Here is a 55528-nt window from a genome sequence, read left to right on the forward strand (position 1 = left end):
CCGGGCGGCACCGCGGCGTACGCCAGGGCCTGCCAGGCGGTGGGGAGCACATCGGAGAGGTAGACGAACCGGTCGTCGGCGGGCCCCTCGGGCACTTTGATGGGCCCGAACTGCGCCTGCGGGACGCGCAGGTATTCGGCCTGGGCGCCGGGCACCGCACCATACAGACGGGTGTATCCGAACAGGGCGGCACCCATTCCCTCGCCGGTCACCTGAGTGGTCTCGCACTGGGTCATCAGGCCCGCCGAGCACATGAAGCAGTGCCCGCAGGAGATCTGGAACGGCACCACCACGCGGTCGCCCGGGCGTAGGTTCGTGACCTGCGCGCCGGTTTCCTCGACCACGCCCATCGGTTCGTGGCCGAGGATGTCGCCCGGGGTCATGAACGGCGTGAGCACCTCGTAGAGGTGCAGGTCCGAACCGCACAGACCGGTCGACGTGATTCGGATGACGGCGTCCGTCGGCTGCTCGATGCGTGGGTCGGCTACATCCTCCACCCGGACGTCCCGCCGCCCTTGCCAGGTCACTGCTTTCATGGCTCACGCTCCCTTTCTCACCTGCGCGCGGGTTGCGTCGCTGTGTGTGGGCCGGGCCGGTTCCTGCCGGGTACCCCCTTGGCCACGGCGCGACTCACCCCCGTGTGACATGTACACGTGTGGGGACCGTCAGAAGAAGGCGCGCTTCAACGCCAACCAGCACAAAACCCCAGCTCAGCGCAGTGATCGTTACCTTGAGGCCGAAGCGGCCTGGGGCATCTACCAGCGGACCGGCGCCGCCCAGAGGAGCGGATCCCGCTGCGGGCCGTGACCCTCGCCCTATGGGGGGTGAGAAGCCGGCCCCGGCCCTCCCCGGGGCCTCGACTTCGGGGTCTTTGCTGTCGGCCGTCGGCGGGTGTGCCGAATGGGCCTGGAGGGAGCCCGCCGCCGCTGCGGGAATCAGCCGCTCAGACGGCTGCGCAGCAGTGCCTTGCCCAGGTCGGCGCCCTTACGGCTGTCAGCCTGTGCCTTGGTGAACAGCTCGATCAGTTGTGCGTCCTTCTCCCGCTCGGCGTCCTTGATGTAAGTGTCCAGCCGCAGGGCGTTCTCCAGGCAGCTCTCGACGTACCAGAGAAGGTTGTAGTCCTTGTCGGCGGTTCCGGTGATCTTTCCGGTCTCGGTGGCGCTGGCCATCGTCGTCACTCCGTCCGTCGTGGTGAAGCGGGTGTCGACCCGCCGGCCTTGTCGGCCGGACTGTCCGAGTACCCCGGAGGGACACGACGCACCACGGGAGCCGGTCACCATGGCCGGCAGGCAGCCCACCCGGCACGCGCCGCCTCCCAGTCCGCCTGGTGACCCCCAGCGCCTCGGGTCGTCGATGGTGACCGCGCTGTCGGCACCCTCGCGCCGGGAAGGTCGGCGGCTCATCCGATCGGGTGCCGAGGCCCTGCCGCGCGGGTGTTTCACGGCGGCGGGGCACTCGCCCCGCGCCTTCCGGGCAAGGGATGGCCAGAGTGCGAGGCACACGGTCCTGAGGAGGGCGTCACGTGAGGTCAGTGCGATGCGCGCGAAGGGCCGCGGCCGCCGCATGAAGGGGACGGGACCGGACGAGGGCGAGGAACGCCCCAGAGGGGAACGGTTCGCGAACGCGGTGGACGCCCGGCTGCCCGTTCACGACGGGGCCGGCGGGCTGCTGCGCAAGGCCTTCCCCGACCACTGGGCGTACCTGCTCGGTGAGATCGCCCTCTACAGCCTGATCCTGCTGGTGCTGACCGGCGTGTGGCTGACGTTCTTCTTCAAGCCCGAGATGCGGGAGGTGGTCTACGAGGGCCCCTACGAACCCCTGCGCGGGACGCTGATGTCCGGCGCGTTCGACTCGACCCTGCACATCAGCTTCGACGTCCGCGGCGGCCTGCTGATGCGGCAGGCCCACCACTGGGCCGCGCTGGTCTTCGTCGCCGCGATCGGCCTGCACCTGCTGCGGGTCTTCTTCACCGGCGCCTTCCGCCGACCTCGCGAGATGAACTGGGTCATCGGCGTCACCCTCTTCGCGCTCTCCCTTGCCGAGGGCTTCGCCGGCTACTCGCTCCCGGACGACCTGCTCTCCGGCACCGGTCTCCGGATCGCCCAGGGCATCATGCTGTCGATCCCGGTGGCCGGGACGTACCTCGCGATGTTCGTGTTCGGCTCCGAGTTTCCCGGCCACGACATCGTTCCCCGCCTGTACACCCTGCACATCCTGCTGCTGCCGGGCGCGCTGCTCGCCCTGGTCACCGTCCATCTGATGCTGGTGTTCTACCTTAAGCACACCCAGTGGCGAGGCCCCGGACGCGCGAACCGGAACGTGACCGGCAAGCCGCTCTACCCCCAGTTCGCGGCCTCCTCGATCGGCCTGTCCCTCGCCGTCTCCGGGCTGCTGGTGGTGCTCGCCGCTGTCGCCCAGATCAACCCGGTGTGGGTGTACGGCCCCTACCGGCCGGACCTGGTGTCGACCGGCTCCCAGCCGGACTGGTACGTCGGCTTCCTCGAAGGCTCGCTGCGCCTCGTCCCGGCCTGGGAGACGAACCTCGCCGGGCACACCCTCATGTGGAACGTCCTGCTGCCGGCCGTCGTGCTGCCCGCGCTGCTCTTCCTCGTCCTGTACGTCTACCCCTTCGTCGAGCAACGGCTCACCGGCGAGGACAGCCAGGAGCAGCACTTCAGCGACCGGCCACGCGAGCGGCCCGTGCGTACCGGCCTCGGTGCCGCGGGCGTCACCTGCTACGCCGTGCTGCTGCTGGCCGGCGGCAACGACATCATCGCCCAGAGCTTCCGGATCTCGGTGAACGCCCTGACGTGGATCTTCCGGGTCGCCCTGATCGTGGCCCCGGTCGCCGCCTTCTTCGTGACCCGCACGGTGTGCCGCGCTCTGCTGCACGCCGAACAGGAACTGCTGACCGAGGGCGAGGAGACGGGGGAGGTACGGCAGACCCTGGCCGGCGGCTACGAGAGCGGCCACCGCCCGGTCACGTCGTTCCGGCCGGGCGCCCCGCGCAGGCCGCTCAGTCCTCCCGACCGGCCCCCCGGCTCGCGTACTGGAACACCAGCCCGGCAACACCCCAGGCCAGAACGCCGAAGCCGATGAGGAACAGCCACAGCCCGAACACCACCCCCACCGCCGCGACGGCGAACCCGAACGCGGTGACGATCGGCCAGCGGCTGTGCGGCGGGAAGAACTCCAGCGGCCCGGCGGAGTCCGCCACCTCCGCGCCCCTACGGTCCTGCGGGCGCGGGCCGCGCCGGACGTACTGGGTGGCGCAGAAGAACGACACCAGCGCGGCCATCCCGAACGCCACGATCAGCGCCGCCGTACCGGCCGGATCGGCGTCGGACCACACGCCGTAGAGCGCGGCGGACGCACCGAAGAAGACGGCCACCCCGCCGAAGAGCACTGCCTCGGCCTTCACCGGAGACCCTCCTGCTCGGCCTGCCGCACGATCTGGGGATGGTGCAGGTCGAACGCCGGGGACTCCGACCGCACCCGGGGCAGCGTCACGAAGTTGTGCCGGGGCGGCGGGCAGGAGGTGGCCCACTCCAGGCCGCGCCCGTATCCCCAGGGGTCGTCCTCCGCGACCCGCCGCCCACGATGGGCCGTACGCCAGACGTTGTAGAGGAACGGCAGTGTGGAGATCCCGAGCAGGAACGCGCCCGCCGAGGACAGCGTGTTGAGCAGGGTGAACCCGTCCGCGGGCAGATAGTCGGCGATCCGTCTCGGCATTCCCATCTCGCCGAGCCAGTGCTGCACCAGGAACGTCAGCTGGAAACCCGGGAAGAGCAGCCAGAAGTGCACCTTGCCCAGCCGTTCGTCGAGCATCTTCCCGGTGAACTTCGGCCACCAGAAGTAGAACCCGGCGAACATCGCGAACACGACCGTGCCGAACAGCACGTAGTGCAGGTGCGCCACCACGAAGTACGAGTCGGTGACATGGAAGTCGAGCGGCGGCGACGCGAGGAGCACCCCGCTCAACCCGCCCAGCAGGAACGACACCAGAAAACCCACCGACCACAGCATCGGCGTCTCGAACGAGAGCGAACCCCGGCGCATCGTCCCGATCCAGGCGAAGAACTTGATTCCGGTCGGCACCGCGATCAGGAACGACATCACCGAGAAGAACGGCAGCAGCACCGCCCCGGTCGCGAACATGTGGTGCGCCCACACCACCGCGGACAGCATGGTGATGGAGGTCGTGGCCCCGATCATCGGCAGATAGCCGAAGAGCGGCTTGCGCGAGAACACCGGGATGATCTCCGAGACGATCCCGAAGAACGGCAGCGCCACGATGTACACCTCGGGATGCCCGAAGAACCAGAACAGGTGCTGCCACAGCAACGCCCCGCCGTTGTGCGCGTCGAAGACGTGCGAGCCGAACTTCCGGTCGCACTCCAGCGCCAGCAGTGCGGCCGCGAGCACCGGGAACGCCGGCAGCACCAGGATCGACGTGAACAGCACGTTCCAGGTGAACATCGGCATCCGGAACATGGTCAGGCCCGGGGCGCGCAGACACAGGATCGTCGTGACGAAGTTGACCGCGCCCAGCGTGGTCGACACACCGGTGACCACCAGCCCCATCACCCACAGGTCGGCGCCCGCGCCCGGGGAGTAGTACGCGCTGTTGAGCGGCGCGTACGCGAACCACCCGAACGACGCCGCGCCCCCCGGCACCAGAAACCCGGAGACCACCATCAGACCGCCGAACAGATACATCCAGTACGACAGCGCGTTCAGCCGCGGGAACGCCACGTCCGGGGCACCGATCTGCAACGGCATCACCGCGTTCGCGAACCCGGCGAACATCGGGGTCGCGAACAGCAGCATCATGATCGTGCCGTGGATGGTGAAAAGCTGGTTGTAGAAGTCCTGGCTCATCAACTGGAGCCCGGGACGGGTGAGTTCGGCACGCATGCCGAGGGCGAGCAGACCGGCGAGGAGGAAGAAGCAGAACGCTGTCACCATGTACAGCCGGCCGATCACCTTGTGGTCGGTGGTGGCGGCCCAGCCCAGCAGCCTGCGCCCCAACGGCGCCGGAGCGGCCGGAGGGCCGGCCCGCTCGCCGACCCGCTGCGACAGTTCGGTCATGGTCCTCCTCAGCCGGCCGAGCGCGAAAGCGCCTCGCGGGATCCCTGCTCGACGCCGGGAAACCGCGGGCTCCCACGGACGGGCGACACTCACCGGCATGGCCGATACACGGTGTTTGTCCGCTCCGTGGCGACGCTACCGGTGACCAGGCGCAGGCCACGTCAGCCACGCCCCTTCGGCCTGGGATTCGCTGCCGTGAGGCGAGTAGTCGGCGCCCATGCACACGACTCATGAGCAACCGGCCGCCGCCGGCTCGGCGGCGCCCTGTGCCCACCGCACGCGCAGACGGCGGACACGCCCCGGCAGCTCACCGGCGGCTCCGACGGCAGCGACGCGGGGCACAGCCCTCGGCCCAGTTGCGGTGTGCGGCGGCGACGCGGGGCACAGCCCTCGGCCCAGTTGCGGTGTGCGGCGGCGACTCCGGGGAACGGCACCCCGCGCCCGCAACCTGGAAGGAGTGTCCGCTCCACCTGTCTCACGTACTGTGGCTTCGCATGACCGACTCCGAGATCGAGATCACCGCAGAGCTGGTGCGGGATCTTCTCGAGGACCAGCATCCGGACCTCGCGGGGCTGCCCATCCGCGAGGTAGCGGGCGGCTGGGGCAACCAGATGTGGCGCCTCGGGGATGAGTTGGCCGTGCGGATGCCGCGCACGCAAGGTGCCCCGGATCTCCTGCGCAAGGAGTGCCGGTGGCTGCCTGTCCTGGCCCCACGTCTGCCGCTCCCGGTTCCGACGCCCGTGCGGATCGGCGAACCGTCCAAGCGCTTTCCGAGGCCGTGGAGCGTCATGACGTGGGTTCGCGGCGAGCCACTCGACGGCACCCCGATCAGCCGCGGCGACCACGCGGCCGACACTCTGGCGGGTTTCCTCAGGGCGCTCCATGTGGAGGCGCCCGCCGAGGCGCCGGCCAGTTCGGACCGCGGCGCTCACCCCAAGAAGTGCACGGACGGCTTCGAGAAGTTCTTGCAGGCCATTGCCCCCGGCGGCATCCCCGCCGACATCCGGGCTGTCCGGGCCGTCTGGGACGACGCTGTGGCGGCCCCGGAGTGGGAGGGCCCGCCGGTATGGCTGCACGGTGACCTCCATCCCGCGAATGTCGTCGTCTCGGACGGGACGCTCTCGGGCGTGGTCGATTTCGATGCCATGTTCGCCGGCGATCCGGCGTGGGACCTCGCGGCCGCCTGGTTGCTGCTTCCCGCCGACGCGGCCTCACGGTTCTTCGAGGTGTACGCGCCCGCGGACGAGGCGACGGTCCGACGCGCCCGCGGGTTGGCTGCTCTGAAAAGCCTCTTCCTCATCCTCATGGGACAGAACGGGGAACAGGGCCTTCCCGGCGGCAAGCCGACATGGGGACCCGCAGGCCGGGCGGCGCTCGACCGTGTTCTGACTTCCAACGCGCGCTGGGCCTCTCCCGCGTAGGCCCCGCTCCCGCCGCGGAGCGAGACGGACCTGTTCAAGGTGTTCTGCGGCTGGTGTCCGAGCCGGGACGCCGGGGCCTGTTCAACGGTCTCGGTTCGCCGAGGAACCCAGCCTGTCGGTCGCGGGCGACCGCCGACGGCGTATCGGCTCCGTGTTCCGCCGGCCTCTCTGATGGCTATCGCGGCGGGTCGGTGAGTCCTTGGGCGATGGTGCGGGCCGCCTCGCGGAGGGCGCTGTCGACGCGGTCGTGGGGGGTGCTGGTGGGCAGGGTGACGAAGACCGCCGCCACGGCCCGGTCGTTCCGCAACACCGTGGCGGCGAAGGCGAGTTCGCCCAGTACGTACTCCTCGTGGGCCGTGGCCAGGCCGGTCTCCCGGATGCGGATCAGCTGGGCGCCGAGGGTGCCCGGGGCGGTCACCGTGTGGCGGGTGTGCCGCCGTACCTCGGCCGGCGGGCCGTGGCCGTGGGCGAGGAGGATCTTGCCGGGCGCCGTGGCGTGCAGGGGCAGGCGTTCGCCGCTGACCAGGCACAGCGCCGTGCCGTCGGAGGGGATGGCGATGTCCGCGTGGCCGCGGGTGCGGGAGGTGAGCGTGCGGAGGGCGGGGAGTGAGAGGTCGAGCAGGCCGCGCGGGCAGGGGGCCGCGGCGCCGAGGGCGCGGATGCGGGTGCCCAGGCGGTAGGAGCCGTCGGCCGCCCGCTCCAGGCCGCCCCACGCGACCAGTTCCCGCACCATGCGGAGTGCCGTCGGCACCGGCAGCCCGGTCCGGCGGGCGATCTCCGTCAGGCGCAGCGTGGCCGGCGCGCCCACGAACGCGTCCAGTACCGAGAAGACCCGCCCGGCAACGCTCTCGGCCATTTCACACCCCGCGTTTTCATCCAGTGAAAGTCCGGCGTTGTCGCCGCACTGCACGCTCCGCGAAGGTCAACGCATGACTCTCGACCTCTCTTCCGACGAGCTCCTCTCCACCACCCGGGCGGTCCGTCACCGTCTCGACCTCACCCGGCCCGTACCTCGCCAACTGCTCGAGGAATGCGTGGACTTGGCGGTCCAGGCCCCGACTGGGCGTAATCGCCAGCGTTGGCACGTCGTGATCGTGACCGATCCCGAGCGGCGGGCGGCGCTGGCCGAGGTGTGGCGCGACGGCGTGCGTACGCCGGGCGTCTCCGCCCCCGTCCCCGAACGGGACGTGCGCCGAGCCGACGTGGCGCACATGGAGCGGGTGTACTCCGGCGCCGCCCATCTCTACCAGCACATCCACGAGGTCCCGGCGATCGTCGTGCCGTGTGTGGAGGGCCGTACGGACGACGCGTCCGTCCTGCATCAGGCCGGCACCTGGGGCTCCATCCTCCCCGCCGTCTGGAGCTTCATGCTCGCCGCCCGCGCCCGGGGCCTCGGCAGCTGCTGGACCACCGGCAACCTCGTCCACGAGAAGGAGTCGGCCCGCGTCCTCGGCATCCCCTACGACGACGTCATGCAGGCGGCGTTCATCCCGGTGGCGTTCACCCTCGGCACCGACTTCCGCCCGGCCCGCCGCATCCCCAGGGAGGAGGTGCTGCACTGGGACACCTGGTGAACAGGGCAGGTACAGACGTGTTCCGCCGTTCCCGGACGCCCTGATGGGCTGGGGATCGTGATGTCAGGCTCGTTCTGCCGGCTGGATGACCTCGGCTTGGAAGTGGCCGGTCAACAGTTGCATCCCGACCACGCGGCGTTCCTTCGTCGACAAAGTGGCCGTCCCGCAGCGCCGGCGACACATGCAGTCCGCATCCAACGACGTGAACCTCCAGACCTACGACAGGTCTCCGATCTGGCCTGCCTACCCCTCATCGGCCTCCTGGTCGGCGGCTTCGTTGGCGCGGTCGATCTCGGCCATGTGCTCCTCCGCCCAGGTCCGCAGCCCCGCAAGCGCGGCTTCCAGGGACAGCCCGAGTCCGGTGAGTCGGTAGAAGACCCGCGGCGGCACGGTCGGTTCGACCCGGCGCGACACCAGCCCGTCGCGGGTCAGGCTTCGCAGCGTCACGGACAGCATCTTCTGCGAGACGCCGGGCATCCGGCGTCTCAGCTCCGCGAAGCGCACCTCGTCCGGTGCGGCATCGGCGAGCGTCTTGACGGCCATGGACGTCCACTTCGTACCGATGCGGTCCAGCAACTGCCGCGTCGGGCACCGGGGATCGAACAGATCGCCGCGTACCCCGCGACCGGCGGCCCGGGCTCCTCGGGTGGTCACCTGTGGCTCACCACCTTCCCTGAAAGTGCCGTCTAGGAAGCGGTCGGACAGTTACCTATCGTTCTGTGGTCACCAATGGTAACCAGCGGAGGAGCCGTCATGCCCGTCACCACCGCACACCATCTGCGCCGCATCGCGGCGAACGGCGTCCAACTCAATGTCGCGATCGCCGGGGACGGACCTGCGGTTCTCCTGCTGCACGGCTTCCCGCACACCTGGCAACTCTGGAGCGGCATCATGGGCCGACTGGCCGGGCAGTACCGGGTCATCGCCCCGGACCTGCGAGGCTTCGGTGCCAGTGCACGTGCCATCGAGGGTTACGACGCAGGCACCCTCGCCGCCGACGCCGAAGGGCTGCTCGGCGCACTCGGCGAGCCCTCGGCAGCGGTGGTGGGCATCGACGCGGGCGCCGCCCCCGCCGTCCTGCTCGCGCTGCGCCACCCCGGCCTCGTCCGGCGCCTGGTCGTGATGGAGGCACTCCTCGGCCGCCTGCCCGGAGCAGAGCACGTCGTCGCGGGGGGCGCCCCGTGGTGGTTCGGCTTCCATGCCGTCCCCGGCCTCGCCGAGACCGTCCTGGCAGGCAACGAGGCCCCGTACATCGACTGGTTCCTCGACTCGGGGACGCTCGGGCGAGGAGTACCCGACGACATCCGTGCGGCCTTCGTCCACGCGTACACCGGGAGCGAAGCCCTGCGCTGCGCGTTCTCCTATTACCGGGCCCTGCCCACCAGCGCGCAGCAGATCCAGGACGCCGTCGCGACAGCTCGGCTGACCATGCCCACCATGGCCGTCGGCTCTCACCCCGTCGGCACCGGGCTCGAACGCCAACTCCGTCCCATCGCCGATGACCTGGTCGGACACCACCTCCAGGACTGCGGCCACATCATCCCCCTCGACCGCCCCGACGCGCTGTTCGCGCTCCTTGCGCCCTTTCTCTCCGCCGATCTGCCGATCTGCCGAAGTGACTGAAGCGGGGCCGAAGGATCACGGTCGGCGCTTCGGGCGTTCGTCCCAGCGGTGAGTTGTCCAGGACCGCCGGATCAGACTGCGCACGGTGATGATTGCGTCGGCGAGCTCGAAGAAGGCATCGATGACTCACCAGAAAGGTGTCCTGACTCCTGCACTGGATACGACCTGGACACTCGCATCCTCGCGGGCACCCTTCTGCTGTCAGGGCGTCAGCTCGCCCCATTCCGCTGAATAACCGGGGCTAATAAGGGGCATGATCGTTCACTCGCCGCAGTGCTCATCCATGTCTCGATCTATGCAGCGGTGCCCTGGCGCCCCGGATGGCGGCGATGACTCTGTGGGCCCACTCGGCTGGGGGCGGGGTGTTGAGCAGGGCCTCCAGGCGTGTGATGTGTGCGGCGCGTTCGCGCGCCGTCATGGCCAGTGCGGCGCGCAGGGTGTCGACCAGGTCCTGTGGCCGCAGTGGATCGGTCAGCAGGGCCGCGGTTCCCAGGTGCTGCGCGACTCCTGCGTGACGGGACAGGATCAGAACACCGGGACGGTTGATGGCGTGGCAGGCGGTGACGTATTCCTGGGCTGTGAGGTTCATCCCGTCGGCGAGTGAGGTCACCCAGAACACGTCGGCTGCCAGGTAGTGGTCGACGACCTCGGGGAAGTCCAGATTGCGGGGGATGTAGTCGACGGGCTCCCACCCGTGCGTGCCCCAACGGTTGTTGATTCGGTTGATTGCGTTCTCAAGTTCCGAGCGGGTGGAGTCGTAGGCGCGGATGCCGACCTCCGGCGGTGGGCAGACCAGGCGGTAGCGCACGTGTCCCCGTAGCCGGGGCGAGCTGGCCAGGAGGGCGTCCAGTGCGCGGATCTTCTGGACGGGCGCCTTGGCGTAGTCGAGTCGTTCCACGGACAGCACCAGCTGGCTGCCGTCCTTCCCTTGCTGCGGCTGGGGGCGCGTCCTGGCGAGGTCTGTGACGGCATGGCGGTCGATGCCGAGGGGGTGCACGCCGACGCGCGGCGCGGGCCCCGCGGTGCCGGCCAGGAGCCGACGGAAGTTGTCGGCGCAGTCGGCGGTGTGGAAGCCGGCCCAGTCCAGGCATGCAAGCGAGTCGAGTAGCTGCCCGGCTGCAGGAATGCGGCTGAAGACGTCCGGTTGGGGGAACGGCGTGTGGTGGAACAGCCCGATGGCCAGGTCGGGCCGCCGGGCCCTGAGGACGGCCGGTACGAGCCACAGATTGTAGTCGTGCAACCAGACCGTGCCTCCCTGCGCGGCGAGTGAGCCGATATGGCGGGCGAATGCGGCGTTGACCTCCTCATAGTCGGCCCAGTGGGCCGGCCGGTCCTGGATGAGGCCGGGCTGGGACATCAAGGCCGGCCAGAGCGTCTCCTTGCAGACGCGGTGAAAGTAACCCGCCCACCGTTCAGCACGCAGCGGCAGCAGGGACAGCGGCAAGCCGTCGACGGCCGTGATGGGCTCGGCGGGCGGCGGTGCCTCGCCGATGTGGGCGGCTGCCCACACAACGTCCAGGCGCTCGTCGGTGAGAGCGGCCTGCAACGTCGGCAGGATGCCGTTGGGACTGGACGGCGGCCGCCAGCCGCCGTCGAGCCAGCGCACGGGTGGGCGGTGATAGCCGACGACCACCGATCGGCGGACCAGCCAGCCGAGGCGTTCCATCCCCTCCAGGACGGCGGCAGCTCCGTCCAGGGCGGAGTGGTGGATCTGCCGGCTCGGTGGGACGCCGGCAGCCAGAGCGGGCTCCGCATTGGCGACCACGACCGCGTGCGTGCCCTGGGAGAACAGTGAGAGGTCGTTGAGGGAGTCACCGGCCACGAGCATCGCCTGCCGGGGCCACCCCAGCCTGCGGCCGAGCAGCCGCAACGCACGTCCCTTGCTCGCCCTGGCCGGCAGGACGTCAAAGTACCGGCCCGAGGCGTACGACCAGGAGCATCCCAGCGCTTTCACCGTGGCCTTGAGGCTGTCCGAGAGACCTTCGGGGCTCAGATAGAAAGAGCAGCGTCCCTCCTGGGGTACGCCTTCCTGGTACACGAGCTGCGGGAACCGCTGCAACGCCGCTCGAACCCGATGGGCGCCCGGCCATCCGGCGCGCAGCTTCCGGTGTATGTCTTCGAGGTGGACCATCCGGATGGCGTCGATGACGCTGGCCCCGACGTCGGCGATGATCCAGCGCGGGGACGGGACCAGGGGATCGTCTCGCAGGAGCGCCTTTACGGAAGCAAGACTGCGTCCGGTCGCGAAGACCACTGTGATGTCCGGGTGCCGGTTCAGGACGTCGCGCAGACGCCGCCGATCGTGTCCATCGCCTCCCAGGAGCGTGCCGTCCAGGTCGGTCACGAGCACCCTGGCCGAGCCGATCTTCTCGTCCACAGGCGGTCCCTTCAGGTCCTTGACCAACTACAGCAGCGCGAGAATCCGCCCTTGTGCCGGAGTGTGTGGGCGCTTCACCAACCAGGGTCGTGGGTCACCGGGTCGATGACAGTCCCCGCATCAGCCGCGTCCGGGTGCGATGGGGCTCCCTGGACGTCCCGGATTGCCTGCCCAAGTCGCGTCTCGCGAAAGTCGTCGCTTTCCACGAGCCGGGCAATCAGGCCGGCGGGCGCATGGCGCGCGGCCTCCAGTAGTCGATCGACGGCAGGGTCGGCTGGCGACACGGGGACCTCCAAGATCACGGCATGGCGACATGGCACGGCGTGGAGGCCACCGTCAGCCGCGCGGCTGGTCCAATCCGATCGGGCTGTCGCGACAACACACGCAACGACCGTTGTCCAAAGCTCTAGCCGCGAGCGGCCCCACCTCATTCACCGGCCCAGATTTTTCACTCCGCTGCCCTGGACCAGCGACTACACCACGAGACACGACCGGAGCGTCTCCAGCTGGTCCACGCGCGCGGCTTCCAGGGTCCCGGCCGCGTAGTACGGCGCTGATCGGCGATCCACACCCCGAGTGCCCGCCGGCCGCGCCCCACCCCTCTGGGGTGCGGCGGCATTACCATCTGTGTCGCACTCATATCGACACCGACAAGGCGGAACCGCCCGATGGCTGACGAGGCTTACCTCTTCCTGCTCCCCGACCGTCACCCGAGTCTCGGCGCCGCCATGGCGGCCGTCGCGCCGCTGGAATGCGACCAGACTCCCGCCGTGCGGGGCTGGATCTCCGCCCACGACGTGGCTCCCTCCTCCGAGCAGTTGAGGATCCTTCCCGCCGGATCGGAGGTCCTCATCCCCGAGGAGGCCGAGCGGCTGCCGATCCCGCTGACCGCGGAGGAGGAGGTCCGCGTCCAGCAGGAGTGCGCACCCCAGACGGTCACCGACATGGAGCGCGAACTGCTGGACTACCGGGACACCACCCAGGGCTGGGAGACCCTGGTGCACCGGGCGCTGACCGCGGGCATCCCAGCCGCGCGCATCGCCCGGCTGACGGGACTCGACCCCCAGGAGATCGGCCGCATGACCGGCGTGTGACGCGGGGCCGGCCTCAGCGGGAGGCGGAGTCCGGTTCGGGGCTCGGGCCGGTGAGTTCCGGCTCCAGCCCCTCACCGACCGACGCGGGCCGCCGGCCCGCGTCGGCACGCCACGCCTCGAAGGCACGGCTGGTCAGCACGACGACGGCGAGCCCGAGTAGCCATCCACCGAGCACATCGCTGAACCAGTGCACGCCGAGCGCGACCCGGGTGAAGCCGACCCCGAGCACTGACAGGACCGCCACGACCCAGCACGCGACACGAGCCCGGCGCGGCACCACGGGCAGCAGGACCAGCAGGAACACCGCGAACGAGGTGGTGGCGGTCATCGCGTGCCCGGACGGGAAGGAATAGCCCGGCGCGTGCGCCACGGGGTCCTCCAGCGCCGGCCGCGCCCGCTCGACCAGCGTCTTGACCCCGAGCCCGATCAGACCGCCGGCCACCGCGGTCACCGCCGCCCACGCGGCCAGCCGCCGGGCACCGCGCCACAGCAGCCAGCCGGTCAGCAGCGCCACGCCCACGCGCAGGGTGAGGGGGTCCCAGACGTCGTCGGAGAGCACACGCAGCGTGCGCGTCCAGGCCGGGTGGTCCAGCGCGATCCGGTGCAGACCGTTCGCCGCGTCGCGGTCGAGGTCGCGCAGCGGCCGCCACCGGCCCTCCACGAGGACCAGCACCAGGGCGAACGGCACCGAGGCGGCCGCGGCGACGGCGACCGCCGCCAGCAACCTGACACCGAACCGGCGGTCGGCGCCGCTTCGGCGGCCGGGAGAACGCTGCGTCTCGAGTTGCGTCGGCATCAGACCCCCGGGTCGGGTTGGATCGGTTCGGGCCTGCGCCCCCGCACCGCCTCCAGTTGCGCGGCGAAGGAGAGCCCGAGGAAGAGGGCGATCGAGGTCAGGTAGGCCCACAGCAGCAGGGACATGAAGGCGCTGAGGGGGCCGTAGACCGTGTCGAAGGAGCCGCTCAGATCGAGGTAGACGGTGAGCAGCCAGGTCAGGGTCATCCAGAGCACCAGGTAAAGTGCCGCGCCGAACGCCAGCCAGGTGTAGCCCGGTTGGCTGCGGCGCGGTGAGCACCGGAAGATGGCGCTGGCGGAGATCAGGGCGAGCATCAGCCCGAACGGCCAGCGCACCACGTTCCACGTCGTCTGCGCGGTCGAGCCGAACCCGTAGACCGAGCCGGCGGCCGAGGCCAGGTCGTCGCCGGCGACCATCACGACGAAGCCCAGGCCGAGCGGGAACCCCGCGCACAGCGCCATGACCAGCCCGCGCGCGTACTTGAGGTGGAAGGGCCGGTCGCGTTCGTTGCCGTAGATGCGGTTGGCGCCCCGCTCGATCTGGCACATCGCCGTGGTGACGTTGACGATCGAGAAGATCGCGCCGAACCAGAGCGCGAGCTGGCCGTCGTCGCCCGCCCTGCGCCTGCTGCGGTCGAGCGCGTCATCGACCACCTCCGCACTGGGCCCCTCGGCGATCCGGTGGATCGTCATCTCGGCCATCCTGCCGATGTCCTCGGTGTGCAGGCTGGTGGAGAGGCCGACGAAGGCCAGCGCCAGCGGGATCACCGCCAGCACCGTCTGGAGGGCGAGCGCGCGGGAGTGGCTGAACCCGTCGGCGTAGCGGAAGCGCAGGAACGCGTCGCGCAGCAGCGGCCAGCCGCCGTAGCGGCGCAGCGTCACCCACGCCTCGTCGGCGGAGAGCTCGTCCCCGCTCATGTCCCGGGTCTCCGGGACCTTGGTGGAGCTGCCCATGTCAGCCCTCCAGGTCCGGGACCAGCACGGTCAGCGCGCCGGGAACGACCTCGACGGACAGTCGGCGGCCGGAGCCGACCGCATCCCCGTCGATTTCGCGGGGCTGCGGGGACTCGAAGGTGAACTCGGCCCGTCGGAAGGTACGGAACTCCGGCTGCCCGCCGCCCTTCCGGCCGGCGCCCTTCCGCCTCTCCCGCCTGCGGTGCGGCAGCAGCGAGCCCACGGTGCGCAGCCAGCCGACGGGGCCGCGCGGGTCGAGCATCAGCAGGTCCAGCACCCCGTCGTCCGGGCGGGCGTCGGGTATCAGGCGCAGGCCGCCCTGGAGGGCGCCGGTGTTGCCGACGAGCACCATGCGGGCCGTACCGCGCAGGGGCTCGGCTCCGTCCAGCCGGACGCTCAGCCGCATCCGGGGGCCGCGCATCGCCTTCGGGACGGCCAGGACGTACGCGGGCCAGCCCAGCACGGCCTTGGCCCGGTCGTGCTCCTGCGTGTACTGCATCATTGCGGCGTCCAGACCGACGCCGGACATGACCGCGAAGTGGGTGGCGGGGATGCCGTCGCCCTCGACGCGGGCGAGGTCGATCTCGCGGGTCGTGCCGCCGAGGGCGGCGTCGAGCGCCTCGGCCGGAGCCAGCGGGAGGCCGAGGTTGCGGGCGAGGAGATTGCCGGTGCCGCACGGCACGACGGCGAGCGGGACGCCACTGCCCGCCAGACGGTCGGCGGCCGCGCGTACGGTGCCGTCGCCGCCGCAGACCACGACCAGCTCGGCCCCGTCGCCGAGGGCCTGGGCGGTCTGGCCACCGCCGGGGTCGGCGGCCGTCGTCTCCAGGAACACCGGTTCCCGGTGACCGTGCCGGGCGAGGACCTCGCGCAGCTCGTCGCGCGTGCCCTCGTCGGTCGCGGTGGGGTTGACGACCACGGCGATCCGGCCCGGCCGGGGTCCCGGGCGGCTGGTTTCGGCGGCGACGGGCCGGGCGACGGGCGCCGACACGCGGGCGTCGCGGAGCAGGGCCTGACCGACCACCAGCAGGGACAGCCCGCCGTTGATCAGGCCGCCCAACACGTCGGTCGGGTGGTGCATGCCCCGGTACAGGCGGGACACCCCCACCATGAGCGGCAGCAGGAGCAGCGCCGCGGCCACCACGCGCCGCCACGGCCCTCGTAGGCGGGTCAGCGCGAGGACGGCGAGACCGCCGTAGAGGGCGGTGGCCGCACCGGTGTGGCCGGAGGTGTAGCTGGAGGTCGGCAGGGAGCCGTCGAGCCGGTGCACCTCGGGTCGCTGCCGCTCCACCGCGATGGTCACGACCAGGAAGACCAGCGACTGCAGCGACACCGCGAGCGCCAGGAACGACGCTTGGCGCCACAGCGACAGACGGGGTGCCAGGATCAGCGCCAGGCACGCCGCCAGCGTCACGACGATGACGGTGAGCGTGTTGCCCATCTGGGACCCGATCGAGGAGAGCGTGGTCAGGGTGGACGTACGCAGTCGCTCCAGGCCCCGGTTGACGCCGTCCTCCGCCGTGATCGGCCAGATGTGCCGGGCGGGGCCGGTGATCAGCAGGCCGAGCCCGATCATCAGGGCGGCCTGGCAGGCGGCTCCCGCACCGATGGACGCGGCGGCCCGCACCAGTCCGCGAGGCATCCGGCGGCCCCGCCCGGTGGCTGTCGCCCCGGCGGTGGCGGGGCCTGGGCTGTCCGCTGGCAGGCCCGCTGATCTCTCCGGTACGGCGGTCGGCATCGCTTCTCCCTGGGTCGGCGGTCGGCGGCCGCACCACACGGGGCAGCCCCACCGCACTGATGCCCCCGGAGGCGCGGAGCAGACGGTACGGAAGAAGGCGCGGCCCGTGCGGGCCGCCCCTTCACGGAGGACATCAGGCCAGGAGTTCCACCTCCGCCAGGGTCGACGAACCGTCCAGCACCAGGCGGTACTTGCCGTACGACCCCGGGACAGCGATGGTGAGGGGTCCGGGTCTGGCGGTTCCACGGGAAGGTCTCGGCGATGCGGTGGCTGGCTGTGTCGGCTTCTTCGGTTTCTGGCTCAGCTTCTGTGACGCGGCCACCCTGAGTGACGTCCCGGCCCTTCGAGCCGTACGCGAAGTCGCCCGAAAATGGTTCGTGGGCAAGGTGGTTGGGGTGACAGTTCGGGGCCGTGGAGCAGCACCATGACGGGGGCGGCCCCAAGCCGCTCAACCCCTGTAGAAGCTGCGGCGCTTTGGGCTTCCGGCCCTACTGGACGTCAAGCACCGCCCGCACGGCCGTGCTTGGTCTGACGCACTGGTGCTGGGGGAATCCGGGCCGTTTGTTGGGTGCGGCGTGGGCCCGGTTGCTGCGGGTGCCAGGGCCTACACCGCGCCGCCCCCAGGCCGTGTCTCTTGGATGAGTTCGACTCGGTCGCGCTGGGGTCCGTCTGAGCGGGCCTATGGTCTGCACGACACGGCTTAGGCTCGCCCCATGACAGACTCGCCCCTCACCGAAGTCGAGATCGTCGAGGCCGAACAGGAACTCGGTGTCTCTTTTCCTGAGGAATACCGGGCATATCTCCGGAAGGTGAGCGCAGGTGGGGCGCTTTTCAGGCTTGAGCGGACCAGGCGTGGTTGGTGGTGGGCCGGGAACGATGAGTGGCGGCGCGAGCTGCTGGCCATCCCCTTTCCGCATCCCGACTCCTATGCCGAGGCCGACGACGAACTGATGGCGCGTGAGCCACAGGCTGAGGCGTTCGGGGACGACGCCGCGTATCGAAGAGCTTGGCGTGCCTGGGACGACGAGGCTGACAGGTTCGAGGGCCTGAAGACGGCCGGTGCGATCGTCATCCAGGAGCACGGCTGCGGCTTCTCCACCCTGTTGGCCCTCACCGGCTCACTGGCTGGCACGGTTTGGTGGGACGGACGGGCTACCTGTGACCGGATCGTCCCGCTGTCCTTGGACCACGTCGGTGGCGCCCGACCCATCCAATTCGGGGAGTGGTTGGATCACGGTTCGTGGGCTCTCTTGCCGCCGGGCTGGGGGCCATCCCTTCCGCCAGATCCTGTTGTTCACCGTTAGGTTCTGTTTTCTGGTCAGCTTCGGGTCCGGACGAGGATGCCCGCGAGGTGGAGTGCGGCCCGGTAGGCGAAAAGCCATCGTGGGCCGCACCCGACCCCAGGCATCCTGCACTCCTATGAGGATGTATGCAACAAACGCCCCACGGTCCCTCCAGCGGAGTGAACGGGCCGAGCCGCGAAGCCACTCGGGACGAGTTGCAGCAACGGCCCCAACTCATCATCACGGACATGTAGCTGTCGAATCGTCGCAGTTCAGGGTCGGCTCACGAGCTCCTGCGGTCGGTAATGTGGAGTACAAGCGTGGCACGGAGCCGGCGTCATCAACCAGCGCCTGTTCTACCTGGCGTGGCTGATGGACCACCGTGCCGAGTTCGAGCACCTGGTCCGCGACCGGCTCGGGGTGACAGCCGCGTCCCAGGTCCTGTGGATCGGCCCGCGCCTGATCTGCGTCGCCGGCGACTTCACCCGCTACGACGTGCATGCCGTGCGTGAGCACCGGAGGTCGATCGACCTGGTCCGCTACCGACTTTTCGGCAGCGACCTGCTCGGGCTTGAGACCGTCGCCTCCTTGAGCGGCGGCATGCCGGTGGCCCGCCGGGCACGGCGCCATTGTGCTGCCCAGGCAGCGGCCGAAGTGGAGGGCGCGACGATGGCGGAGCTGGCGGGCACGGTCGACGAGGTCCTGCTCGGGCTCGGGGACGGCGTGAACCGCGTGGAGCGCAAGACCTACCGGGCGTATCAGCGGCAGCGGAACTTCGCGTGCCCTTGCCCGCCGCAGCGGAGCGCCGCGACGGTGCAGTACTGATCAGCTAGGGCTGCGACCTCGTACGCGCCGACGGCTGTGTTGAAGTGAACGTGGTCATCAGCGAGAAGGCGCTGGCCGTGAGCCTGGTAGGTCAGAGCGGGCTGCATGCAGCGGGATCCGTCCGAAAAGGTGTGAGACAGCACGGATCCCGGGCGCCTACCGACGCCCGGGATCCGAAGTGGTGCGGCCTACTTGGGCTTGATCGCGTCCTTGGCCTTCTCCTTGGCCGCGCGCAGGTCGCCCTTGGACTCCTCGGCCTTGCCCTCGGCCTTCAGGGACTCGTTGCCGACAGCGCCGCCGACGCCCTTTTTGACCTTGCCCTCGGCCTGCTCGCCCTTGGCCTGAGCCTTCTCGTCCGCAGCCACAGTTACTCACTCCTGCCTTGCTCGGAATTCACGTACGCCCTCCGTGTCACCCCCGGCAGCATTTCCAAACCTGACGGTCCGCGGCACAGTCAGTCGCAGCCACCGGCGTTATAAAAACTATATAAGATCCGTAGGAGTCGAGATCGATTCGCGGGGCACACGACGGCTCGGAGGTTGATAACTATGGTTCCCGTTCTGCTTGTGCTTCTTCTCGCTCTGATCCTCTTCGGCGCCGGTTTCGCACTCAAGGCCCTGTGGTGGATCGCTGTCATCGTGCTGATCGTGTGGGTCCTCGGGTTCGTGATCCGTCCTACCGCCAGCGGCGGCAAGCGCGGCCGCTGGTACCGCTGGTAGACAGTCTCCAGCAGTACATTCACCAGGGGTGGGTCCCGGCGCCAACGCGCCGGGACCCACCCCTGGCCGCGTCTGCGCGCGACTGCCGTGACGAGAGGTTTTTTCTGTCGATCCGGGGTACAGAAGAAAAACGGCCGGAGATGACCGTGACGCCGGGAACCACGGCCTCCAGCACGCCGTCTCCGGCCGTCCCGCTTTTCCCGGACGCGAATGTGTGGGCCGCAAAAGCCGGGGAACCCGGCGTTCTGAGGGAACGTCACCGATAGATGGCGTCCCGGAAAATCCTGCAGTACAGCTGTGGGAAGTAGTGAGTCTCTACAAGGGAGCCGTGCAATATGAGTGACAGCATCTGGGGCTACCAGCCGACCACCGGCTACACCGCGGGCACCGACCTGACCGGCTACAAGGTCGAGGCCACCGACGGCAGCATCGGCAAGGTCGACAAGCACTCGGACGACGTCAACTCCGCCTACCTGGTCGTCGACACCGGCGTGTGGATCTTCGGCAAGCACGTCCTGCTGCCCGCCGGCACTGTGCGAACGGTCGATCAGGCCGAACGCAAGATCTACGTCGACCTCACCAAGGACCAGATCAAGGACTCCCCGGAGTTTGACAAGGATAAGCACCTCGGAGACGCCGGCTACCACGAGCAGGTCGGCGGCTACTACCAGACCCACCGGGGCATCTGACCTCACGCCGCAGCACAGTGGGGCCCACCAGAGCGTTCTCTGGTGGGCCCCTACTGTGCTGCTCAGCCCCGACCGCAGACCGTACCGATCGGGTGCACCGGCCTCGGTCTGAAATCAGCGAACATTCCGCACTGGCCGACTTCATCGGAACCGACGACAACGCCCTCGAAGTCGTCGAGGACTTCCACGCCCTCGCCCCCCTGATCGCCGGGCTCGACGGCCGCGAACGGCGCATCATCCACATGCGGTTCGTCGACGAACTCACCCAGGCCCAGATCGGCGAACACCTGGGCGTCTCCCAGATGCACGCCTCCCGCCTGCTCAGCCGCACCCTCACTGAATTCCGCACCGGCATGCTCACCACCATCTGAGCACGACTGCTCCCACCAACACGACTGGCTGCGTCCCCCACTGGGGCGGATGGATAGAGCTGCGGAGACACCCGATCCCCATAGGCAACAGCCGCAACGGAACCCAGGCCGAGACCGTACGGGTGGTCAAGGGGGGCGAACCGGATCGATGCGAGGAACCCGTCTCGCGGTGTGAAGAACCGGTTCACGGGTTAGTTCGCCCTTATGTGTCGGTGGTCAGCGTGAACGGCTGGCGGGTGTGCCGGCCGTGACGGGTGCGGTGGCCGGCGGGCTGGTGGTGAGCATCAGCGAGGACAGCAGGCGGGCGGCGTCGAGCCCGTCGTACAGGTTGCGCACGACGGCTCGGGCGATGACGATGCCAGCGGCGCCTGCCAGACCCTGGACCAGGCGCATGCCGATGAGCACCGCAGGATCCGGGGCGAGGGCACACACGGCGCTCGCCACGACGTACACCGTCAACCCTGTCAGGAGGGGCCGTCGTCGGCCCAGGGTGTCGCTGAGCGGACCGAGGACCAGTTGACCGACCGCTATGCCGATCATGAAGGCGGTCAGGGGGAGCTGGGTGACGGTCTGTGAGACGTGCAGGTCCGCGCTGACCTGGGGGTGGGCCGGCAGATAGAGGTCGATGGTGAGCGGGCCGAGTGCGGTCAGGGATCCCAGGACCGGGACGAGTGACAGACGGCGGGGCGTCGGAAGGCGGGGCACGTCTTCCAAGGTGCCGGTGCCGGCCTGAGGGGTTCCAGGCATGTCCGTTTCCAGGGCTTCGGGGGCGAGTGGAGCGTGCGCGTCAGCGGTCGAGGTGCGCGACGAGGAGGTTGGGGTCCTTGTTCGTGAGGTACGCGGCGCTGGGGACGTACACCGTGTGGCCGTGGACGGCGACGGACGTGGGGGTCTGCAGGCCGTCGGCCGCGGTGAGCACGCTGGTGTGGGTGCCGTCGGGGCGGACCAGGTCGACGTGGTTGTCGTCGCGGGCGGCGAGGAGGGTGTCGCCGTGGCCGGTGAAGGCGAAGTCGTCGATGGACGGCATGCCGGTGGCGCGGACCTGGACGGGGCCGTCCGTGCCGCGGTGGGTGACGGGAATGCGCAGGACAGTGCCCTTGTCGAGGTTGGTCGCCCACACGGCCCCGTGGTGCAGCTTGATCCCGTTGGCGCCGGCGAAGGAGCTCGGCTCGAGGGCCTCGCCCTTGGCCCACACGACGGCCTTGCCGCCTCGTGCGGGAACACGGTAGACGACGCCGTGCACGGAGTCGGTGACGTACAGCCTGCCGGTGCGCCGGTCCAGGGCGAGACCGTTGGGCAGTCCGTCGGCGGGCAGGGCGGCGATGCGGTGCGGGCGGCTGCCGGGGCGGACGGCCCAGATGCCGGTGAGGTCGGCGGTGCCGGTGGCGTAGGTGACGTAGAGGGTGCCGTCGTCCGCGCGGGCGATGCCGCCGATGAACGCCTTGCCCAGGTTGGGGGTGCTGGCCGTGGCCGGGGCGGGCAGTGTGGCCAAGACGTGAGGACGGCCGCCCGGAGTGACGCGGACGATCTGCCGGGCGAAGGAGAAGGTCAGGTACGCCGTTCCGGCGTGGTCGACGGTGATGTTCTCGGGCTGCTGTGAGGCCGCCAGGTCGAAGTGGTTGGCGATGCGGGGTGCCGTGAGGGGCTCGGTGGCCGCGGTGGCGCTGGTCGCGGAGGCCAGCAGGGCCGCGGCGGCAGCGAGCGTGGTCAGGGAAGTGCGCAGGTGCATGGGATGGTCCTCCTGGTGGGGGATCGGTGACGGTTCACTGCCGGCCCGGGGGTTGCGGGCCGGCAGCGGGGCGAAGGGAGTTGCGGCCGGGCGCTCAGGGGGCGACGATCTTGACCGTGCCGGCCCAACTGTGGCCGCCTTCTCGGGTCTGCGGGGCCATGTGCGGCAGCTGGAAAGCCCTCCAGCTCGCGGGCGTGCTTGAGGGCGCCGACGTCGACCGGGTTCAGCCTGCCGGAGGTGACCAGGTCGGCGACCTTCCTGCGGGCGGCCTCGTCGTCACCGGCGATGAAGACGTCGAGCGGAGTCCCGCTCACCTGTCCCGCGACCAGGGTGGTGGCGAACGTGGTGTTGAACGCCTTCACGACGTGGCTGCCCGGCGCGACGGCCTCGGCGATCTCTTCGGCGGCGGAGGTGCCCGGGGCGACGACGAGCGCGTCGAGGGAGGCGTCGACGGGGTTACTGATGTCGATCAGCGCCTTGCCGGTCGCCGCGGGGGGCGGCGAGGGCCTGGGCAGCGCCGCCCAGGACGAGCAGCGAGGCCACCGCGACGGCTGCGGCACGGGTACGGCGAAGACGGACTGACATGGCAAGTCTTCCTGAATGGGCGAGAGTTGAGGAGGGAGCCGGAGGCTCAGTGACCGGCGCCGAACAGGGTCCGGTTGGCGATGTCGACGATGAACGGGCCGACATGGGCGGGGTAGCGGTCCACGATCGCCTTCTTGTACGCCTCGCCGTCGTCGCCGAGCAGTTCGCGGGCGTCGGCGAGGTACTGGCGGATCCCGGCGTAGACCTCCGGCCCGGCGGGCAGGCCGTGGCCGGCGAGGATCGTGTCGTAGCCGGTCTCGGCGGCCAGGGTGTCGACGGCCTGCTGCCAGCCGGTGATGTCGTTGTTGCCCAGGTAGAGGTGGACGTCGTTGTAGACGAGGTCCTGGGCGATCAGGACGCCCTGGTCGGGCAGCTTGACGAGGAGTTCGTCGGCGGCCTCTCCGCCGGAGACGGCCTCGAAGACGAACCGGACGCCGTCGATGACCTCGGTGCCCGGGGTGATGTCAACACTGGAGGGCAGGTCGGTGGCCGGTACGGCCAGGCCGCTCGGCAGCCGGGCGGCGGGGCGTGCGGCGATCTGTTCACGTACCTGGGGCAGTACGTGGACCGGCGCGCCGAAGCGGTCGGCGCCGTTGTAGTGGTCGGGATGCGCGTGGGTGATGATCAGGCGGTCCAGCGGCTTGCCCAGGCCCTTGGCGTAGACGACGGCCTCGTCGGCGTAGGCGGGGTTCAGCTGGGCGTCGATCACGACGATCCGGGCCGGGGTCTCGATCAGCTGCGTGGTGGCGTGGAAGGTGTCCGCGGGGGACATGTAGCTGTGGATGCGGACCGGGCCCTTGTCGAGGACCGTGACCGTGCCGTTCATGGGGAGACTCCTTGCGGTGGAGGCGGCCTTGCGTCGCCTTGACGACCTCCACTCTCGCCGCGAAACCGCAGGCAGACGAGATACGCTGAAGACCCTGCATGGTGAATTGAGGACATCTGGAGACTGTGATGGTTCCCCCGGGCCTAAACGGCGGTGATCCCGCTCGGGGAGGTACGATTCCCCGGCTCGACTTCAATCCGCCCGAGGAGCGGGTTCCGGGCTTCGAGATCGTCGATCTCGCCACCCTGCACGAACGGCGTCGGCGGCGGGGCAGTCGGCCCGACGCGGTGCATCGGGTGGACTTCCACACCCTCACCCTGATCACCGAGGGCAGCGGGGAGCACGCGATCGACTTCGTGACCTATCCCTGCCGACCCGGCACCCTGATGTGGATCCGGCCCGGGCAGGTGCAGCGTTTCGCCGACCCCGGAACCACCAACGGCACGCACCTCCTCTTCACGCCCGCCTTTCCGCCGCACTTCAGCAGCGCCGAGAGGCTGGTGAACGAGTGGTACGGCCCCATGTGCTGGCAACTCGGCGCCGACGCCTCGTACGCCGTCCTGTCCGCCCTGCTGGGACAGCTGCGCGCCGAGTACGACCGCACCGAGCAGACCGTGTCGCCGGAGATCCTCCAACTCCTGCTGGCCACCGTGCTGTTGCAGATCGACCGGCTGCCCCACCCCGACGGCGGCACCGACCCGCACGCCGGCGGCGAGGTGTACGCCCGCTTCCGCGCCGAACTGGAACGCTCCTACGCCACCACCCGCCGCGCCGCCGACTACGCCCACCGCCTCGGCTACACCGTCAAGACCCTCACCCGCGCCTGCACGGCCGCGACCGGCCAACCCGTCAAGCACGTCATCGACGGCCGCGTCGCCCTGGAGGCCAGGCGGCTGCTCGCGCACACCGATGAGCCGGTGGCGACCATCGCGCGCCGCCTCGGTTTTCCCGAGCCCACCAACTTCGGCAAGTTCTTCACCCGCCACACCGGTGCGACCCCCGGCGCGTTCCGGCTCGCCCAGGGCCGGTAGCCAACTCGGCAGACCCGCCGCCCAGCCGGTGCGGCATGATCGGTGGGCGGATGGAAGCAGGAATGGGAAGGGGCGTCAGGAGCGTGGACGAGCATGCGGAGATCTCGACGTCGAGCGACGCCGCGAACAACGCGCTGATCCTGGCCTTTGGGCGCTTGCAGGGGGCCGCGAACCGGCTGGAGTACATCCTGGGGCGGGCTCTGGAGGTGGACTGCGGTATCAGCCATCTGATGTTCACCCGTAGCCGAACTCCACTGGGGCTGGATTCACCGCTTGGCATAGTCCTGACTACTCGTCAGTGAAGTCGGCATTGGGTCAGCATTCGTCCTGGCAAAGCTGCCCACAGATGCCCACACCCTGGAATCGAGAAGCCCCACAGAGGTGCTCCCACAGGGTCCGGAACAGACCGGGCTCCTGGGTGAGTTGGGCGTAGGTGCCCTCCTGGACGATCCGCCCTTCATCGAGGACCACGATCCGGTCGGCGACAGCCACGTTGGTGAGCCGGTGCGTGATCAGCAGGATGGCGCGGTCCTTGGCCAGTCAGGAGGGTATTCAGGCCGGAGCGGAGGCCCGGCAGCATCTCCGCGGCGCCGGACGCCTCGCAGGGGGCGAGCAGAGCCGCGTCACTGGTGTCGCCCTGCCCGAACGTGATGGGCGCCGGGCGGCCAATCGATGGAAGCCACAAGCGGCAGAAGTTTGAAAGCCACACCCGATGCCCCTGGGTGGGCCAACCATACGAAGGGCTCGCCCTGTCCCGTCAGACAACGTAGGGAAGTTTGACCATCAGCCGAGGTAGTTCGCGCGCCCCTCGTCGTCGAGCTCGAAGGGGCCCTCAGGGATGATGCAGAACTCATTGCCCTCGGGGTCCGCCATCACCAGGAACCCGCCGTCGGCGTACTGCTCTAGCCTGTGCCCGCCCAGCATCTCGATCCGTTGCTGCTCGGCGGCGGGATCGGGAGAGGTGATGTCGAAGTGCATCCGGTTCTTGCTCGACTTGGGTTCGACAGTTCGCTGAAAGCCGAGACCCAGGCCGTTCTCCCGCCGCAGCCACACGTATGGGCCCATACGTCCCACGACCGGCCTACCGAGCAGCTCGGACCAGAACGCAGCGAGCCGCACGGGGTCTGTGGCATCGACGATGAGGGCATTGATCTGCATAGATGAGTCCGCCATGCCCCGATCTTCTCAAACGGGCGCTCAGCAGCAGCTGTGACCAGCAGAAATCAAACTTCGAAGACACGAGCCGCTCTACAGTCAGACTTCGGCGGCATCCGCTCAAGGCGCGATGGCGCCGGACAACAAGATCGCGAGCTACAGCTGGAGTACTAGCCCGTCAGCCCGGTGCTGGAACGGCGGTACCGTGGGGACGAGCCTGGCACCTGCTCGACGCGTGGGGGGGAAGGCCCGGGCGACAACTCGATGCGCGGATGACTATAGGCCGTGTTTGTTGCAGTGGCCCCGGAAAGGTAACTGATTCTGTCACACGTGTGTTGTGGCAGGACTGTGTGGAAAGGGCATAACAGCCCGTTCAGAAAGGCGAGTTGCCGCAAAGTTCAGGTGGGGAGGGGGTGCCGTGAAGGCGAAGGGCCAGGCGTGGTCCCAGGCATCCGGGGAGGAGTGCGCCCGGGAGCGGGGCGTCGGATTCAAGGACGATGTGGATTGCTATACACTCTTCACAGTGACTCCGGCACCGTGTGACATGCTTAGTCGCCGGCATGGGGGCGGCCGCTCATCCGCGGACCGTCCGTCAGCGGGTGCGTGCCTCGGGCGCCTGTTCGATCCCCCGCGGGCAGGTGCCCGAGGCGTCTTTGTGACTTTCAGTGCACGGAGCCGAGAGGGCTCCGGTCAGGACTCCTGGGCGCTGTAGAGACCGCGGCCGGCCCGGCGTACGCGGGAGGTGCCGACCAGACGGTCGAGCGTGCTGCGCACCGCATTGATGCTCCCGGAGTCGGTGTCGCGGCCTAGCGCCGCGGCCACGTCGCGCGCGCGGACCTCCGCGTCCCCGACGCCTGCGAAGTACTCCAGGATCTGCTCGGTGAGCGCGCCGTAGCCGCGCGATTCGTCGGCCTCCGCATGCGAGGAGGCCGCCGGCTTCTCCTTCTGCGTGGGCTTCGCCTGTCGCGGCGCGGACTGCTTTCGCGCCGTGCGGGCGGCCGGCGCGACGACCGGAGTGTCGGCCTCCGCCTGTTCGGGCTGCTCGGCTGCTCGGCGGCTGGATGGCTCGGTCATGAGGACGGTCAGAGCGCTCAGGGCGCGCTGGACGGAGTCGAGGTGGGCGGCCACGGCGGCCAGTTCCCTCTCCAGTGCCTGCTTCTGAATCTCCAGGCGGGCGAGGTCCTCCTGGAGGCTCTCCGCAGTGACCTCAATCTCATGCGCTGCGCGAGTTGCCGAGTCCATGTCTTCCTCTCATCCTCAACCCTCCGTGCCGCGCCTCGCTGAAGTCAGCTGCGGTGCCGCTCGGCTCGGACCCGGGAAGATGTGTGGGTGCATCGTATGTCACAGCGTACGAGGTCTGGACCCGGAAGATGCAAGATGGTGATGCGAGGTCCCGTCGAGCCAGGTGACTACCACTGTCCTTTCACCCTTTCGTGAGCTGCACCTCAGCGGTGCGGACACGGTGCAGACCGGTCAGGTCGTGGGTGACCGGACTCCGGGTCGATAGGGCGGAATCGGCCGTGGGCGGCGGGTGTTCCTCGGGAGTTCGGCCGGGTTCCCGTCGGGACTGCTCGCGAAGGTGGCGCAGTCGATGCGCCGATCGTTGGATGTCGGGTGCCGACGTCGTCAGGAGCTTCTTGAAGGATGCGGATCCGCGCCTCGAGCACGGCCACTTCCGCGGCCTGTGAGACACCGGCGGCACGCGGATCGGTCCTGGCCCACGCGTTGTCCTCATTTCTCCTGCGTGGCGGCCCGGTTCCAGTGGCGGAGCTTGTCAGGGTTGAGGACCGCCCAGACCTGCACGACGCGGTCGCCCGCGACGTCCAGGCTGATGACCGCGGCGACCTCGTCGCCGTAGCGCACCACTATTCCGGTTCGGCCGTTGACGGACTGGCAGTGCAGTGTGGTGCGGGGCCGGCCGGCTAGGAGGGCCAGTAGACTGTGGGTGACGCGCCGTGCGCCGTGGACGGGCCGGGTCAGGGTTCTGACCTTGCCGCCTCCGTCGAAGAACACTGTGGCGTCCGGTGCCAGGAGGGACGTCAGGCGGGCAGGGTTCTCCGCCACGCAAGCCTGTCGGACCGCTCGCACCACACGGTCGTGCTGCTGTGGTGTCGTGGGGTGTGCCCACCTGGTCCCAAGGCTGTGCCGGGCCCGGGCGGCGAGTTCGCCGCATTCCTGTTCCGTCTGTCCGACGATGGCGGCGACCGTCCCCGGAGCCATCCGGAACACGTCATTGAGGACGAATGCGGCCCGCTCGGCCGGTGACAGCGTGTCCAGCGCCTCGAGGAGGGCCTGGCTCACCTCTTCGTGCAGGTCCTGAGGGGGCGCCGCGCCGACCGGGCCCGGGTGTGACCGCCCGGTCGGCGCCAAGCGCTCCAGACAGATGCCGCCGACGGTCGTCACCAGCCAGGACCGGGGTTCGGCGATGCGGTCCCTGTGGTCGTCGGACAGACCGTACCAGCGCCGGTAGGCCTCCGCCACGACGTCGTCGGCGTCCTGGCTCCGGCCCAGCATCCAGTAGGCCACGTTGAGCAGTCGGCGTCGCTCGTCGAGCAGCTCCGCGATCGGCACCGTCTCGTCGTCCTGTACCCGGCCCATCTGGCATCCACCCCTTCGCACAGCACCCGACAAGGCGGTGCCACCCTTGATTCCGGCCGATGTCCGCCGCGGCTGTCGAAAATGGGGCAGTCCGCTTTCCGTCCGGCGGGTCCAACCGATGCACTGCTGACCGGACAGGAACATATCGTGTGACACGGTTTCCTGGTCATACGCAGCGGCGCCCCCCGTGCCGGCGGGCCGCGGTCACCTTCGCGGCGGCCGTCAGGGCAGAAGGCTGTCCAGGGGCGTCTCGGGATCGGACAGGGCCGCGTCCGCCACGGATGCACCGGACTCGACGAGGGCGCGGACGGAATCGATGACGTTCCACACGTTCACACTCATGCCCGCCAGGACCCGGTCCCCGGACAACCAGAAGGCGATGAACCGCCGCTCGGCCGGGTTCCCGCGGGAGACGACGCGGTCGTAGCCGCCAGGCTCGGTGTACCCCGTGTACTCCATCCCGAGGTCGTACTGGTCGGTGTAGAAGTACGGCAGCCGATTGTAAGCCGCCTCCTTGCCTAGCATGGCCAGTGCCGCCGTGCGGGGCTGGTGCAGGGCGTTGGCCCAGTGCTCCACCCGCAGATGCCGGCCGAGCCGGGGATGGTAGGCGTTGGCGACGTCCCCTGCGGCGTGCACGTCCTGGGCCGAGGTGCGCAGACGCTCGTCGGTGACGATGCCGTTGCGCACCTCCAGTCCCGCCGCCTCGGCGAGCTGGACGTTGGGGGTGATGCCGATGCCCACCACCACGGCGTCGGCGGGCAGTCGGGTTCCGTCGGCGAGCTGGACGCCGTCGGCGCGGGTGCCGTCACCGGTGATGCGCTCGACGGCGGCGTGGGGCCGCAGGACGACCCCGTGATCCCGGTGCAGGTCGGCGAAAACCTCGGCCGCCTCCCGGCCGAGCACCTTCAGCAACGGCAGCTCGGAGTGCTCCAGGACGGTCACCAGCGCACCGGCCGTCCGGGCCGCCGCGGCGGTCTCCAGACCGATCCAGCCGCCGCCGACGACCACGATCCGGGCTCCAGGGGTGAAGGCGGCCTTGAGCCGCGGGGCGGCCTCGCCGCGGGAGGGACCGTGAGAACCCGCAGGTGGTGACACCGGCCCGCGCCGCGGAGGCAGCATGCGCTCCTGCGAGGGCAGAGCGGAGCAGTGTGACGAGGGCGCGGACGACGTCCGTGTTCCACGACCGTGGCCGAGGCGGTCCGCGGATCCGCGCCCCTCGTGGCTTGCCCGCGCGGGCTAGCGTCCGGTGCCCTGCGCCCAGTGCGCCTCGAGGGCGGCGGCCACCTCCGCGGGCCGCTCCAGCACCGTCCAGTGGTTGCAGTCGAGATGGAGGACGCGGGTGGCGCGCAGGGCGGCGCCGAGTTCGTCGCCGAACTCGATCTGGCAGGCCGGGTCGCGCTCGCCCCAGAACACCAGCGAGGGTGCGGTGACGTTCGACAGGGCCGGTTCCCACTCCGTCCCCATGGTCACGGCGGACCGGTACAGCCGCAGGATGCTGTCCTTCATCGTGCCGTCGACGTGCCGGACCATCTCCTCCACCGGTTCGGCGGGCGCGTCGAAGCCGTTCACCAAGTCCTTCGCGAAGGACTCTGGGTCCAGTTCGGCCATGAACCGCTCGCCGGCGACGGGGTCCTGCCAGGTCTCGGCCAGCGGGTGCCAGACGTAGCGGGAACTGATGGGTCCGTTGCCACCGGCCCAGGTGCGCACCAGGTCGGGGCGGAGGGAGGCGACGCGGGCGGTGAGGATGCAGCCCCAGTCGTGACCGACCAGGTCCACGGGCTCGCCGACGCGCTCGAGGCGTTCGACGAGCCAGTCGACGTACTCCTCCTTGCTGGAGCCGAAGCCGGTGGGGCGGGGGGTGCCGAATCCGGGCAGGTCCCAGGCCTCGACGTCGGAGCGGGTCAGGTGTCGGCGTACGCCGTTCCACACGCGGTGGGTGTCGGGAACGCCGTGGATGAGGATGGCGGGCATGGTCGGTACATCCCTCGTGATAGGGGCCGCGGCCGGGATCCGGGGAGGCTGAGCGGCCGCGGCGGGCCGGGACGACGAGCATCATGTGCTGCGCCGGATGCACCCAACATAGTGGCACACAGTGTCAAGCGTTACCGGTCCGGGACCCACCTCCCGTCACAGGTAGGGCGCCGGACCTGTCACGTGGGGGATGTACTCGCTTTCGTCCCGTTCGCCCGCGCATCCGACGAGCGCGCCCTCCGGAGAGGCCTACGCCGTCAGTGCCGAGTTCTACGACGTACTGCAAAGGGAGGCGGATGCCGCGCACGTGCGGCACCTGTACGGAGAAGCGGTGGGCAACACGCGGTCGGTGTGCTGGACACCGGCACGGGCACCGGCCATGTCACCCCGCTGGGCCTCGCGGGTCAGCACACCGAGACCTTCCGGATGTGGCCGGCTTCCCGGGACGACATCGCCGATGAGCCGGCCCAGGCACGGATTCACCCGGTGCCGGACGCGGGCGATCCCGCGGTGTTGACCGTACGACGCGCGTAATGGCGACTCGTTGCCCCCGGCGACATGCTGTGACACACAGAACGCCGTCCCGGCGGCGGTCCCAGTGTCACACACGTGGGCCCTCACCTGTCTGTCCTTCTGCGGACCTTGCCCGGGCCTCCTCGGCTGCGGTCCGCTCCACCACCGGCAGGCACACGGCGACGGCTCGCAACGACTGATCGTCGTGACCAGCGACCGCAAGGACCCACATATGTCGATCGTCGTCCCGTACACAGCGCTGACCGGTGTCTACACCATCGACCCGGCGCACAGCACTATCGGCTTCTCCGTCCGGCACGCCATGATCGCGAACGTGCGCGGGCGCTTCGGCGTGTTCGAGGGGCTGGTCAAGCTTGACGGCTACCAACTCAGCCGCTCGGAGGCCTACTTGAGCGTCCAGACCGGCAGTATCGACACCAGCAGCCCTGACCGGGACACCCATCTCGCGGGTCCGGACTTCCTCGACGCCGCCACCTATCCGCTGATGGTCTTCCGCTCCACGGGCCTCGCAGACCGCGGAGACGGCCAGTTCCGTCTGATGGGCCACCTCAGGATCAAGGACGTCGAACTCCCTCTCCATATCCACCTCGCCTTCGACGGAGCCACTCAGGACGAGAGCGGAGACCACCGTGTCGGCTTCTCCGGCACCGCCCTGGTGCGCCGCTCCGACTGGGGGCTCGGCGGGAACACGCCCGACGAAACCGGCGGCGTGCTCATCAGCGACAAGGTCAGGCTCAACTTCGACATCTCCGCCGTCCGCCTCTCCCGCTCGTATGCCGCCTGACCAACCCCGCGCCACAACACCGACCGCTCCGCGCGGTCCCCGCCGGCAGCGATGCCGGTGACCACAGGTCGGTCCGCAACCGCGGCCGAACCGTACGCACGAAACCCAGGTGAGACCCCCATGAATCATCAAGGCCCCACCGGCCGGACCCGGTTCCGCTCGATCACGACGATGGAGGACCTGCGAGAGCACTTGCAGTGGGCCATCGAGCTGGAGCACGCCACGCTACCGCCCTACCTCACAGCCCTCTACTCGCTCGACCCCGAGCGAAACGCCCACGCCGTCGAAGTGGTCAGCAGCGTGTTCGTCGAGGAGATGATCCACCTCGCGCTGGTGGCGAACCTCCTGAACGCGGTCGGCGGGCAACCTCGCGTCGACACCCCGCGGATACTGTCGCCGCATCCGCGGCCCATGCCGCACGCCGACCCCTCCATGCAGCTGTCCTTGCTGCCGTTCGGTCAGGAGGCGGTCACCATGTTCCTCCGCCTCGAACAACCCGCCCACCCGGGTGACCCGGCCGAGGGCGACGCCTACATGACGATCGGCCAGTTCTACGACGCGATCGAGAGGGGCCTGCGACACCTGTGCGCCGAGCTCGGCGAGGAACAGGTCTTCACCGGTGATCCCGCCCGCCAGGTGGCCGCTGGACCCTTCGGGCACACCGGCGGGCGGCTGAGCCCGGTCACCGATCTCGCCTCGGCGCTCTCCGCCCTGGAGGAGATCGTGGAGCAGGGCGAGGGCGCGGCACGCGTCGACGTGTGGGACGGGGACATGGACATGTTCCACCCGCAGACCAAGGCGGTCTCGCACTACTACCGCTTCCAGGAGCTCGCACAGGGCCGGCGCTACCAGCCGGGGGACACACCGGAGACAGGGCCCACCGGCGAAACGCTCACCGTCGACCGCGCCGGGGTGCGCCCGATGCGGCCCAACCCGCGGCTGGAGGACCATCCGGAGGGCAGTGCGATCCGCACGGCACAGGAGGCGTTCAACATCGCGTACGGCAAGCTGCTGCAGCTCCTGGAGCAGGCGTTCAACGGCAATCCCGCGATGCTCGGGGTGTCGGTGGGCACGATGTACGCCCTCAAGGGGCAGGCACAGAGCCTGATGGCGATGCCCGACGGCGGGGGCCTGACCGCGGGCCCGACCTTCGACTACGTCGCTCCGGAAGATCGCGGCTGACCCCCGCACACATGGTGGCCCCCTGGACCGACGGTCCAGGGGGCCACGACGTTGGTGCGGGTCAGGGGGGCGAGGCCTGCACGGCCCCTGACCCGCGGCACCGGTGGGTCAGCGCACGGTCCGAGCGGCTGCCTCGATCACCCTGGCGACGTCGGCGGGGTGGGAGACACTCACGGCGTGCGATGCCCGTACGCGCGTGATGTGGGCGTGTGCGCGCTCTGCCATGAAGATCTGGGCCTGCGCCGGGATGTTGCGGTCCTGGGTGGCGACCACGGCCCAGGACGGGATGGTCTTCCAGCCGGGCTCGGAGGCGTCGTCCGTCAGCGCGGAGTTGGTGATCGGGCGCTGCGTGACGGACATGAGGTCCGTGGTGTTGCGGGGGACGTCAGCGGCGAACTGCTGGTGGAACTTGCTCGGTTCGATGGTCAGGTCCGCATCGCGCGAGCCGTCCGGCAGGGTGACCGGCACGGAGTGCAGAGCATCGCCGAGGGTGCTGCCGGGGAACTTGCCCGACAACTCGACGGCGCTCTCTCCCTTTTCGGGGAGGAAGGCGGCGACGAACACCAGGGCCTTGACGTTGTCGGCGTCGTGGGCGGCGTTGCTGATCACTGATCCGCCGTAGGAGTGTCCGGCCAGGACCACCGGGCCGTCGATGCCGGCCAGGACCTCTCTGAGGTAGGAGGTGTCGTTGTTCAGCCCGCGCAACGGGTTGGCCGCGGAGACGACGGGGTAGCCCTCGTGCCTCAGCCTCCTGATGACGCCGTTCCAGCTGGTGGAATCGGCGAACGCGCCGTGCACGAGCACCACCGTGGGCTTCTTCTCGCTGTCCGGCGCGGACTTGGTTCTGTCCGCGTGGGCGGGGGCGACTGCCGTGGCGATGAGGACGGTGGCGACGGAGGCGGTGGCCAGGAGGGAGAGCGGGGTACGGACCCGCCGGTAGGTGAAACCGCGGTTCATGGGAGGCCCTTTCGGGAAACGGTGTGCTGTCACCTTCAAGGACCGTGTGCGTGTCGCAGATGTGACACTTTATATATTTCAGTCCTTGTTGCTGGTGGAGTGGTGTTCGCCGGTGATTTCCGTGTACTCCTGGACGGTGGGCTTGAGGATCTGTGTCCCCTCGCCGTAGAAGCCACGGCTGAGCCACGCGCGCAGCCGTCGCGCCCTGCCGCTCGCGTGGCCGTCTGCGTCGCGTTGTCCCGGGTCGAGGGGCCGGTACTGCTCGTGCGCCGTGAGGGCATGGAGTTCGTAGGGGTCGAGAGGCCGGTGCACCTCTACGTACTCGCCGTGCGGCAGGCGCTTGATGACGCCTGTCTCGCGGCCGTGCAGGACCTTGTCGCGATCGCGGCGTTGCAGACCCAGGGCGATGCGCTTGGTCAAGAGGAAGAGGACGACCGGTACGACGAACAGTGCGATGCGGACTGTCCAGGTGACCGTGTTGACCGACATGTGGAAGGTCACGGCGATGATGTCGTTCGCGGCTCCGAGCAGTGCCACCAGGTAGACGCTGAGCCATGCCACGCCGAACGCCGTGCGCACGGGCCGGTTGCGTGGCCGTTCCAGCAGGTGGTGTTCGCGGTCGTCGTCGGTGACCCAGGCCTCGATGAACGGGTAGGCGCCCATGACGAGGAAGAAGCCGAGGCCGGCGAGGAGAGGGATCAGATTGTCCAGGGCCAGGGTGTGGCCCCAGAAGTTCACCTCCCACCCGGGCATGACACGCAGCAGCCCGTCTGCGATGCCCATGTACCAGTCCGGCTGGGATCCCGCGGAGACCTGATCGGCGCGATAGGGGCCGAACTCCCAGACCGGGTTGATCTGGGCGATCGCGGCCATGGTGAAGACGATCCCGGCGACCAGACAGAAATAGCCACCCGCCTTGACCACGTACACCTGCACCGGCAGGCCGACCACATTTCGCTCCGTACGGCCCGGTCCCGGGTACTGGGTGGGTCGTTGCCGGTGCCCGAGGAAGGCGCGGAAGGCGACGAGCGCCAGCATCAGCGCCGGAATGACCAGGACGTGGATCACGTGGAAGCGGGGCACCAGGTCGTGCCCGGGGAACTCGCCGCCGAACAGGAACATCGACAGGTAGGTACCGACGATCGGTACCGACAGAAGTGTTCCGTTCACCACGGCGAGCCCGGTTCCCGACAGGAGGTCGCCGGGGAGGTCGTAGCCGGTCAGACCACCGAACATGCCGAGGACGAGCAGGGCGAAACCGGCCACCCAGTTCAGCTCGCGAGGCTTGCGGAAGGCGCCGGTGAAGAACACGCGCATCAGGTGGGCCAGCAGGGCGGCGACGAAGATCAGTGCCGCCCAGTGGTGGGCCTGACGGATGAGCAGGCCGCCGCGTACGTCGAAGGAGATGTGCATCGTCGAGTCGAACGCCTCGGACACCAACTGGCCACGAAGCGGTGCGTAACTGCCGTCGTAGACGACCTCGTTCGACGACGGGTGGAAGTAGAACGTCAGATACACGCCGGTAATGAGCAGGACGACGAAGCTGTAGAGACAGATCTCGCCCAGCAGGAACGACCAGTGCTCCGGACGGGCCCTGCGTGTGCCGGTCGTGTTGGCAGGCCCGATGCCCATCCGCGTTCTCGCCCAGTCGGCGATTCTGTCACCGCTGCGGCTGCCCGCCGTGGTGACCGGTTCGATTGCGTCGCTCATGTCATTACCACCATCAACACGTCACCGGAAGCGCCTTGCGGCCGGGTCTGCGCAACGAAACGGTGCATGGCGACGAGCTGCCGCACCGGGTTTCGTTGCCCTCATCAGAAGGGACCGGGAAAGTGGTGAAGGTGTGACATGACCGTATCCGGGTCAGGACGCCTTCGCACCGATCCGCTCGACGTCCTTACGAGCCGAGCGTCGTCGCGTCGCGCGACGCTCGCTCTCCGTCGTGCCGCCCCAGATGCCCTCGACCTGCCCGACGTCCAGTGCCCACTGCAGACACCGCTCCCGCACGGGGCACCGGGCGCACACGGCCTTCGCCTCGTCGATCTGGACCAGGGTCAGACCAGCGGTGCCGATGGGGAAGAACAGGTCGGGGTCGACATCCCGGCAGGCCGCTCTCTCGCGCCAACTCATGGCAGCGCCTCCTTACTCGTCGCGGATGCCTCTCATGTATCTGACCATCGGAAGGGAGTTCCTGTGACATTCCATGGCGGAGAGCAACGGTGTGAAATACGGTGTGACAACAGACACAATGTCTTGAGCGGGGCTCCGGGCCGTCGCACCATCTGTGAGTTGTGAACGCCACACAGGGCCCGAGGCCCCTATCCAGCCCAGCCGTCGATCCCCGGGACCCCCTCTCCCCGGGCACCCACACCCTCGTCGTCCAGCACGGCACGGCCGCCGTCGACCAGCGCTACCACGTCGCCGGAACCGGCCCGGTGTGCGTCGCCCACTCCGGAGGGCCGGGCATCGGCTGGGAATACCTGCGCATGCCCGAGCTGGAGCGCAGCATGACCGTCGTCTACCTGGAGCCGGTCGGCACGGGCGAGTCCGGCCGGCTGGCCGACCCACGCGACTACACCCTCGGCACCTACACCCACTTCCTGCACGCGGTGATCGAGCACCTGGGCCTCGCCGAGGTGGCCCTGGTGGGCCACTCCCACGGCGGCTTCGTCGCGCAGCGCTACGCCCTCGACCACCCCGAGCGCCTTGCGTCCCTCGTCCTGTACGACACCTCACCGATGACGGGAGAGGAGTTCTGGGCGGCCGCCGTGGCCAACATGGAGAGCTTCGTCCAGCGGCACGCCGACGAGCGGCCGGAAGTGGCCACCTACGTCGCGGGTCTCACCACGCGACTCGACCGGTCCGACGACGAGGGCGCGACGAAGGTGCTGCGCACCATCTCGCCCGCCTACTTCCACGACTACTGGGGCCGCGAGGAGGAGTTCGCCGCGGGGCGGGCATCTCTGCGGATGTTCGCGGCACCGGCCTGGGGGGTGGAGCCCCCGTTCGACGTCCGCGAGGAACTGCCCCGGCTCACCGTGCCGACCCTGGTCCTGGTCGGCGGGGACGACTTCATCTGCGGACCGCGCTGGGCGCACATGATGCACCAGCTCCTTCCCGACGCCCGGCTGGTGATCCTGCAGGAGACCGGTCATCTCGGGCACATCGAGCGTCCCGAGAGGTTCACGGCGGCCGTGCGCGACTTCCTCAACGGATGACCGTGCGGGTGTCGCTCTCGCCGGTGAGGAAACGCCACAGGAGGGGATCCGCGTCCTGGGAGCCGAGATCGCGGACCGCGTCCCGGACGACCTGTTCGTAGCGGGACGCGGTTCGGCGCAGCGCGGCGTGCCCCGCCGGGGTCAGCAGCACCTGCACGCCGCGCCGGTCGTGGTCGACGGCGCTCGAGATGATCAGGCCCTGTCGGCGCAGGCGTGCCATCAGCCTGCTCGTCGCGGACTGACTCAGGCCGAGCCCGTTGGCCACATCCCCGAGCCGCATGGGTTCGGCGCCGGCGTCCGCGGCGGAGCTCCTTCCCACGTAACGCAGGGCCTGTACTTCACTCAACCCGAACCCGGTCTCCTCGCGCAGCCGCCGCTCCACCGTCCCCTGGACCCGGCGGTGGAGGCGGTCGAGCGCGTCCCACCGGTCGGTCGCGCAGGACTGCGTGCGATCGTCGGCAGGGTCGGTGCGCACCTCGCGCATCACGTCCCCGTGCGACGTGCCGGTCATGCGGCGGCCCGGTAGGAAGGCGCGCCGTCGCGTGCGGCCGTCCCCTCACCAGAGTACGGCGTGTCCTGACCGGTCAGCACGTGCTCCAGGCGGTCGAGGTCTCCTGTGCGGGCGGCGGTGAAGATCGCCTGAACGAGCCGCCGATGGGTGGCCGCGTCCACATGCTGCCGGTGCCGCCGGTTGTTCAGTCTGTCCTGCGCGCGGGAGACCTGCTGCCGTGCGTTCGCCACGGACAGGTGGAGCAGGTCGCCGATCCGGTCGTAGGAATAGCCGAACGCCTCGCGCAGCACGTACGCCGCGCGCTGGTTGGGGGTCAGGCTCTGCAGAAGCAGCAGAACGGCATGCTCCACCGAGTCCTGGCGTTCGGCCAGAGCCTCCGGTGTCATCCCGGTGTCCGTGGACTCCGGCAGCCAGGGGGTGGCACTGGACTCGCGGCGTCTGCGTGCCGACTGCAGCACGTTGATGGCGAGCCGGACGGTCGTCGTGCGAAGCAGCGCACCGGGGTCGGCGACGACGGTGCGGTCCGTGCCCTGCCAGCGCAGCCACGCCTCCTGGATGACGTCCTCGGCTTCGCCGGGATCTCGGAGGATCCGGTTGGCGATCTTGAGCAGTCCTGGCCGGACGCGGCTGAACACGAAGACCGCGTCGTTGAGTTCCACGGGCGCCGCAGTGATGGTCACCATCACCGACTGCGGACTCTGCCGGGTTGCGATCACAGATGTGTCCACGATCGGCTCCTCTGTTGGCTGGGGATCGGCGGCTTCCCTCGCCACCGACACCAACTTCGCGCCGACAAGGGCACTGCTGCGCCCCTGACAGACCGTGGGGCACCCCGTGGTCGTACCCGTGGCCGCCACGTGGCCAGGGCCTCCCACCCCCTGGCCCGCAGGCCCCCGGGGCCCGCCACCCCCTGGCCCCGGACGCCCCCGGGACCTGCCCCCGGCCCCCGCGCCCCCGGGGTCCGCCACCCCCTGGCCCCGGACGCCCCCGGGACCTGCCCCCCGGCCCCCGCGCCCCTGGGGCACGCCCCCCGGCCCCCACGCCTCGGCCCCTGGCCGGGACCGGACCTCAACGGGACCGGACCTCGACAGGACCTGCCCCGGACGGCCCGGAGCCACGGGCCACGGGGCAGAGGAGTTCGTGGGCGCACCGCGAGGCGGGGAGGCCGCCTGTGCGGCCCACGCGGGCTCCCGACTGGGCGCGGCGCGGCACGCGGATCGCACCCCCGCCGACGGCGCCGCGGGGTCAGGCGGGGGTCGCCGCCCCGCCCGGCAGCACGGCGCCCAGCTGTTTGCGGGACCGGATCCCGAGCTTCGTGAATACCTTCCGCAAATGCCACTCGATGGTGTGCGGGCTGAGGAACAGCTGCGCGCCGATCTCGAGGTTGGTCAGCCCTTCGCCGGCCAGCCGGGCGATCTGGGCCTCCTGAGGCGTGAGCGCCTCGTCGGTGCCGGTGTCGCGCCTGCGCACCGTCTCCCCGGCGGCCTCCAGCTCCCGGCGGGCGCGCTCGGCGAAGGCCTCCGCGCCGGCCCGGTCGAGGATCTCGTGGGCGCGGGCCAGCTGATCCCGGGCCTCGGCACGGCGGTTCTCGCGGCTCAGCCACTCGCCGTACAGCAGCCGGGTGCGTGCGAGCGCAGTCCGCACCGGGGTGCTCTCCAGCCGGGCGATCGCCTCCCGGTACAGGGCGTCGGCCGTGTCCCCCTCACTGATCAGGGCACGCCCCGCCGCGGAAGTGCCCGTCGCCCAGGCCGTGCCACTGGCCTGGCAGATGGTCACGAGGCGACCGGCGGCCTCGACGGCGAGGTCCCGCTGCCCGCTGCGGGCCGCCGCCTCCACCAGCTCGACCAGGGAGGAGAGGGCGAGCCCCAGCTCCTGCGGGTACTCGCAGCCCTTGGCGGCGGCGGCGCAGGCCTCCTCGTACCGCCCGAGGCCGTTGTACAGAACGGCCAGCGCCCACTGGGGAGCCGTGAGCGCCTTTCCCTCGCCGCTGAGGGTCCGGTCGCCGGTGATCGTCCCGATCGCTCGCAGCGTCTCGGTCTCGCGGCCGCGCCAGGGTTCGATCACCAACGCCCCGTAGTGTGCGAGGAAGTGGCTGCCAGTGGCCTCGCCGATCGTCACCGCTTCCGCGGCGAGCGAGTCCGCGTCGTCCAGATCACCGGCGAAGACCCGGTTCGACAGCCGCAGCAGGAGCGCCGAGGGGAGCACGGACAGCGTTCCCGTCTCCCGTGCCAGACGGACGAGCTTGGCCGACAGGGTGCTCCAGCTGTCGAAGTCCCACACGTTGTGGGCCATGCGGCAGGCGAACGGGAGCCAGCCCAGCGACTGTTCCGCTGTGAAGCCGCCGCACCGCAGCGTGTTCAGTGCGCGGCGCAGTATCGGGGCGCCCGCCGCGTAGCCGTCCGTGGTGGCCATGGCCAGGCCGTCGAGGAAGAGGTCGGTGGGTCCGGGGTGAGCCGTCGGGGGCGCGGTGCGTGCGGCCCAGGCGACCTCCTCGAGGCCGGGGCCGCTGGACACGCGGCCCGCGGTGAGGGCCGCGTAGAACGCGTCCCGGTAGGTCTCGCGCGCGGTGCCGGCGTCGAGCGGCTCGAACTCCCGGGCCGCCGTGAGCAGCAGCGGCACGGTGGCACCGGCACTGCGGGATCCGAAGGTGATCTGCCCGCGCAGCAGGCTGGCCTGGGCGTGTTGCAGATCGTCGAGCGCGCCCATCTCGGCCACGTTCAGCAGCTCGAGCGCGGCGTCGAACGCTCCGGCGAGGTACTTGGCCCGGGCCGCTGCCAGCGCTCTGCTGCGGCGGCGAGAAGGATCAGGTGTCAGCTCGGCCGCTCGTTCCAGGAAGGCCGCCGAGGCGGCGATGCCGCCACGCGCCTGCGCGCGGTCGGCCGAGCGGGCCAGTTCGTCCGCCACGGCCTCGTCGGGCTCCGCCGCGGCGCGGGCCAGGTGCCAGGCGCGGCGGTCGGGGTCGGACCGCGCATCCGTGGCCTCGGCCAGTGCCCGGTGCGCCTCCCGGCGTTCGGCCGGTCCCGCCGCGCGGTAGACGGCCGAGCGCACCAACGGGTGCCGGAACTGGACCCGTGTGCGTACTTCCAGCAGGTTCGCGGCCACCGCGGGGGAGGCCTCGCTCATGGACACGCCGAGGATGTCGGCGGCGCGGCGGAGCAGCGCGACATCGCCGACGGGCTCGGCCGCCGCGAGCAGCAGCAGCCGCCGTGTCCGCGGGGGCAGTTCCTCGACGCGCAGGCTGAAGTTGTGCTCGAGCCTGCCGATGAGCGGCCCCATCGACGGTGAGGCGTAGCCGCCCGCGAGTTCGGCCGCGGTGGCGCTGCGGGGCAGTTCCAGCAGGGCCAGCGGATTGCCGCGCGCCTCGGAGAGAATCCTGCTGCGGACCGGTTCGTCGAACCGGCCGGGAAGCACCGAGGTCAGCAGGGCGCGGGCGTCGGGCTCGCTCAGCCCCCCGAGGGTGAGCTCAGGCAGCCCTTGCAGGGCGCGTTCCCCGTCCGCCTCGCGTACAGCGAAGATCAGCCCTACGCGCTCCGCCATCAAACGCCGGGCGACGAACCCCACGATCTGGGCCGAGACGCGGTCGAGCCACTGCACGTCGTCGACGAGACAGATCAGCGGCGTCTCCTCAGCGACGTCGGCGAGCAGGCTGAGGACCGCCAGCCCCACGAGGAACCGGTCCGGGGGAGTGCCCGCGCTGAGCCCGAAGGCGGTCTCCAGGGCCGTCCGCTGCGGATCGGGGAGGTGCCCGAGGCGATCCAGGAAGGGCGCGCACAGCTGGTGCAGACCCCCGAAAGCCAGCTCCATCTCGGCCTCGACTCCCGCCGCGCGCACCACGGTGCAGTCCTCGGCGGTCTCGGCCACGTACTCCAGCAGGGCGGACTTGCCGATACCGGCCTCACCGCGCAGCACGAGGACCGCGCTGTGGCCGTCGCGCACCTTGGCCAGATGCCGGTCCAGCACCGCTCGCTCGCTCTGCCGGCCGTGCAGGAAGCCCGGATTCTTGCCTTTCATGAGCACCCCCGGGTGCGAGCGTATATATCTGGTCTTCGGCCCCACAACTCGTCTGCGCCGCTGGTCACCTGGTGGGCGAGACGCAGGGCAGTGGCGTCGTGTCGGGCGTTGGTGGAGCCGCGGCCGGCGCCGATGAGGGGGCGGGCTGCGGTGCGGTCACCGGCGCGGCCGGGGCGGCGGTGACCGCGGTCGCCGCCGACGGTTCGGCGTCGGGCGGGCCGATGACGGCGAGCTCGGCGCCCACTTCGACCGTCTCGTCCTCGCCGACGACGATGGTCAGCAAGACTCCCGTGGCGGGAGCGGGGATCTCGGTGTCCACCTTGTCGGTGGACACCTCCAGCAGCGGTTCGTCCTCCTGGACGTGCTCGCCGGGCTGCTTCAGCCAGCGGGTCACGGTGCCCTCGGTGACGGACTCGCCGAGCGCGGGAAGGGTCACGGAAACAGTCATGGCGGCGTATGGCTCCTTCAGGTGTCCAGGCCGTAGTGCTTGCGGGCGCGGTCGACGGTGCCGGGGTCCACTTGTCCGGCCCGTGCCAGCCGGTCCAGGGCCGTCACGGTGATCGATTCGGCGTCCACGCGGAAGTAGCGCCGGACGTCCTCGCGGGTGTCGGACAGGCCGAATCCGTCCGTGCCCAGTGAGTAGTAGTCCTGCTCGATCCACTGGCCGATCTGGTCGGGGACCTGGCGCATCCAGTCGCTGACGGCCAGGACCGGACCCGGCGCACCGGCGAGCGCCTCGGTCACGAAGGGCACACGTGGCTCGCCGCGCGTGCGGGTGGTGTCGGCGTCCATCGCGTCCCGGCGGAGCTCCGTCCAGGACGTCACCGACCAGACATCGGCGCGCACGTTCCAGTCGGCGGCGAGCAGTTCCTGCGCGCGCAGTGCCCAGTGGACGGCGGTGCCGGAGGCCAGGAGCTGCAGCTGAGGGCCGGACACGGCGCGGTCGCCGGGCCGGAACGGGTACAGGCCGCGGACGATGCCCTCCTCGATGCCGGGCCACGCAGGAATGGGCGGCTGGGGCTTCGGCTCGTTGTAGACCGTGAGGTAGTAGAAGACGTTCTCGGGCCGCTCCCCGAACATCCGGCGCAGGCCGTCGCGGACGATGACCGCGATCTCGAAGGCGAAGGCCGGGTCGTAGCTGACGGCCGCCGGGTTGGTGGCGGCCAGGAGGTGCGAGTGGCCGTCGCCGTGCTGGAGACCTTCGCCGGTCATGGTGGTGCGTCCGGCGGTGCCGCCGACGACGAACCCGCGGCCCATCTGGTCGGCGAGGGCCCAGAATTGGTCGCCGGTGCGCTGGAAGCCGAACATGGCGTAGAAGATGTAGAACGGGATCATCGGCTCGCCGTGGGTGGCGTACGAGGTCGCGGCGGCGGTGAACTCGGCCATGGAACCGGCTTCGGTGATGCCCTCGATGAGGAGCTGCCCGGTCTCGCTCTCCCTGTAGTGCAGCAGCTGGTCGGCGTCGACGGGGTCGTAGGTCTGGCCCTGCGGCGAGTAGATGCCGGCCGTGGGGAACATCGACTCCATGCCGAAGGTACGGGCCTCGTCAGGGATGATCGGCACCCAGCGGGAGCCGGTGCGGCCGTCCCGCATCAGGTCCTTCACCAGGCGGACCAAGGCCATGGTGGTGGCGACCTCCTGGTGGCCGAAGCCCTTGAACAGCGCCTCGAACGGCTGTGCGGTAGGCTCCGGCAGCGGCTTGGCGATCACGCGGCGCGCGGGGGCGGGACCGCCCAGCGCGGCGCGCCGCTCGCGCAGGTACCGCACCTCGGGCGAGTTCTCCCCCGGATGCCAGAAGGGGACGACGTCACCGGTGAGGGCGCTGTCGGGGACGGGCAGATCCAGCGCGTCGCGCAGCTCGCGGAACTGCGCCATGGTCAGCTTCTTCATCTGGTGGTTGGCGTTGCGGGACTCGAAGGCCGACCCGAGGGTGTGCCCCTTGACCGTCTGGGCGAGGATCACCGTCGGCGCCCCCCGGTGTTCGACGGCGGCCCGGTAGGCGGCGTACACCTTCAACGGCTCGTGCCCGCCGCGGGAATTCTCGAAGAGCTCCACCAGCTGGGCGTCGCTCAGGGTGGCGGAGAGTGAGGACAGGGTGTCTCCGACGAAGAAGTTCTTGCGTATGTAGGCGGCGTCCCGCGCGGCGAAGGTCTGCATCTGGGCGTCGGGCTCCTCGCCCAGGCGGCGCACCAGGTCGCCGGTCGTGTCCTGGGCCAGCAGCGGGTCCCAGGCCTCGCCCCACAGGGTCTTGACCACGTTCCAGCCCGCCCCGCGGAACCGGGCCTCCAGCTCCTGCACGATCTTGGAGTTGGACCGCACGGGTCCGTCGAGGCGTTGCAGGTTGCAGTTGATCACGAAGGTGAGGTTGTCCAGGCCCTCACGGGAGGCCAGCGTCAGGGCGGCTGTGGCCTCCGGCTCGTCCGTCTCCCCGTCGCCGAGAAACGCCCACACGCGGGAGGCGGAGGTGTCCTTGATGCCGCGGGCCTGCAGATAGCGGTTGAAGCGTGCCTGGTAGACGGCGCCAAGAGGGCCGAGGCCCATGGACACGGTCGGGAACTCCCACAGCCACGGCAGGCGCCTGGGGTGCGGGTAGGACGGGAGGCCGTGACCGCCGGCCTCGCGCCGGAAGCCGTCCAACTGCTGCTCGCTCAGGCGGCCTTCGAGGAACACCCGGGCGTAGATGCCCGGCGAGGCGTGCCCCTGGAGGAACAACTGGTCGCCCGAGCCGTCCTGTTCCTTGCCACGGAAGAAGTGGTTGAAGCCGATCTCATACAGCCAGGCCGCCGAGGCGTAGGTGGAGATGTGTCCGCCCAGCCCGAGCCGGGAGCCGCGGGTGACCATGGCCGCGGCGTTCCACCGGTTCAGGGCGGTGATCCTGGTTTCCATGGCGATGTCGCCGTCGAACGCCGGCTGCGCGGCCGCCGGGACGGTGTTGACGTAGTCCGTGGTGAGCAGCCCCGGCACGGACAGGCCGGCGCGGGCCGCGTACTCGTGCACGCGCCGGATCAGGTACACCGCCCGATCGGGTCCGGCGTTGCGTATGACGGCGTCGAGGGAGGCCTGCCACTCGGCGGTCTCCTCACGGTCACGGTCGGGAAGCTGGTCGAGCTCACTGCTCGACGGGGACGCGGTGGGCCGGGACGGGTCACTCATGGGCGGCCTTCCTCAAGGCATGGGGCGGGGGAGACGGGAGGGGGTGGTGGATGCCGCGGGCCGTCCGACGGTGCGGCGTGGGTGGATCAGCGGTCTTTGAGCCACTGGGCCACCGTGTGACGGCCAGATGGGCGTCCGGTCCGGGCGTCAGGGTCCGCTCCCCGATCAGGGCACCGAAGAGGCGCGCACCAGGGAATACGGCAGTGCGCAGCGGCGGACGAGGTCCTCCTGTACGGCCTGGGCCCGGAGGTAACCCGGGGCGACGCTGTCGGCGCCCACGGCGGCCGGGGCCACGCAGTGCTCGACGCCGGCCTCCCCGGCGGCAATCAGCAGGCCGCGGGTGGTGTCGCCGAAGATCGCCGTGCTGACCTCCTGCTGTCGCGGGGGCGCGTCGGTGACGTTCACCAGGATCTGCGCACCGCGCTGTGCTCGGCGCAGAGCGTGTGCGTCACCGGCGCTGACGCCCAGGGCGCGGGTGAGGGGCACCACCTGCGCCCCGTGGTCCCGCAGACGGGTGACCGATCTCGAGCCGATCCGTCCCGTGGCGCCTGCAACGACGACTTTCATGCGGTCTCCTTTGCCGGGGTCGGGACGGTCGGGCGTGACGGCCAGGACGTGCTGAGAGGGCGGCGGCGAGGTCGGATACGCCCGCGCGCCCCGCCTTGTTGACCGGACGAAAGGTGTTGTTGTGACAAGCTGCCCGTTACCCGAACCTGGGCCGTCCCGACGGCGGGCGTCCCGCGACCACGACCGCGGGGAGGACGCGGGTGCCGCGGGACACCGGAGGGGTGGACCTACTCCACGAAGTAGGAGTCGTGCCGGTCGAAGAACGCGGAGCGCTCCTCCTCCGAGGCGTGCGCCAGCTGCGACACCTGCTCGAAGTACTCCTCGCGCGGCGCGCCCGGTGTGAACAGCAGGAGCATGTCCGCCGGTGCGTCGGAGTCGTTGCGGAAGGCGTGCAGCCCTCCTTGCGGCACGTGCAGGAAGTCGCCCTTGCGGGCGTCCACCCAGCGCTCACCGTCGAAGACGCGCACGGTGCCGTCCAGGATGTAGAACGACTCCGAGATCCGCTTGTGGAAGTGCGTCTTCGGGCCGCCGGCCCTCGGCCTCATCTCGACGCGGTACAGCCCGAACTCGCCGCGGGTGGTCGTGGTGGTGGCCAGATAGTGGGTGGCGTCCTTGCCCGGCCCGCTCTCGCCGAGGTCGGCTGGGGTGTCGGCAGGCCGGAACACGGCGCTGACCTCGCCGTTGTCTCCGAAGTACTGCTGTTCCGGGTAGGGGTACGACATGGTGGTTTCCTTTCCTGAGGCAGTCAGGCGGCCGCGTGCCCGCCCGCACTCGATGTGACCGGTGGGCACGGTCCGATGTGACGTCGGCGCGGCGATGGGCCGCGGTGAGCGCGCGGTCGGGTGTCAGCGGGTGAGGCAGTCGTGGCGGGGATGTCCCCGTCGCAGGGCCCGTACGTCCCGTACCGCCGCGGCGAATGCCTCGGGGCGTTCCTGCGGCAGGTTGTGGCCGGCGTCCGCGACCTGAAGGTGCAGGCGGGGGCCGGTGAAGTGGTGAGCGGTCGATGACCCGTCGGTCGCCGGGAAGTTGCCGTCGGCGGTGCCGTCCAGGGTGACCGTGGGGACGGTGATCGGAGGAAGGCCGGCGAGGTGGGCTTCCAGATCGGCGTACGCGTCCGCGCCCGGTGCCAGGCCGAGCCGGTGCCGGTAGGAGTGGATGACGACGTCGACGTAGTCCGGATTGGTGAAGGCCTCAGCGGCCCGCTCCAGTTCGGCTTCGCCGAATGCCCACACGGGGGAGTTGCGTTTCCAGATGACCCGGGCGACGCCCCGTGGATCGGCTGCCAGTCCGGTGCGGCCGCGCTCGGTGAGGAAGTAGTAGAAGTACCAGAAACCCGCCTCCAGTTCGGGGGAGATGGGGTTTATGGCGGCGCCGATGTCCTGGATCAGGTAGCCGTTGACGCAGACCAGGCCGAGGACCCGTTCGGGCCACAGCACCGCGGCGACCGTGGCCGCGCGACCGCCCCAGTCGTAGCCGGCGAGGTAGGCCCGCTCGATGCCGAGGGCGTCCAGGAGTGCGATCACGTCGGCCCCCAGGGCCGCCTGCTGGCCGGAACGGGGAAGAGAGTCGGACAGGAATCTGGTGGGGCCGTGCCCTCGCAGGTGGGGGACGATGACCCGGAATCCGCCCTCGGCCAGCAGGGGGGCCACGTCCACGTAACTGTGGATGTCGTAGGGGAAACCGTGCAGAAGGACGACGGTGTCACCGTCGGGGGAGCCCGTCTCGTAATAGGCGACTTCGAGCACGTCCGTCGTGACGCGTCGCAAGGGGGCGAGCAGGGGCAGGGCTGACATGCGAATCCTCCGACGAAGGAGCGGTGGGGGAGGGGAGCCGCGGTTCCGGTCGGGCGCGGCTGGGGGTGCCGGGTGGTGTGGCCGGGCGCGTTTCCGGGCCCGGCCGCCGCCGGGGTCCGGCCCTCGGCGACAGTGTGCACAGTGTGCATGAGAGGGCTGTCTTGTTAGTGTCATGAGTGTTGGCGCCATAACGGGTGCGCGTGTGCACGGCGTGATCTCCTATCCAGGGGGACTGTCTCCCCGCACAGACCGGCCTTCGCCACTTGCTGTGACAGTGAAGCAAGCGCTGCTCAGCGCTGTCGGCGCCGGACGAACCCCGCGGTCCGTGACGGCCCGCGGGCGTCCCGGGCGCACACACTCTCTCTCCGTGTCCGGTCCGAACGGGCGCGGAACCTCCGACCGACCTAGGTGATGACCATGGAAACCGAAAGTGTTCTGCATCCGAGCTTCCTCGTGCCCGTCGGGCACGTGGAGCCGGTGCCCCGCCGTATCAGGGGCGTGATCGGCGGCCGCACCGTCTTCGACACGCGGCGCGCCCTGTACGTCTGGGAGTGGCAGGCCTATCCGCAGTTCAGCATCCCGGTGCGGGACCTCGTCGACGGCGTCCTCGACGACGAAGGGATCGCGGAGGAGCACGGTGCGGGCACGGCGCACCGGCACACTCTGTCCGTGGGCGGGGACTCGCGCCCCGGGGCCGCCTGGGTGTGGGGGAAGGACGCCCCGGCGCCCCTCCAGGGCACGGTGCGCTTCGAGTGGCCGGCCATCGACTACTGGTTCGAGGAGGACGAACCCGTCTTCGTCCACCCCAGGAGCCCGTACTCGCGTGTGGACGCCGTGCGTTCCTCCAGCAGCGTCCGCGTGGAGCTGGAGGGCGTGGTCCTGGCGGAGGCGCCGGCGTGCGTCAAACTCTTCGAGACCGGCCTGCCGACGCGCTACTACCTCGACCGCGCGCACGTCGACTGGACCCGACTGCGGCGGACCGACACGGTGACCCGCTGCCCGTACAAGGGAACGACGAGCGGCTATTGGTCGTTCGACGGCGCCACCACCGCGCACGAGGACATCGCCTGGGCGTACGACTTCCCGACCATCCACGCCCACCGCATCGCGGGCCTGACGGCCTTCTACAACGAGCACGTCGACCTCTTCGTGGACGGCGAGCCACTGCCGAAGCCCGGCGCACTCCGTTCCTAGCCCCTGCTCCGGTGTCCGGTCCCGGGCGGCGCTCGACTGCCCGGGACCTTTTGGTGTCACACATCTGCTGCGAGCCCGGTCCCATGGTGTGAAAAGTCCTCCTTGACCGCCAGAGAAGGAACACACCATGAGCGACATCGTTCTCGAACCCGCCGCGCAGGATTTCGCCGACGCGACCGCCAAGCCGCCGCTGCTGTACGAGCTCGGGGTCGAGGGCGCGCGCAAGCTGCTCGACGACGTGCAGGCGCAGCCCATCGAGAAGCCCGACGTGGACGAGAAGTGGATCACCGTTCCGGCGGAGGTCGGTGAGGTGCGGGTGCGCATCCTCAAGCCCGTCGGCAGCTCCGGCCCCCTGCCCGTCATCCTCTACGTGCATGGCGGCGGCTGGATCCTCGGCAACGCCGGCACGCACGACCAGCTCGTGCGCGAGCTGACCGTCGGGGTGAACGCCGCCCTGGTCTTCGTCGAGTACGACCGCTCCCCGGAGGCCAGGTACCCGGTCGCCATCGAGCAGGCCTACGCGACCGCCCGGTGGATCACCACCGAGGGCGCCGGCGAAGGGCTCGACGCCTCCCGCCTGGCCGTCGCCGGTGACTCGGTCGGCGGCAACATGACCGCCGCGCTGACCCACATGGCCAAGCAGCGGGGCGACGTGGCCTTCGTGCACCAGTCGCTGTACTACCCCGTCACCGACGCGGCCCAGGACACCGAGAGCTACCGGACCTTCGCGCACGGCCCGCATCTGACGGCCAAGGCCATGGAATGGTTCTGGGACGCCTACACCACCGACCCCGCCGAGCGCGCCCAGATCACCGCCTCGCCGCTGCGGGCGACGCTGGAAGACCTCCGGGACCTGCCGCCGGCGCTTGTCGTCGTCGACGAGAACGACGTGCTGCGCGACGAGGGCGAGGCCTACGCCCGCAAGCTCGTCCAGGCCGGTGTGCCGACGACCAGCATCCGCTACAACGCCTCCCTGCACGACTTCATGATGCTGAACACGGTCCGCCGCACCCAGGCGTCGACCGCCGCGATCGAGCAGGCCGTCCACGTGCTGCGCAAGGCTCTCGGAACTGACTGACACCGCACACCCGACCACATTCCCCCGGCACGTCGAAAGGCCGTTTTCCATGAGTGCACACAAGCCCACCATCGTCCTCGTACACGGCGCGTTCGCGGACGCCTCCAGCTGGAACGGCGTCGTCGGCAAGCTGCTCGCGCACGACTATCCGGTGATCGCCCTCGCCAATCCGCTGCGCGGACTGACCACCGACGCCGACTACGTCCGGCAGGTCGTGACGTCCGTCGAGGGCCCCGTCGTCCTCGTCGGCCATTCCTACGGCGGATCCGTCATCAGCAACGCGGCCAAGGGACTGCCCGAGGTCACGGCGCTCGTCTTCGTCGCGGCGTTCCTGCCGGAGGAGGGCGAGAGCGCCGTCACCCTGTCGGGCAAGTTCCCCGGCAGCACCCTCGGCGACACGCTCCGGCCCGTGCCGGTGACGCTGCCCGACGGCAGGCAGGTCATGGACCTGTACATCGAACAGACCAAGTTCCACGCTCAGTTCGCCGCTGACGTCCCCGAGGAGATCACGGCCGTCATGGCCGCGACACAGCGACCGGTGGCCGATGCCGCGCTGGCGGAGGGCGCGTCCGCGCCCGCGTGGCGCGACATTCCCTCCTGGGTGCTGGTGGCGGACGGGGACCGGAACATCCCCCCGCAGGTGCAGACCTACATGGCCGAGCGGGCCGGGGCCTCGGTCATGAAGGTCTCCGCCTCCCACGCGGTCAGCGTCTCGCGCCCCGGTGACGTGGCCCGTCTGATCAACGAGGCGGCGCAGGCGACCGCCGGAGCGCCGGAGGCCCGCGCCTGACGGACGCGGGGTGCGGGGTCCGGCTTCACGGCCGGACCCCGCACCCCGCGTTCTTGCGTGAGCCTGACGCGTCACGGCAGCGGTGCGGGCTCCGCGAGCAGAGTAGGCACCGTGATGATCGTGACGTCCTTGGTCAGCAGCCGATGGACAGGACAGCGTCCCGCGACCGCCAGGAGCTGGTCCCGCTGCGCGGGCGTCAACTCCCCGAGGAGTCCGATGTTCTTGACCACCTGCCCCTGTGCGCCGAAGCGGACCGCGACATCCACCCGGTCCAGCGGCCATTCGTGGCGCTGAGCGTAGGCCCGCACCGCCATGGACGTGCACGCTCCGAGCGCGGCCAGGAGGAGTTCGCCCGGGGTGGGGCCGGTGTCGCTGCCGACGGGCTCCGGCTCGTCGGCTGTCAGGCGGTGTGTGCCGATCGCCACGGAGCGCGCGAGCTGCTTTCCTTCGGCCACGGTAACGATGCGCGTGTTCATGCTTGCCTCTCAGCCGAGGTACGGGCAGAGGCACGACTTGTGCCTCCCGAAGCTCAGACCGTGCGGGGCGCCCGACTGTGACGGCCGGCGTGCCCGTACTCGGCTGCAAGCAGGGGGTGCGGGGCTGCGGTTGCCGCCCCGCGGGTGATCAGGGGTGATCAGCGGGACTGGTCGGTGGGGCGTACGAGGATCTCGTTGACCGCGACGTGGTCGGGCTGTGTGACGGCGTAGACCACCGCGGCCGCGATGTCTTCCGGCTGAAGGGTCCGCATCGACTCGGCCATGGTCTTGACCGCGGCACGACCGATGGGGTCCGTGATGTGGTCGGCCAACTCGGTCGACACGAAGCCCGGCTCCACGACGACGACGCGGACCCCCTGCTCGGTCACCTCCTGGCGCAGCGCCTCGGCGAAGGCGTTGACGCCGAACTTGGTGGCGGAGTAGACCGCGGCGCCGGCCGAGGAGACTCGGCCCGAGGTGGAGGAGATCTGGACCACCGCGCCGCGGGAGCGCAGCAGGTGGGGGAGCGCGGCGTGCACCGTGTACATGGAGCCCATCAGATTGGTCTCCACCATGCGGGTCCATTCCGCGGGATTGGCGTCAAGGACGGGGCCGGTGAGCATGATGCCGGCGTTGTTCACGACGATGTCGAGGGTGCCGAAGCGTTCGACGGTCCGGTCGACGGCCTTGCGCACCGACTCGGGGTCGCTCACGTCCATGTCCAGGACGAGGATCTCCCCGGGCGCTTCCTGCGCCAGTGCTTCGAGCCGGTCGGTCCTGCGGCCGCCGACGGCCACGGTGGCCCCCGCCTTCGACAGCGCCAGTGCGGTCGCCCTGCCGATGCCGGACGAGGCGCCGGTGACAAGGACGATCTTGGGGTCGAGAACGGAACTCATGTCAACTCCGAAAGGGGCAGTGGGGTGAGACGGGCAGGCCGTGTCGTGTGCGAGGACTGGACAGGGCGGCCCGAGAAGGTGACCGAGGGGTCACGTTGTGCCCAGCGTAACACTGAAAATGACCCGCGAGTCATGTTCAGTGTTAATGTTGTGACACTCAGAGGGAGGCGTCATGGCCGGGAGAACAGCGGCAGTGCAGGCCAGGGCCGACAGTGTGCGCAATCGACAGCTGGCTCCTGCGAGCGGCCACCGAGGCCTTCGCCGAATGCGGGGTGGATGCGTCGATGCACACGATCGCCCAGCGGGCCGGCGTTGCCAAGGGCACGGTGTTCAGGCACTTCCCGACGAAGGACGACCTTCTCGCGGCGATCATGATGCGGCTGCTCGACCGGCTGCTCGAGACGGCGGACCGGCTCCTGCGCGCCGATGACGCCGGCCGTGCGCTGAAGGACTTCATGGGACACGGAATCGGCCTGCTCGCCGCCGACCGCGCGTTCTGCGACGTCATCGGCCGGCCCTCGCTGCAGTACGCGAACGTACGTGAGGCCATCGACCGGCTCTGCGACACGGTCGAGGACCTCACAGCCCGGGCCAGAGAACAAGAAGCCGTCCGCGGTGACATCACCGGAACCGACATCGTGCTGCTCCTCGGCGGCATCCACCAGACCGCCCAGCCGCTGCTGGACCGTGAACCGCGGGCGTGGGAACGCTTCCTGGAGATCGCGTTCGACGGACTGCGGGCCCGTGACCGCGCGGCCCTGCCGCATCCGCCCCCCGCCCAGCTGCGGATGGCGGACCCGTCGGGCGTCTCCGCGCCGACGAAGACGTGACACTAAGTGGCACATCATCGGTGTGTTGTGACATCATGCCGCAGCTTCTGTCTTGATCAGGCCGGTCGACCAGCCGGGTACGGACGGGGGCGGGTAACGTCTGAGTCATGCCGTCGCGGCGGCTGCGGCTCCGCAATCTCGTCGGCGTGGGGGTCGCTCCATGGATCATGTCGTTGGCGCGGTACCGCTCGCCGAGTCGCTTGACGAACGGCGGCACCTGCTGGACGTCGCCTGCCGCGCGCTCGGCAGCCGCGTCGCGGCCGAACGCGTCGTCGACGAGGCCTACCGGCGGTGGTACCGCCTTACCGATCCGGAGCGGGTCCGGATGCCGTCCCCCCGCGTCTGGCTCACCCAGGTCGTGGACGAGGCGTGTCTGATGCGACCGGCGTCGGCCTGGCGCGGCGGGGAGGAACGGGAGATCCAGGCCCTGCGAGCGTTGTGCGGCGAGGACGTGGCACCGGTCGAGCGGGCCCTGTTGAGTGTGGGGGCGCGGCGAGCGCGGCCTGTGTCGGCGCGTCGCGAGCATGAGATCACTGTTGCCGTGCGGCAGGCGTGCAGCGTTCAGGACGGCCCCCGACTGCGGTCGCTGCTGGCCCCCGATGCGACGGCCTTCTTCGACAGCGGCGGCAAGATCCGGGCGCTGACCAGGCCTGTCCGCGGCGACGAGCAGGTCGCCCGCAGCCTGTTGGTCCTGCTGGCCGGACAGCGGCGTGTGACGCTGTGCACCGGATCGGTCAACGGGCGCACCGGCCTCGTCGCCCGGTGCGACGACCAGGTCGCTGCCGTGCTGACCCTCGACATCGCGGACTCGCTGGTCGTTCAGGTCTGGGCCGTTCTCAATCCCGACAAGCTGCGTAGCTGGAACCGTTCCCTTCCCGGGTGAGCTCACGTGTCACGGCGTCCACGGGACGCGAGGGCAGGGACGCGCGGTGGGCGCGGGATCCGAGGAAGGCGGCGATCTTGTCGGAGGTGAACACCCACAGAACCCGGTGGATCCCCCGCCGTGTGGCGGCGATGGTCATGAAGGTGGCGGGCCGGCCGTCCCGGTACAGCAGAACCCCGGCGCGCCCGTTGGCCTGCACGGGTGCGATCTCGACCGTCGGCCAGAAGCGTGACGAGGCGGTCGACAGGTTCGCCACCCGGGCACGACCGACCACGGGTACGCGGGCCGCACCGCGCAGCCCGTTGCCGTCGGACAGACTGACCACGTCGGGCGTCAGGAGCGCTTCCAGCGAGGCCACGTCCCCTTCCTGGGCGGCCGCGACGAAAGCATCGAGCAGTCTGCGGTGCTCCTGGATGTCGACACTGTCCCGCGCGTCGTCCGTGAGGTGCCTGCGCGCCCTGCTCACGATCTTCCTGGCGTTGACCGGGGTGAGGCGCAGTATCTCCGCGATCTCCGAGTAGCCGTACTCGAAGGCCTCCCTCAGCACGTAGGCGGCGCGTTCGGTGGGTGTGAGCTTCTGCAGCACGAGGAGCAGGGCGAGTTCCAGGGCCTCGGCGCGTTCAGCGCCGGCCACCGGGTCAATGCTGGTGTCGATGGGCTCGGGCAGCCAGGGCCCGATGTAGGTCTCGCGGCGCACGCGGGCGGACTGCGCCACGTTGATGGCCAGCCTCGTCGTCGTGGTCGACAGGAACGCCGCAGGGCTGACCACCGCCGAACGGTCGGTCCGCTGCCAGCGCAGCCACGCCTCCTGCACGACGTCCTCGGCTTCCGTCACGCTGCCCAGGACGCGGTAGGCGATACCGAAGAGCCGGGGCCGCAGTTCCACGAAGGTGGTGACGGCCTCGGCGAGGTTCCCGTCCGCGGGAGGTGCCTCTGGATACATGTCCCTCTGACTCCGTTCCTCCGGGGCCCGGGTTGTCGGAATGCGGCCACGAGGCGCTCACAGACCCGGCGATCGTCTCCCCCCAACGACCGAGGGACCAAGGACGCTGTGACAGTGCTTTTTGGAGCACTTTCAGCGGCGTGGATGCGGAATCGGCTATGCGCGCCGGCTGATCTACGGCGCCGTACAAAAAATAGGCATGTCGTTCCACGGGGCGTGGAACGACATGCCCAGGAAAACGCGCCTACTGCTGCTGGGCGAGCCAGTCGACGAAACGGGTCTCGCCGATGCGGGCGTCAGGGCCGGGAAGCAGCGTGGTCTCCTGCAACTGGGCCCCGAAGTACGGAGCGTGCACGTCGGCGACGACCGTACGCGCGTCGTTCTTGGCGGCCAGACCCTTGCGGATCAGCTCGTCCAGCTGGAAGGTGTCGGGACCGGCCACCTCGACCACACCGTTGACCGGCGTGCCCACGGCGGTGCGGCCCACGGTGGCGGCGACGTCGTCCGAATGGACGGGCTGGATCTTCACCGGGGCCAGCTTGACGGTGTCACCTTCGGTCGCCGACTCGGCGATGCCCTTCATGAACTCGAAGAACTGCGTGGCATGCACGATCGACCACGGGATCCCGGAGGCCTTGATCAGTTCCTCCTGTGCCTGCTTGGCACGGAAGTAGCCGCTCTCCTGGAGCCGTTCCGTACCCACCACCGACAGGGCGACGTGGTGGGTGACACCGGCGTTCGCCTCAGCCTTGAGGAGGTTGTTGGTGGAGGTACGGAAGAATTCCATGACGGCGTCGTCTGCGAAGGAGGGCGAGTTGGAGACGTCGATCACGACGGCCGCGCCCTCCAGCACCTCGGCCAGGCCCTCGCCCGTCAGCGTGTTGACGCCGGTGTTCGGGGCGGCCGCCACCGCCTCGTGGCCGTGTTCGTTGAGCTTGCTGACGACCTTCGAGCCGATCAGTCCGGTGCCGCCGATCACTACGACCTTCATGGGGACGTTCCTTTCACTCATTCTTATCTGCGCCTGCACGAGGTATGACCGGGAATTGATCGGCGCTGTGACACCTTTCTCGAAATTCCGGAATCTTCTCCCGGGCAGGGTGATTCCTATTCGACGAGCTTTCCGTCCGCCGAGACGTCCTCCATCAGAGCCGCGATCTCGTCGGGGACAGGGCTGATGGGCTCGCGGGTGATGCCGTCGGCCGGGGACCAGACGAGGTTCACCTGCAGCGCGGGATCCATGTCGGGGTAGTCGCTGCGGTTGTGGCATCCGCGCGTC

At 69.9% G+C, this 55528-nt stretch carries 52 protein-coding genes and 7 pseudogenes (2 of these 59 cut by a window edge); 21 read left to right on the top strand and 38 right to left on the bottom strand.

Annotated features, from left to right (window positions below; genetic code table 11):
* A protein-coding gene (locus AB0N16_RS05705; RefSeq protein WP_365793400.1) for a zinc-dependent alcohol dehydrogenase crosses the window boundary here: on the bottom strand, positions 1–536 show its start. It extends 655 nt beyond the left edge of the window; 536 of the gene's 1191 nt are visible here — the first part of the coding sequence; the start codon lies at positions 534–536; its stop codon lies off the left edge, out of view.
* Between the two features lie 399 nt (positions 537–935).
* Entirely contained in the window at positions 936–1169 is a 234-nt protein-coding gene (locus AB0N16_RS05710; protein WP_365793402.1) for a hypothetical protein, read from the bottom strand.
* Between the two features lie 394 nt (positions 1170–1563).
* Between AB0N16_RS05710 and AB0N16_RS05715 the strand changes: the two genes are divergently transcribed.
* Positions 1564–3099: a ubiquinol-cytochrome c reductase cytochrome b subunit gene (locus AB0N16_RS05715; protein WP_365794044.1), complete on the top strand. Its 1536-nt coding sequence runs from the start codon at positions 1564–1566 to the stop codon at positions 3097–3099.
* On the opposite strand, the gene AB0N16_RS05720 is transcribed toward AB0N16_RS05715, so the two are convergent.
* Both AB0N16_RS05720 and ctaD read right to left on the bottom strand, forming a co-directional pair.
* Positions 3017–3421 carry a cytochrome c oxidase subunit 4 gene (locus tag AB0N16_RS05720; RefSeq protein ID WP_365793404.1) on the bottom strand — a complete coding sequence of 135 codons (405 nt, stop codon included), beginning with the start codon at positions 3419–3421 and terminating at the stop codon, positions 3017–3019. The genes AB0N16_RS05715 and AB0N16_RS05720 overlap by 83 nt on opposite strands.
* Positions 3418–5091 carry a cytochrome c oxidase subunit I gene (ctaD, locus tag AB0N16_RS05725; protein ID WP_365793406.1) on the bottom strand — a complete coding sequence of 558 codons (1674 nt, stop codon included), beginning with the start codon at positions 5089–5091 and terminating at the stop codon, positions 3418–3420. Before ctaD ends, AB0N16_RS05720 begins: the two co-directional genes overlap by 4 nt.
* A 494-nt stretch (positions 5092–5585) precedes the next feature.
* On the opposite strand from ctaD, the gene AB0N16_RS05730 reads away from it, so the two are divergent.
* Positions 5586–6512 carry an aminoglycoside phosphotransferase family protein gene (locus AB0N16_RS05730; RefSeq protein ID WP_365793408.1) on the top strand — a complete coding sequence of 309 codons (927 nt, stop codon included), beginning with the start codon at positions 5586–5588 and terminating at the stop codon, positions 6510–6512.
* A 175-nt stretch (positions 6513–6687) separates the two neighbouring features.
* Here the strand turns inward: AB0N16_RS05730 and AB0N16_RS05735 are convergent, their stop codons facing one another.
* On the bottom strand, positions 6688–7368 hold the full coding sequence (locus tag AB0N16_RS05735) for an IclR family transcriptional regulator C-terminal domain-containing protein (RefSeq protein ID WP_365793410.1): 681 nt from the start codon (positions 7366–7368) through the stop codon (positions 6688–6690).
* A gap of 73 nt (positions 7369–7441) precedes the next feature.
* Here AB0N16_RS05735 and AB0N16_RS05740 point away from each other — a divergent pair, with 73 nt between their 5' ends.
* The gene (locus tag AB0N16_RS05740; protein ID WP_365793412.1) at positions 7442–8086 is read left to right on the top strand and encodes a nitroreductase family protein; all 645 of its coding nucleotides are present in this window, start codon (positions 7442–7444) and stop codon (positions 8084–8086) included.
* Between the two features lie 243 nt (positions 8087–8329).
* Here AB0N16_RS05740 and AB0N16_RS05745 read toward each other — a convergent pair whose 3' ends face one another.
* Positions 8330–8740: a helix-turn-helix domain-containing protein gene (locus tag AB0N16_RS05745; protein ID WP_365793414.1), complete on the bottom strand. Its 411-nt coding sequence runs from the start codon at positions 8738–8740 to the stop codon at positions 8330–8332.
* 99 nt (positions 8741–8839) lie between these two features.
* Between AB0N16_RS05745 and AB0N16_RS05750 the strand changes: the two genes are divergently transcribed.
* A complete protein-coding gene (locus tag AB0N16_RS05750) occupies positions 8840–9709 on the top strand; it encodes an alpha/beta hydrolase (RefSeq protein ID WP_365793416.1) in 870 nt (289 codons plus the stop codon).
* A gap of 15 nt (positions 9710–9724) precedes the next feature.
* Here AB0N16_RS05750 and AB0N16_RS05755 read toward each other — a convergent pair.
* Both AB0N16_RS05755 and AB0N16_RS05760 read right to left on the bottom strand, forming a co-directional pair.
* A pseudogene (locus AB0N16_RS05755) lies at positions 9725–9835 on the bottom strand (IS5/IS1182 family transposase); the annotation flags it as partial.
* 151 nt (positions 9836–9986) lie between these two features.
* Positions 9987–12086 carry a trehalose-6-phosphate synthase gene (locus AB0N16_RS05760; RefSeq protein ID WP_365793418.1) on the bottom strand — a complete coding sequence of 700 codons (2100 nt, stop codon included), beginning with the start codon at positions 12084–12086 and terminating at the stop codon, positions 9987–9989.
* Between the two features lie 668 nt (positions 12087–12754).
* Here AB0N16_RS05760 and AB0N16_RS05765 point away from each other — a divergent pair.
* Entirely contained in the window at positions 12755–13180 is a 426-nt protein-coding gene (locus AB0N16_RS05765) for a DUF6003 family protein (protein WP_365793420.1), read from the top strand.
* A gap of 13 nt (positions 13181–13193) precedes the next feature.
* Here the strand turns inward: AB0N16_RS05765 and AB0N16_RS05770 are convergent, their stop codons facing one another.
* The 3 genes from AB0N16_RS05770 to AB0N16_RS05780 are packed head-to-tail and all read right to left on the bottom strand — an operon-like array spanning position 13194 to position 16571.
* A complete protein-coding gene (locus AB0N16_RS05770) occupies positions 13194–13976 on the bottom strand; it encodes a phosphatase PAP2 family protein (RefSeq protein ID WP_365793422.1) in 783 nt (260 codons plus the stop codon).
* Positions 13976–14929: a YihY/virulence factor BrkB family protein gene (locus tag AB0N16_RS05775; RefSeq protein WP_365793424.1), complete on the bottom strand. Its 954-nt coding sequence runs from the start codon at positions 14927–14929 to the stop codon at positions 13976–13978. The genes AB0N16_RS05770 and AB0N16_RS05775 overlap by 1 nt, the downstream gene beginning before the upstream one ends.
* 1 nt (position 14930) lies before the next feature.
* Positions 14931–16571, bottom strand: a complete 1641-nt coding sequence (locus AB0N16_RS05780) for a diacylglycerol kinase family protein (RefSeq protein WP_365793425.1) — start codon at positions 16569–16571, stop codon at positions 14931–14933.
* 809 nt (positions 16572–17380) lie between these two features.
* On the opposite strand from AB0N16_RS05780, the gene AB0N16_RS05785 reads away from it, so the two are divergent.
* On the top strand, positions 17381–17971 hold the full coding sequence (locus AB0N16_RS05785; RefSeq protein WP_365793427.1) for an SMI1/KNR4 family protein: 591 nt from the start codon (positions 17381–17383) through the stop codon (positions 17969–17971).
* A gap of 286 nt (positions 17972–18257) precedes the next feature.
* A pseudogene (locus AB0N16_RS05790) lies at positions 18258–18754 on the top strand (transporter); the annotation flags it as partial.
* Between the two features lie 209 nt (positions 18755–18963).
* On the opposite strand, the gene AB0N16_RS05795 reads toward AB0N16_RS05790, so the two are convergent.
* Entirely contained in the window at positions 18964–19140 is a 177-nt protein-coding gene (locus AB0N16_RS05795; RefSeq protein WP_365793429.1) for a CsbD family protein, read from the bottom strand.
* A 183-nt stretch (positions 19141–19323) separates the two neighbouring features.
* Between AB0N16_RS05795 and AB0N16_RS05800 the strand changes: the two genes are divergently transcribed.
* The 3 genes from AB0N16_RS05800 (at position 19324) to AB0N16_RS05810 (ending at position 20554) form a co-directional block, all read left to right on the top strand.
* Complete coding sequence (locus AB0N16_RS05800) at positions 19324–19494, top strand: hydrophobic protein (RefSeq protein WP_164369086.1); 171 nt, start codon at positions 19324–19326, stop codon at positions 19492–19494.
* Positions 19495–19829: 335 nt separating this feature from the next.
* Entirely contained in the window at positions 19830–20183 is a 354-nt protein-coding gene (locus AB0N16_RS05805; RefSeq protein ID WP_351712833.1) for a PRC-barrel domain-containing protein, read from the top strand.
* Positions 20184–20275: 92 nt separating this feature from the next.
* Positions 20276–20554, top strand: a complete 279-nt coding sequence (locus AB0N16_RS05810) for a sigma-70 family RNA polymerase sigma factor (protein WP_365793432.1) — start codon at positions 20276–20278, stop codon at positions 20552–20554.
* 273 nt (positions 20555–20827) lie between these two features.
* On the opposite strand, the pseudogene AB0N16_RS05815 reads toward AB0N16_RS05810, so the two are convergent.
* The 4 genes and pseudogenes from AB0N16_RS05815 to AB0N16_RS05830 all read right to left on the bottom strand — a co-directional run.
* Positions 20828–21217 (bottom strand): annotated as a pseudogene (locus tag AB0N16_RS05815) (MFS transporter); the annotation flags it as partial.
* 124 nt (positions 21218–21341) lie between these two features.
* Positions 21342–22283 (bottom strand): hypothetical protein, encoded by a 942-nt coding sequence (locus AB0N16_RS05820; RefSeq protein ID WP_365793434.1) that lies wholly within the window; start codon positions 22281–22283, stop codon positions 21342–21344.
* A complete protein-coding gene (locus AB0N16_RS05825; protein ID WP_365793436.1) occupies positions 22262–22873 on the bottom strand; it encodes a hypothetical protein in 612 nt (203 codons plus the stop codon). Before AB0N16_RS05825 ends, AB0N16_RS05820 begins: the two co-directional genes overlap by 22 nt.
* A 41-nt stretch (positions 22874–22914) precedes the next feature.
* Complete coding sequence (locus tag AB0N16_RS05830) at positions 22915–23694, bottom strand: MBL fold metallo-hydrolase (protein ID WP_365793438.1); 780 nt, start codon at positions 23692–23694, stop codon at positions 22915–22917.
* Positions 23695–23822: 128 nt separating this feature from the next.
* Here AB0N16_RS05830 and AB0N16_RS05835 point away from each other — a divergent pair, with 128 nt between their 5' ends.
* Both AB0N16_RS05835 and AB0N16_RS05840 read left to right on the top strand, forming a co-directional pair.
* On the top strand, positions 23823–24725 hold the full coding sequence (locus AB0N16_RS05835) for a helix-turn-helix transcriptional regulator (RefSeq protein WP_365793440.1): 903 nt from the start codon (positions 23823–23825) through the stop codon (positions 24723–24725).
* Positions 24726–24808: 83 nt separating this feature from the next.
* Positions 24809–24961: pseudogene (locus AB0N16_RS05840) on the top strand (MarR family transcriptional regulator); the annotation flags it as partial.
* 79 nt (positions 24962–25040) lie between these two features.
* On the opposite strand, the pseudogene AB0N16_RS05845 reads toward AB0N16_RS05840, so the two are convergent.
* The 6 genes and pseudogenes from AB0N16_RS05845 to AB0N16_RS05870 all read right to left on the bottom strand — a co-directional run.
* A pseudogene (locus tag AB0N16_RS05845) lies at positions 25041–25377 on the bottom strand (hypothetical protein); the annotation flags it as partial.
* Between the two features lie 131 nt (positions 25378–25508).
* On the bottom strand, positions 25509–25898 hold the full coding sequence (locus AB0N16_RS05850) for a VOC family protein (protein WP_365793442.1): 390 nt from the start codon (positions 25896–25898) through the stop codon (positions 25509–25511).
* A 672-nt stretch (positions 25899–26570) separates the two neighbouring features.
* Positions 26571–27122, bottom strand: coding sequence for a hypothetical protein (locus AB0N16_RS05855; RefSeq protein ID WP_365793444.1), 552 nt, complete (start codon positions 27120–27122; stop codon positions 26571–26573).
* A 489-nt stretch (positions 27123–27611) separates the two neighbouring features.
* Positions 27612–28478, bottom strand: coding sequence for a sigma factor (locus AB0N16_RS05860; RefSeq protein WP_365793446.1), 867 nt, complete (start codon positions 28476–28478; stop codon positions 27612–27614).
* Positions 28479–28700: 222 nt separating this feature from the next.
* Positions 28701–29528, bottom strand: a pseudogene (locus tag AB0N16_RS05865) (FAD-dependent oxidoreductase); the annotation flags it as partial.
* A 186-nt stretch (positions 29529–29714) separates the two neighbouring features.
* Positions 29715–30449 (bottom strand): alpha/beta hydrolase, encoded by a 735-nt coding sequence (locus AB0N16_RS05870; RefSeq protein ID WP_365793448.1) that lies wholly within the window; start codon positions 30447–30449, stop codon positions 29715–29717.
* Between the two features lie 351 nt (positions 30450–30800).
* On the opposite strand from AB0N16_RS05870, the gene AB0N16_RS05875 reads away from it, so the two are divergent.
* The 3 genes from AB0N16_RS05875 (at position 30801) to AB0N16_RS05885 (ending at position 32949) form a co-directional block, all read left to right on the top strand.
* Positions 30801–30983 carry a hypothetical protein gene (locus tag AB0N16_RS05875; protein ID WP_365793450.1) on the top strand — a complete coding sequence of 61 codons (183 nt, stop codon included), beginning with the start codon at positions 30801–30803 and terminating at the stop codon, positions 30981–30983.
* 211 nt (positions 30984–31194) lie between these two features.
* Positions 31195–31767: a YceI family protein gene (locus tag AB0N16_RS05880; RefSeq protein ID WP_365793452.1), complete on the top strand. Its 573-nt coding sequence runs from the start codon at positions 31195–31197 to the stop codon at positions 31765–31767.
* Between the two features lie 120 nt (positions 31768–31887).
* On the top strand, positions 31888–32949 hold the full coding sequence (locus AB0N16_RS05885) for a ferritin-like protein (protein WP_365793454.1): 1062 nt from the start codon (positions 31888–31890) through the stop codon (positions 32947–32949).
* A 108-nt stretch (positions 32950–33057) separates the two neighbouring features.
* Here the strand turns inward: AB0N16_RS05885 and AB0N16_RS05890 are convergent, their stop codons facing one another.
* The 3 genes from AB0N16_RS05890 to AB0N16_RS05900 form a co-directional block, all read right to left on the bottom strand.
* Positions 33058–33906 carry an alpha/beta hydrolase gene (locus AB0N16_RS05890; RefSeq protein ID WP_365793456.1) on the bottom strand — a complete coding sequence of 283 codons (849 nt, stop codon included), beginning with the start codon at positions 33904–33906 and terminating at the stop codon, positions 33058–33060.
* Positions 33907–33984: 78 nt separating this feature from the next.
* Positions 33985–35616, bottom strand: a complete 1632-nt coding sequence (locus tag AB0N16_RS05895; RefSeq protein WP_365793458.1) for a ubiquinol-cytochrome c reductase cytochrome b subunit — start codon at positions 35614–35616, stop codon at positions 33985–33987.
* Positions 35617–35769: 153 nt separating this feature from the next.
* A complete protein-coding gene (locus tag AB0N16_RS05900; RefSeq protein ID WP_142146700.1) occupies positions 35770–36036 on the bottom strand; it encodes a WhiB family transcriptional regulator in 267 nt (88 codons plus the stop codon).
* A gap of 161 nt (positions 36037–36197) precedes the next feature.
* Between AB0N16_RS05900 and AB0N16_RS05905 the strand changes: the two genes are divergently transcribed.
* A complete protein-coding gene (locus tag AB0N16_RS05905) occupies positions 36198–37124 on the top strand; it encodes an alpha/beta hydrolase (RefSeq protein WP_365793461.1) in 927 nt (308 codons plus the stop codon).
* On the opposite strand, the gene AB0N16_RS05910 is transcribed toward AB0N16_RS05905, so the two are convergent.
* The 8 genes and pseudogenes from AB0N16_RS05910 to AB0N16_RS05945 all read right to left on the bottom strand — a co-directional run bounded on the left by AB0N16_RS05910 (position 37114) and on the right by AB0N16_RS05945 (position 47159).
* A complete protein-coding gene (locus AB0N16_RS05910; protein WP_365793463.1) occupies positions 37114–37635 on the bottom strand; it encodes a MarR family winged helix-turn-helix transcriptional regulator in 522 nt (173 codons plus the stop codon). The genes AB0N16_RS05905 and AB0N16_RS05910 overlap by 11 nt on opposite strands.
* Entirely contained in the window at positions 37632–38363 is a 732-nt protein-coding gene (locus tag AB0N16_RS05915) for a sigma-70 family RNA polymerase sigma factor (protein WP_365793465.1), read from the bottom strand. The genes AB0N16_RS05910 and AB0N16_RS05915 overlap by 4 nt, the downstream gene beginning before the upstream one ends.
* A 517-nt stretch (positions 38364–38880) precedes the next feature.
* A complete protein-coding gene (locus AB0N16_RS05920; protein ID WP_365793467.1) occupies positions 38881–41646 on the bottom strand; it encodes an AAA family ATPase in 2766 nt (921 codons plus the stop codon).
* Positions 41647–41758: 112 nt separating this feature from the next.
* A pseudogene (locus AB0N16_RS05925) lies at positions 41759–42082 on the bottom strand (biotin/lipoyl-containing protein); the annotation flags it as partial.
* Between the two features lie 29 nt (positions 42083–42111).
* Positions 42112–44799, bottom strand: coding sequence for a pyruvate dehydrogenase (acetyl-transferring), homodimeric type (aceE, locus tag AB0N16_RS05930; protein ID WP_365793469.1), 2688 nt, complete (start codon positions 44797–44799; stop codon positions 42112–42114).
* Between the two features lie 165 nt (positions 44800–44964).
* Positions 44965–45366 carry a hypothetical protein gene (locus AB0N16_RS05935; protein ID WP_365793471.1) on the bottom strand — a complete coding sequence of 134 codons (402 nt, stop codon included), beginning with the start codon at positions 45364–45366 and terminating at the stop codon, positions 44965–44967.
* Positions 45367–45593: 227 nt separating this feature from the next.
* Positions 45594–46088 (bottom strand): cupin domain-containing protein, encoded by a 495-nt coding sequence (locus tag AB0N16_RS05940; RefSeq protein ID WP_365793473.1) that lies wholly within the window; start codon positions 46086–46088, stop codon positions 45594–45596.
* 123 nt (positions 46089–46211) lie between these two features.
* Positions 46212–47159 carry an alpha/beta hydrolase gene (locus AB0N16_RS05945; protein ID WP_365793475.1) on the bottom strand — a complete coding sequence of 316 codons (948 nt, stop codon included), beginning with the start codon at positions 47157–47159 and terminating at the stop codon, positions 46212–46214.
* A 417-nt stretch (positions 47160–47576) separates the two neighbouring features.
* Here AB0N16_RS05945 and AB0N16_RS05950 point away from each other — a divergent pair, with 417 nt between their 5' ends.
* From AB0N16_RS05950 to AB0N16_RS05960, 3 genes are all read left to right on the top strand, one after another.
* Positions 47577–48353, top strand: a complete 777-nt coding sequence (locus tag AB0N16_RS05950; RefSeq protein ID WP_365793477.1) for a DUF427 domain-containing protein — start codon at positions 47577–47579, stop codon at positions 48351–48353.
* Positions 48354–48480: 127 nt separating this feature from the next.
* On the top strand, positions 48481–49431 hold the full coding sequence (locus tag AB0N16_RS05955; protein WP_365793479.1) for an alpha/beta hydrolase: 951 nt from the start codon (positions 48481–48483) through the stop codon (positions 49429–49431).
* A 49-nt stretch (positions 49432–49480) separates the two neighbouring features.
* Complete coding sequence (locus AB0N16_RS05960; RefSeq protein WP_365793481.1) at positions 49481–50221, top strand: alpha/beta hydrolase; 741 nt, start codon at positions 49481–49483, stop codon at positions 50219–50221.
* A 71-nt stretch (positions 50222–50292) separates the two neighbouring features.
* Here AB0N16_RS05960 and AB0N16_RS05965 read toward each other — a convergent pair whose 3' ends face one another.
* Both AB0N16_RS05965 and AB0N16_RS05970 read right to left on the bottom strand, forming a co-directional pair.
* Positions 50293–50697, bottom strand: coding sequence for an OsmC family protein (locus tag AB0N16_RS05965; protein ID WP_365793483.1), 405 nt, complete (start codon positions 50695–50697; stop codon positions 50293–50295).
* Positions 50698–50855: 158 nt separating this feature from the next.
* Positions 50856–51593: an SDR family NAD(P)-dependent oxidoreductase gene (locus AB0N16_RS05970; protein ID WP_365793485.1), complete on the bottom strand. Its 738-nt coding sequence runs from the start codon at positions 51591–51593 to the stop codon at positions 50856–50858.
* A gap of 212 nt (positions 51594–51805) precedes the next feature.
* On the opposite strand from AB0N16_RS05970, the gene AB0N16_RS05975 reads away from it, so the two are divergent.
* Together AB0N16_RS05975 and AB0N16_RS05980 are read left to right on the top strand one after the other, a co-directional pair.
* The gene (locus tag AB0N16_RS05975) at positions 51806–52423 is read left to right on the top strand and encodes a helix-turn-helix domain-containing protein (RefSeq protein WP_365793487.1); all 618 of its coding nucleotides are present in this window, start codon (positions 51806–51808) and stop codon (positions 52421–52423) included.
* 160 nt (positions 52424–52583) lie between these two features.
* A complete protein-coding gene (locus AB0N16_RS05980) occupies positions 52584–53306 on the top strand; it encodes an RNA polymerase subunit sigma (protein WP_365793489.1) in 723 nt (240 codons plus the stop codon).
* On the opposite strand, the gene AB0N16_RS05985 is transcribed toward AB0N16_RS05980, so the two are convergent.
* The 3 genes from AB0N16_RS05985 to AB0N16_RS05995 form a co-directional block, all read right to left on the bottom strand.
* On the bottom strand, positions 53260–54249 hold the full coding sequence (locus tag AB0N16_RS05985; protein WP_365793491.1) for an RNA polymerase sigma-70 factor: 990 nt from the start codon (positions 54247–54249) through the stop codon (positions 53260–53262). The two genes, AB0N16_RS05980 and AB0N16_RS05985, sit on opposite strands and share 47 nt — an antisense overlap.
* Positions 54250–54493: 244 nt before the next feature.
* Entirely contained in the window at positions 54494–55240 is a 747-nt protein-coding gene (locus tag AB0N16_RS05990) for an SDR family oxidoreductase (protein ID WP_365793493.1), read from the bottom strand.
* A 116-nt stretch (positions 55241–55356) separates the two neighbouring features.
* On the bottom strand, positions 55357–55528 hold the end of the coding sequence (locus tag AB0N16_RS05995) for an FAD-binding protein (protein ID WP_365793495.1). It continues 1559 nt past the right edge of the window; the window shows 172 of its 1731 coding nt (coding positions 1560–1731); its start codon lies off the right edge, out of view — the gene reads right to left on this strand; its stop codon occupies positions 55357–55359.

Origin of the sequence: Streptomyces sp. NPDC051105 (assembly GCF_040682795.1) — a bacterium.
In the GTDB taxonomy this organism is placed as follows: domain Bacteria; phylum Actinomycetota; class Actinomycetes; order Streptomycetales; family Streptomycetaceae; genus Streptomyces.

Coding starts and splice junctions, on each gene's coding strand:
- AB0N16_RS05970 (WP_365793485.1), bottom strand. CDS start 51,593: ATGAGTTCCGTTCTCGACCCCAAGATCGTCCTTGTCACCGGCGCCTCG.
- AB0N16_RS05940 (WP_365793473.1), bottom strand. CDS start 46,088: ATGTCGTACCCCTACCCGGAACAGCAGTACTTCGGAGACAACGGCGAG.
- AB0N16_RS05775 (WP_365793424.1), bottom strand. CDS start 14,929: ATGGGCAGCTCCACCAAGGTCCCGGAGACCCGGGACATGAGCGGGGAC.
- AB0N16_RS05860 (WP_365793446.1), bottom strand. CDS start 28,478: ATGGGCCGGGTACAGGACGACGAGACGGTGCCGATCGCGGAGCTGCTC.
- AB0N16_RS05880 (WP_365793452.1), top strand. CDS start 31,195: ATGTCGATCGTCGTCCCGTACACAGCGCTGACCGGTGTCTACACCATC.
- AB0N16_RS05765 (WP_365793420.1), top strand. CDS start 12,755: ATGGCTGACGAGGCTTACCTCTTCCTGCTCCCCGACCGTCACCCGAGT.
- AB0N16_RS05740 (WP_365793412.1), top strand. CDS start 7,442: ATGACTCTCGACCTCTCTTCCGACGAGCTCCTCTCCACCACCCGGGCG.
- AB0N16_RS05960 (WP_365793481.1), top strand. CDS start 49,481: ATGAGTGCACACAAGCCCACCATCGTCCTCGTACACGGCGCGTTCGCG.
- AB0N16_RS05990 (WP_365793493.1), bottom strand. CDS start 55,240: ATGAAGGTCGTAGTGATCGGCGGCACCGGACTGATCGGCTCGAAGGTC.
- AB0N16_RS05950 (WP_365793477.1), top strand. CDS start 47,577: ATGGAAACCGAAAGTGTTCTGCATCCGAGCTTCCTCGTGCCCGTCGGG.
- AB0N16_RS05890 (WP_365793456.1), bottom strand. CDS start 33,906: ATGAACCGCGGTTTCACCTACCGGCGGGTCCGTACCCCGCTCTCCCTC.
- AB0N16_RS05715 (WP_365794044.1), top strand. CDS start 1,564: ATGAAGGGGACGGGACCGGACGAGGGCGAGGAACGCCCCAGAGGGGAA.
- AB0N16_RS05835 (WP_365793440.1), top strand. CDS start 23,823: ATGGTTCCCCCGGGCCTAAACGGCGGTGATCCCGCTCGGGGAGGTACG.
- AB0N16_RS05870 (WP_365793448.1), bottom strand. CDS start 30,449: ATGCCCGCCATCCTCATCCACGGCGTTCCCGACACCCACCGCGTGTGG.
- AB0N16_RS05850 (WP_365793442.1), bottom strand. CDS start 25,898: ATGGCGGACTCATCTATGCAGATCAATGCCCTCATCGTCGATGCCACA.
- aceE (WP_365793469.1), bottom strand. CDS start 44,799: ATGAGTGACCCGTCCCGGCCCACCGCGTCCCCGTCGAGCAGTGAGCTC.
- AB0N16_RS05785 (WP_365793427.1), top strand. CDS start 17,381: ATGACAGACTCGCCCCTCACCGAAGTCGAGATCGTCGAGGCCGAACAG.
- AB0N16_RS05710 (WP_365793402.1), bottom strand. CDS start 1,169: ATGGCCAGCGCCACCGAGACCGGAAAGATCACCGGAACCGCCGACAAG.
- AB0N16_RS05920 (WP_365793467.1), bottom strand. CDS start 41,646: ATGAAAGGCAAGAATCCGGGCTTCCTGCACGGCCGGCAGAGCGAGCGA.
- AB0N16_RS05820 (WP_365793434.1), bottom strand. CDS start 22,283: ATGCACCTGCGCACTTCCCTGACCACGCTCGCTGCCGCCGCGGCCCTG.
- AB0N16_RS05900 (WP_142146700.1), bottom strand. CDS start 36,036: ATGAGTTGGCGCGAGAGAGCGGCCTGCCGGGATGTCGACCCCGACCTG.
- AB0N16_RS05750 (WP_365793416.1), top strand. CDS start 8,840: ATGCCCGTCACCACCGCACACCATCTGCGCCGCATCGCGGCGAACGGC.
- AB0N16_RS05830 (WP_365793438.1), bottom strand. CDS start 23,694: ATGAACGGCACGGTCACGGTCCTCGACAAGGGCCCGGTCCGCATCCAC.
- AB0N16_RS05965 (WP_365793483.1), bottom strand. CDS start 50,697: ATGAACACGCGCATCGTTACCGTGGCCGAAGGAAAGCAGCTCGCGCGC.
- AB0N16_RS05735 (WP_365793410.1), bottom strand. CDS start 7,368: ATGGCCGAGAGCGTTGCCGGGCGGGTCTTCTCGGTACTGGACGCGTTC.
- AB0N16_RS05945 (WP_365793475.1), bottom strand. CDS start 47,159: ATGTCAGCCCTGCCCCTGCTCGCCCCCTTGCGACGCGTCACGACGGAC.
- AB0N16_RS05800 (WP_164369086.1), top strand. CDS start 19,324: ATGGTTCCCGTTCTGCTTGTGCTTCTTCTCGCTCTGATCCTCTTCGGC.
- AB0N16_RS05730 (WP_365793408.1), top strand. CDS start 5,586: ATGACCGACTCCGAGATCGAGATCACCGCAGAGCTGGTGCGGGATCTT.
- AB0N16_RS05805 (WP_351712833.1), top strand. CDS start 19,830: ATGAGTGACAGCATCTGGGGCTACCAGCCGACCACCGGCTACACCGCG.
- AB0N16_RS05985 (WP_365793491.1), bottom strand. CDS start 54,249: ATGTATCCAGAGGCACCTCCCGCGGACGGGAACCTCGCCGAGGCCGTC.
- AB0N16_RS05955 (WP_365793479.1), top strand. CDS start 48,481: ATGAGCGACATCGTTCTCGAACCCGCCGCGCAGGATTTCGCCGACGCG.
- AB0N16_RS05910 (WP_365793463.1), bottom strand. CDS start 37,635: ATGACCGGCACGTCGCACGGGGACGTGATGCGCGAGGTGCGCACCGAC.
- AB0N16_RS05855 (WP_365793444.1), bottom strand. CDS start 27,122: ATGGACTCGGCAACTCGCGCAGCGCATGAGATTGAGGTCACTGCGGAG.
- AB0N16_RS05935 (WP_365793471.1), bottom strand. CDS start 45,366: ATGAAAGTCGTCGTTGCAGGCGCCACGGGACGGATCGGCTCGAGATCG.
- AB0N16_RS05980 (WP_365793489.1), top strand. CDS start 52,584: ATGGATCATGTCGTTGGCGCGGTACCGCTCGCCGAGTCGCTTGACGAA.
- ctaD (WP_365793406.1), bottom strand. CDS start 5,091: ATGACCGAACTGTCGCAGCGGGTCGGCGAGCGGGCCGGCCCTCCGGCC.
- AB0N16_RS05780 (WP_365793425.1), bottom strand. CDS start 16,571: ATGCCTCGCGGACTGGTGCGGGCCGCCGCGTCCATCGGTGCGGGAGCC.
- AB0N16_RS05885 (WP_365793454.1), top strand. CDS start 31,888: ATGAATCATCAAGGCCCCACCGGCCGGACCCGGTTCCGCTCGATCACG.
- AB0N16_RS05770 (WP_365793422.1), bottom strand. CDS start 13,976: ATGCCGACGCAACTCGAGACGCAGCGTTCTCCCGGCCGCCGAAGCGGC.
- AB0N16_RS05895 (WP_365793458.1), bottom strand. CDS start 35,616: ATGAGCGACGCAATCGAACCGGTCACCACGGCGGGCAGCCGCAGCGGT.